Annotated in this window: 44 protein-coding genes and 1 pseudogene; 39 read left to right on the top strand and 6 right to left on the bottom strand. The window is 39.8% G+C overall.

Annotation, left to right across the window (positions count from 1 at the left end):
* Nucleotides 1–56: 56 nt before the first annotated feature.
* The 9 genes from B3E92_RS24360 to B3E92_RS04840 all read left to right on the top strand — a co-directional run bounded on the left by B3E92_RS24360 (nucleotide 57) and on the right by B3E92_RS04840 (nucleotide 10413).
* Nucleotides 57–257, top strand: a complete 201-nt coding sequence (locus B3E92_RS24360; protein WP_369012020.1) for a transposase — start codon at nucleotides 57–59, stop codon at nucleotides 255–257.
* Between the two features lie 58 nt (nucleotides 258–315).
* Nucleotides 316–933, top strand: a complete 618-nt coding sequence (locus B3E92_RS04875) for a hypothetical protein (RefSeq protein WP_286895604.1) — start codon at nucleotides 316–318, stop codon at nucleotides 931–933.
* Between the two features lie 114 nt (nucleotides 934–1047).
* A complete protein-coding gene (locus B3E92_RS04870) occupies nucleotides 1048–1947 on the top strand; it encodes a TlpA family protein disulfide reductase (RefSeq protein ID WP_286895602.1) in 900 nt (299 codons plus the stop codon).
* A gap of 157 nt (nucleotides 1948–2104) precedes the next feature.
* Nucleotides 2105–2659, top strand: a complete 555-nt coding sequence (locus B3E92_RS04865; protein WP_286766775.1) for an RNA polymerase sigma factor — start codon at nucleotides 2105–2107, stop codon at nucleotides 2657–2659.
* 46 nt (nucleotides 2660–2705) lie between these two features.
* On the top strand, nucleotides 2706–3746 hold the full coding sequence (locus B3E92_RS04860) for a FecR family protein (RefSeq protein WP_286766776.1): 1041 nt from the start codon (nucleotides 2706–2708) through the stop codon (nucleotides 3744–3746).
* A gap of 160 nt (nucleotides 3747–3906) precedes the next feature.
* Entirely contained in the window at nucleotides 3907–7113 is a 3207-nt protein-coding gene (locus tag B3E92_RS04855; RefSeq protein WP_286778834.1) for a SusC/RagA family TonB-linked outer membrane protein, read from the top strand.
* Between the two features lie 5 nt (nucleotides 7114–7118).
* Nucleotides 7119–8714 carry a RagB/SusD family nutrient uptake outer membrane protein gene (locus B3E92_RS04850; protein ID WP_286766778.1) on the top strand — a complete coding sequence of 532 codons (1596 nt, stop codon included), beginning with the start codon at nucleotides 7119–7121 and terminating at the stop codon, nucleotides 8712–8714.
* Between the two features lie 14 nt (nucleotides 8715–8728).
* Complete coding sequence (locus B3E92_RS04845) at nucleotides 8729–9604, top strand: endonuclease/exonuclease/phosphatase family protein (RefSeq protein WP_286766779.1); 876 nt, start codon at nucleotides 8729–8731, stop codon at nucleotides 9602–9604.
* A gap of 8 nt (nucleotides 9605–9612) precedes the next feature.
* Nucleotides 9613–10413 carry an endonuclease/exonuclease/phosphatase family protein gene (locus B3E92_RS04840; protein WP_286766780.1) on the top strand — a complete coding sequence of 267 codons (801 nt, stop codon included), beginning with the start codon at nucleotides 9613–9615 and terminating at the stop codon, nucleotides 10411–10413.
* 321 nt (nucleotides 10414–10734) lie between these two features.
* On the opposite strand, the pseudogene B3E92_RS04835 reads toward B3E92_RS04840, so the two are convergent.
* Nucleotides 10735–11271, bottom strand: a pseudogene (locus B3E92_RS04835) (helix-turn-helix transcriptional regulator); the annotation flags it as partial.
* Between the two features lie 782 nt (nucleotides 11272–12053).
* Between B3E92_RS04835 and B3E92_RS04830 the strand changes: the two are divergent.
* From B3E92_RS04830 to B3E92_RS04765, 14 genes are all read left to right on the top strand, one after another.
* Entirely contained in the window at nucleotides 12054–13145 is a 1092-nt protein-coding gene (locus tag B3E92_RS04830) for a mechanosensitive ion channel family protein (RefSeq protein WP_286766781.1), read from the top strand.
* Between the two features lie 77 nt (nucleotides 13146–13222).
* Nucleotides 13223–14305 (top strand): endonuclease/exonuclease/phosphatase family protein, encoded by a 1083-nt coding sequence (locus B3E92_RS04825; protein WP_286895598.1) that lies wholly within the window; start codon nucleotides 13223–13225, stop codon nucleotides 14303–14305.
* A 1574-nt stretch (nucleotides 14306–15879) separates the two neighbouring features.
* Nucleotides 15880–16710 (top strand): helix-turn-helix domain-containing protein, encoded by an 831-nt coding sequence (locus B3E92_RS04820; protein WP_286766783.1) that lies wholly within the window; start codon nucleotides 15880–15882, stop codon nucleotides 16708–16710.
* A gap of 250 nt (nucleotides 16711–16960) precedes the next feature.
* Complete coding sequence (locus B3E92_RS04815) at nucleotides 16961–19204, top strand: LruC domain-containing protein (protein WP_286766784.1); 2244 nt, start codon at nucleotides 16961–16963, stop codon at nucleotides 19202–19204.
* A 118-nt stretch (nucleotides 19205–19322) separates the two neighbouring features.
* Complete coding sequence (locus B3E92_RS04810) at nucleotides 19323–19688, top strand: response regulator (protein WP_286895597.1); 366 nt, start codon at nucleotides 19323–19325, stop codon at nucleotides 19686–19688.
* The gene (locus tag B3E92_RS04805) at nucleotides 19688–20884 is read left to right on the top strand and encodes a sugar transferase (RefSeq protein ID WP_286766786.1); all 1197 of its coding nucleotides are present in this window, start codon (nucleotides 19688–19690) and stop codon (nucleotides 20882–20884) included. The genes B3E92_RS04810 and B3E92_RS04805 overlap by 1 nt, the downstream gene beginning before the upstream one ends.
* A gap of 20 nt (nucleotides 20885–20904) precedes the next feature.
* A complete protein-coding gene (locus B3E92_RS04800) occupies nucleotides 20905–21645 on the top strand; it encodes a TolC family protein (protein WP_286766787.1) in 741 nt (246 codons plus the stop codon).
* Between the two features lie 4 nt (nucleotides 21646–21649).
* Nucleotides 21650–23806 carry a hypothetical protein gene (locus B3E92_RS04795; RefSeq protein ID WP_286766788.1) on the top strand — a complete coding sequence of 719 codons (2157 nt, stop codon included), beginning with the start codon at nucleotides 21650–21652 and terminating at the stop codon, nucleotides 23804–23806.
* Between the two features lie 6 nt (nucleotides 23807–23812).
* Nucleotides 23813–25258, top strand: coding sequence for an O-antigen ligase family protein (locus B3E92_RS04790; RefSeq protein WP_286766789.1), 1446 nt, complete (start codon nucleotides 23813–23815; stop codon nucleotides 25256–25258).
* Nucleotides 25239–26153, top strand: coding sequence for a glycosyltransferase family 2 protein (locus tag B3E92_RS04785; protein WP_286766790.1), 915 nt, complete (start codon nucleotides 25239–25241; stop codon nucleotides 26151–26153). The genes B3E92_RS04790 and B3E92_RS04785 overlap by 20 nt, the downstream gene beginning before the upstream one ends.
* The gene (locus B3E92_RS04780; RefSeq protein WP_286766791.1) at nucleotides 26153–27334 is read left to right on the top strand and encodes a glycosyltransferase; all 1182 of its coding nucleotides are present in this window, start codon (nucleotides 26153–26155) and stop codon (nucleotides 27332–27334) included. Before B3E92_RS04785 ends, B3E92_RS04780 begins: the two co-directional genes overlap by 1 nt.
* Nucleotides 27303–28436: a glycosyltransferase family 4 protein gene (locus tag B3E92_RS04775; protein ID WP_286766792.1), complete on the top strand. Its 1134-nt coding sequence runs from the start codon at nucleotides 27303–27305 to the stop codon at nucleotides 28434–28436. Before B3E92_RS04780 ends, B3E92_RS04775 begins: the two co-directional genes overlap by 32 nt.
* The gene (locus B3E92_RS04770) at nucleotides 28417–29022 is read left to right on the top strand and encodes an acyltransferase (RefSeq protein ID WP_286766793.1); all 606 of its coding nucleotides are present in this window, start codon (nucleotides 28417–28419) and stop codon (nucleotides 29020–29022) included. Before B3E92_RS04775 ends, B3E92_RS04770 begins: the two co-directional genes overlap by 20 nt.
* The gene (locus B3E92_RS04765; RefSeq protein ID WP_286766794.1) at nucleotides 29019–29765 is read left to right on the top strand and encodes a glycosyltransferase; all 747 of its coding nucleotides are present in this window, start codon (nucleotides 29019–29021) and stop codon (nucleotides 29763–29765) included. Before B3E92_RS04770 ends, B3E92_RS04765 begins: the two co-directional genes overlap by 4 nt.
* A gap of 22 nt (nucleotides 29766–29787) precedes the next feature.
* Here B3E92_RS04765 and B3E92_RS04760 read toward each other — a convergent pair whose 3' ends face one another.
* On the bottom strand, nucleotides 29788–29910 hold the full coding sequence (locus B3E92_RS04760; protein ID WP_286766795.1) for a hypothetical protein: 123 nt from the start codon (nucleotides 29908–29910) through the stop codon (nucleotides 29788–29790).
* A 42-nt stretch (nucleotides 29911–29952) separates the two neighbouring features.
* Between B3E92_RS04760 and B3E92_RS04755 the strand changes: the two genes are divergently transcribed.
* Nucleotides 29953–31389: a lipopolysaccharide biosynthesis protein gene (locus B3E92_RS04755; RefSeq protein ID WP_286766796.1), complete on the top strand. Its 1437-nt coding sequence runs from the start codon at nucleotides 29953–29955 to the stop codon at nucleotides 31387–31389.
* 16 nt (nucleotides 31390–31405) lie between these two features.
* Here B3E92_RS04755 and B3E92_RS04750 read toward each other — a convergent pair whose 3' ends face one another.
* Nucleotides 31406–33292, bottom strand: coding sequence for a CotH kinase family protein (locus B3E92_RS04750; protein WP_286895592.1), 1887 nt, complete (start codon nucleotides 33290–33292; stop codon nucleotides 31406–31408).
* Between the two features lie 198 nt (nucleotides 33293–33490).
* Between B3E92_RS04750 and B3E92_RS04745 the strand changes: the two genes are divergently transcribed.
* The 11 genes from B3E92_RS04745 (at nucleotide 33491) to B3E92_RS04695 (ending at nucleotide 48078) form a co-directional block, all read left to right on the top strand.
* Nucleotides 33491–34633, top strand: coding sequence for a hypothetical protein (locus tag B3E92_RS04745; RefSeq protein WP_286766798.1), 1143 nt, complete (start codon nucleotides 33491–33493; stop codon nucleotides 34631–34633).
* A 26-nt stretch (nucleotides 34634–34659) separates the two neighbouring features.
* Nucleotides 34660–35511 (top strand): glycosyltransferase family 2 protein, encoded by an 852-nt coding sequence (locus B3E92_RS04740; RefSeq protein WP_286766799.1) that lies wholly within the window; start codon nucleotides 34660–34662, stop codon nucleotides 35509–35511.
* Nucleotides 35512–35656: 145 nt separating this feature from the next.
* Nucleotides 35657–36733: a glycosyltransferase family 2 protein gene (locus B3E92_RS04735; protein ID WP_286895591.1), complete on the top strand. Its 1077-nt coding sequence runs from the start codon at nucleotides 35657–35659 to the stop codon at nucleotides 36731–36733.
* A 10-nt stretch (nucleotides 36734–36743) separates the two neighbouring features.
* Entirely contained in the window at nucleotides 36744–38564 is a 1821-nt protein-coding gene (locus tag B3E92_RS04730; RefSeq protein WP_286895589.1) for a sensor histidine kinase, read from the top strand.
* A 10-nt stretch (nucleotides 38565–38574) separates the two neighbouring features.
* A complete protein-coding gene (locus B3E92_RS04725) occupies nucleotides 38575–39633 on the top strand; it encodes an endonuclease/exonuclease/phosphatase family protein (protein WP_286895587.1) in 1059 nt (352 codons plus the stop codon).
* Nucleotides 39634–39741: 108 nt separating this feature from the next.
* A complete protein-coding gene (locus B3E92_RS04720) occupies nucleotides 39742–40854 on the top strand; it encodes a hybrid sensor histidine kinase/response regulator (RefSeq protein WP_286895586.1) in 1113 nt (370 codons plus the stop codon).
* Nucleotides 40855–40878: 24 nt separating this feature from the next.
* Nucleotides 40879–41823, top strand: coding sequence for a UDP-glucuronic acid decarboxylase family protein (locus B3E92_RS04715; RefSeq protein ID WP_286895585.1), 945 nt, complete (start codon nucleotides 40879–40881; stop codon nucleotides 41821–41823).
* 698 nt (nucleotides 41824–42521) lie between these two features.
* A complete protein-coding gene (locus tag B3E92_RS04710) occupies nucleotides 42522–43556 on the top strand; it encodes an acyltransferase family protein (RefSeq protein WP_286895583.1) in 1035 nt (344 codons plus the stop codon).
* A 292-nt stretch (nucleotides 43557–43848) separates the two neighbouring features.
* The gene (locus B3E92_RS04705; RefSeq protein ID WP_286895581.1) at nucleotides 43849–46953 is read left to right on the top strand and encodes a beta-L-arabinofuranosidase domain-containing protein; all 3105 of its coding nucleotides are present in this window, start codon (nucleotides 43849–43851) and stop codon (nucleotides 46951–46953) included.
* Nucleotides 46954–47090: 137 nt separating this feature from the next.
* On the top strand, nucleotides 47091–47735 hold the full coding sequence (locus tag B3E92_RS04700; protein WP_286895579.1) for a response regulator transcription factor: 645 nt from the start codon (nucleotides 47091–47093) through the stop codon (nucleotides 47733–47735).
* Nucleotides 47710–48078, top strand: a complete 369-nt coding sequence (locus B3E92_RS04695; protein WP_083296121.1) for a PepSY-like domain-containing protein — start codon at nucleotides 47710–47712, stop codon at nucleotides 48076–48078. Before B3E92_RS04700 ends, B3E92_RS04695 begins: the two co-directional genes overlap by 26 nt.
* A gap of 106 nt (nucleotides 48079–48184) precedes the next feature.
* Here the strand turns inward: B3E92_RS04695 and B3E92_RS04690 are convergent, their stop codons facing one another.
* The 3 genes from B3E92_RS04690 to B3E92_RS04680 form a co-directional block, all read right to left on the bottom strand.
* Entirely contained in the window at nucleotides 48185–49204 is a 1020-nt protein-coding gene (locus B3E92_RS04690; RefSeq protein ID WP_286895577.1) for a DUF4625 domain-containing protein, read from the bottom strand.
* 44 nt (nucleotides 49205–49248) lie between these two features.
* Nucleotides 49249–49725, bottom strand: a complete 477-nt coding sequence (locus B3E92_RS04685; RefSeq protein ID WP_115045816.1) for a DUF4625 domain-containing protein — start codon at nucleotides 49723–49725, stop codon at nucleotides 49249–49251.
* A 111-nt stretch (nucleotides 49726–49836) separates the two neighbouring features.
* Nucleotides 49837–52005: a TonB-dependent receptor gene (locus B3E92_RS04680; protein WP_286895575.1), complete on the bottom strand. Its 2169-nt coding sequence runs from the start codon at nucleotides 52003–52005 to the stop codon at nucleotides 49837–49839.
* A gap of 365 nt (nucleotides 52006–52370) precedes the next feature.
* Here B3E92_RS04680 and B3E92_RS04675 point away from each other — a divergent pair, with 365 nt between their 5' ends.
* From B3E92_RS04675 to B3E92_RS04660, 4 genes are all read left to right on the top strand, one after another.
* On the top strand, nucleotides 52371–52844 hold the full coding sequence (locus tag B3E92_RS04675) for an LIC11966 family surface protein (protein WP_286727815.1): 474 nt from the start codon (nucleotides 52371–52373) through the stop codon (nucleotides 52842–52844).
* 304 nt (nucleotides 52845–53148) lie between these two features.
* Nucleotides 53149–53883, top strand: a complete 735-nt coding sequence (locus B3E92_RS04670) for a hypothetical protein (RefSeq protein WP_286895574.1) — start codon at nucleotides 53149–53151, stop codon at nucleotides 53881–53883.
* A gap of 38 nt (nucleotides 53884–53921) precedes the next feature.
* Entirely contained in the window at nucleotides 53922–55499 is a 1578-nt protein-coding gene (lepB, locus tag B3E92_RS04665; RefSeq protein ID WP_286895573.1) for a signal peptidase I, read from the top strand.
* Between the two features lie 535 nt (nucleotides 55500–56034).
* Entirely contained in the window at nucleotides 56035–56784 is a 750-nt protein-coding gene (locus B3E92_RS04660) for a hypothetical protein (protein WP_286895571.1), read from the top strand.
* Nucleotides 56785–57671: the final 887 nt, after the last annotated feature.

Here is a 57671-nt window from a genome sequence, read left to right as displayed (position 1 = left end):
AGGAAATCTAAAGATGCCTGAAAGAAATTAAGAAAGCTATCGAAAAGGAAGATGTATTGAAAGAGCATGTAAGAAAGGTTTTGACGATAAGAGGTGTAAGATTGATTACGGTAGCAACGATATTAGCTGAAACAATGGGTTTTGAGCAGTTTCATAATTCAAAACAATTGGTTAGGTATTCAGGCAATGATGTAGTACAAAGAGAATCTGGCACCTCGATTAAAGGCAAGACTAAGATACCTTTTTCATTTAGGTAGATATGGGGTACGAAAGGAGATATTATTTTGTTGTTGTCTAAATAAAATGATTAACTTTATGGAAACCAATAGCCTCATTATGAAGTTTCCATTACTTTCTTTTTTTTCTTTCTTCTTTTTATCATTTGCTACAGCTCAATCATCAGCTGAAAAACCGCTTAAAATCGATCCAAATGACTGGATAATGGAAAAGCTGGCTAATGCTAAAGTGAAAAAGAATCTAGTGTCGTATAAAAACAATTTTTTCCAATTTGATACTGTACGTGTAATTGGATTTATCGAAGATTATAGTCCTGCACTAGAATTTACAAGTGGTATTATTTATAGCAGTAATGAGTTGACTCGTGAAGATTATCCGACTACCATACAGGTTTATCCTGATGGCCGTTTTGAGGCGAGCTACTTGGCCACGCACCCGACAACGAGTTACCTTATTTTCAAAAATAACCAATTTAAATTTTATATCGAACCGGGACAAACGCTAGCCTTGCGATTTAGAGTTACAGCAGATGAGAATTTAGCGTTAATAGGTTTTGAAGGCCCTCTTGCTGCCGAGAATCAGCAGTTCAGAGGTTTTGATTGGAAAAATAATCAACGTGCCTTTTATCGGGGTATGGAAAGCCGTTTGAAAGAGCAACCGATTTCAGCAATAAAAAAGCAAATCTTGACAGCGTGAGATTCGGTACAAAATGAAGTAAACGGACGGCTAAAAAAATCAGATTTTTCACCAAAAGTAAAAAATCTGATCCAAACGGATGTTGCGCTCATATACGCAGTACAATTGATGGATATGCAAATGTATCGAAAGGATTACCTAAGGCACAATCCTACAAATGCCTTCCTAAAAGAACCTCTACCCAGTGATTATTTCAATTTTATAGCTCGCTTAGACCTAAATGATCCGGCCATTTTGGCACTGGGTGACTTTTCAACCTTTATCAACCGATTCGAATATTCGACACTATTTAGTCGTGATGTCTATTATGATGCCTTAAATAGTCAACGTAAAGGGAATTTATATTTGGTATTGGATTCGGCAAATCGAAACTCTAACCCAACAATAGCCAACACGTTGGTCTCCGAAGTTGCGAAACTACGTACCTTGCAGTCGGCATTAAATGGTGCGGCTGATACCGCAGGGATAACAAAAACTACAGAACAATTGTTGGCCGTGTTAACAAATAAAGATTTAAGGGATGAAGCGCTCAAACTGGCAGATCGTGTAAAGAAGTCCAGAAACGGTTATTTACTGCCCCATACTACTGCTGCGGCCGTCTTTAAGAACATGACAGATAAATACCGTGGTAAAGTCGTTGTCGTAGACTTTTGGGCAGAGTGGTGCGGTCCGTGCCGCTCCTGTATTGAATCAACGCAAGGGAAACGCTTAAAACTCAAAGATAATCCGAATTTGGTTTTTGTTTTTGTAAAAGATATTGAGGGGACTCCAGATATGGAGTTTTATAAAGATTATATTGTTAAAAATAGCATGTTTGAATCCTATCGAATTTCTGCCGATGAATATAGGGCATTGCGCGAATTATTTAAATTTAACGGAATTCCGAGGTACATACTGATGGATCCTGATGGTAGAATTAGAAATGATAATTTCCAAATGCATAATCTGACAACTGAGCTTCCAAAAAATTATCCACAGCTGTTTACGTATCAATTGATGCAAGGAATCAAATAATTCGAGAACGGGCACTTATAGGTAAATATTGTATCTTTGTTAATAAGGATACTGTACTCCAGTTTGATGAAATAGGCCTAAGTGATAAGATAACCATTATTTCATCTTAATTTAATAGTAAATAGAAGAAATTAGCGGAAAGTTTCTACTCAGTTTTATGTCTTGGATTGGATTTATACAAGGTAATCAAAGTTCATTTAAGGAAATCTACGATGCGTATATCGATGATTTGTATATCTATGGTAAACAATATCATTTTGATAAGGAGACCGTACTGGACTGTATCCATGATCTTTTCGTAAATTTATTCAATAATCCCAAAATTGCAAAAGAAGTTAATGTTAAGTATTATCTTTTCGCTGCGCTACGCCGTAAGTTGCTCATGATCAAAGTACAAACAGTAGCTATCGACGGCCTCTCAGAAGATATCAGCTGGACAAATAGCCACGAACTGGAACTAATTAATGATGAGGTGGAAGCTAAAGTTGTAAAGGTGATCAAAGAAAAGGTAGATGCATTACCTAAAAGACAACGTGAAGCGCTTTTTTTAAGATATTATCTTGATTTCACCTACGATGAGATTGCTAATATGATGGGGGTCAATGTGGAGACTTGTCGAACACTTACTTTTAGGGCTATCAAGCAATTAAAAGTCGAATTGAACCCGATTGAGCTCTTTACTATCTTTTATATTTTTTTTTATAAATTTTAGTCTATGTTTTCAAGAATTGTGCTCTATATCTTTAAAAGCATAGTTTGTGAAAACCAAAAAAGAAAAAATTAAACATATATTTGATATTGTGCCCGAAGACTGTCTTACTGAAGACGATAAGGCGCAACTCTTTCAACGGATTGTCCACAGTACAAATAATAGCCGCCGGAAAAGATGGTTTGCCTATGTAGGCTCAATTGCTGCTGCGGCTTGCTTATTGATCTGCTTCAAATTATTTTCCCCTTCTAATACCAATGCGGATACAGAACTTGATATCGGGAAAATAGCCGCTATTAGCCAAACTTTCATTAAAAATAACGATAGCTTGCAACTCATTTCTATCGATCCAGCTGCTGAAAACCATGCCATTTCTTTTTTGAAAGTGAATGATCGCCCCGATATATTGAATTTGCTAACTCCTAATAATGCCGGAGAAACTGTTCGTTACAATACGGTATTTGTCCCTTATGGCAGGAGACAGGAATTTACCCTCCCGGATCAGTCTAAAGTATGGTTAAATGCGGGATCTTACCTTACTTATAACCCGGATATGCAAAATAAACCGCGCGAGGTCTACCTCAATGGAGAGGGCTATTTTGATGTGGCTCATACAGGCACAACCTTTATCGTGAAGACAAAAAATGCTGCAGTTAAAGTGCTTGGGACGACATTTAATGTTTCTTCCTATGAGGAGGATAAAAGAATGTCAATTGAATTGATAACAGGAAAAGTGGAACTCAGTAGCCCGCATTTCGATCATATCACCATGACTCCAGGACAGTTTATTGCTTATGACCTTCAACAAAATAAGATGCTGATCGATAATAGTGGTGATGGGAATGAAATATTGTGGACAAAAAAACAGCTTGTACTCGATCGCTTGTCAACCAAGGAACTGATCAGAAAATTAGAAAGAATCTATAACGTGAAAATTCATACGGATCAAACTGTATTGGAAAAAACGACTATTTATTCTGGAAGGATCAATCTGGATGTAAATATACTGACGTCTTTAAGTAACATTTATGAACTTAGAGATTATACGATAACACAACTAGAAAAGGAGGTCTGGATTAAAAGCAATTGATTATTTAACCATAAAATTGGATAAAGAGGAATTGCCGTCCCCTTTATCCGTTAAAATTAAACGTTTCTAAAAATTTAATTTCATCAAAATTATGAAAAAAAAACAGGTGGGACAAAATCTCTCCTCAGGACAACTATTGTCACCTAAAATTAGGTATAACATGAAGATAGGATCCCTTGCTATTACAGGCGTATTGCTTTCTGTAAGTGCACTTGCGTTTCCCCAGCGGATAACGCTCAAAATGAAAAATGCACCATTGAAACATTTTTTGCAGTCGGTTCAGAAACAGACTGATGTGGCGCTGCTTTATCCAGAAAATTTATTATCCGGCAAACGGGTAGATATTGATATTGATAAAGAGGAGTTGCTGCCGGCCTTAAGGCAGGTTCTCCAGAAATTTAATTTAAATATTACGCAGGGAGTAGGACAGCTAACGGTGGTTCCGGGGAAAGGGCTGAACACTGCAAGTGAGGATAAACGGTCAGTCTCACAAGAAAAAATTGTTGTCAAAGGACGTATTTTTAACATGCAGGAACCACCACTTCCTTTGGCAGGTGTAACGGTGTCTGAAAAGGGGGGGATGGCCAAGAGCGTATCGGACAACGAAGGTTATTATTCGCTGGAGATAGTCAAAGGTAGCCGCCTGCAGTTTACTGCTGTGGGCTATCTTTCTAAAGAGGTGTTGGTGAATAAAGCCGAAGCAAACCTCACGGTATCACTCAAAGAGAACGTCTCTGATCTGGATGAAGTCGTAGTCGTGGGAATGACAGAAATGCAAAAAAAGCATATTGCTAGCTCCGTGGCTTCTTTGGATATCAAATCAAATATTGAAGGGAAACCTATTACTAATCTCTCGCAATCATTACAGGGGGGCGTAACAGGCCTTACGGTACAGCAGGGGTCTGGCTTGCCGGGCGGAGATGCCGCCAGTATCAAAATTCGGGGTATTTCTACCTTGAATAATTCGGATCCGTTGGTGCTTGTCGATGGTGTACCGATGGATATGAACCATATTGATCCCGTTACAGTAGAAAGTGTGACTATATTAAAAGATGCAGCGGCAGCGGCGATATATGGAGCGAGGGCAGCGAATGGAGTTATTTTGGTTACAACGAAACGTGGAAAAGCTGGACAGATCAATGTTTTGTATGACGGATATTATGGACAACAATCTCCAACAATCCTTCCGGAGTTTGTTGATGCGCCAACGTACATGCGCATGTATAATTATGCCCAGGTGGCATCAGGCGGACAAATACTTTATACGGATGAGCAGATCAGTAAAACCGAATCCGGTGAAGATCCCATCACTTATCCAAATACCAACTGGACGGATATCGTTATTGATGAAAATAGTCCCTTGACTTCGCACTCCTTGGCCGTCAGCGGAGGAAATGATGTTGCGCGTTTTGCGGTTACAGGAAATTACATGTACCAGAAAGGTATGTTGGCCCTCAATAAAATGGACCGTTTTAATATTCGGGCAAATACCTCGGTATCGCTTTCCAAGCGTTTTTTGATTAATCTGGATGTATTAGGTATCAGGCGGAATACTTTATACCCTAACAGGACCATAGACAACGGGGGCAGCAGAATACTGGACGATCTATATCGCCTGCCGCCAACGGTATTGCCTAAATATCCACAAGAGGAAGGCTGGCCAGCAATTTATGGTCGATACGCTGATATTGTCAATCCATTAGCTTATGAAGAGGTCGGCGGTACCATTGGTTATCAATATGACCAGGCAACAATCAATCTACAGCCAAAATGGTCTATTACTGACAATTTAAATTTACGGGGGCAGTTTAGTTACCGGCTGAATAGTGATGTGTATAAACAGAATAGAGATAATTTCTATTTCTTTGACTATTATACCAAGCAACTGGTGCAGACATGGGCGGTGCAGCGGAATGCTTATTCAGAGACAAGAAACACTTATTACTATCTGAGCGGTGCTCTAGACTACAACAAGACATTCAAAAAGCACAATATTTTTGCAATGGGTGGTTTTTCTGTCGAAAAATTTAATGATGGTTATTGGAAAGAATCATCCTTGGTATCCAGTTATGCCAAGGCAAATTATTCCTATGATAATCGTTACTTGGCCGAACTGTCGTTTCGTGCAGATGGCTCGTCCAAATTTGGTCCTGGAAAAAAATATGGTTTTTTCCCCTCATTAGCACTAGGCTGGAATCTGCATAATGAACGCTTTTTCCATGTGGATGCCATCAGCAACTTAAAGCTGAGAGCTTCCTATGGTCAGCTGGGCAATGAAAATATTGGCCTTTACCTCTATCAAAATCTGATTAACGCAACGAATGGATTGGAGTCTGTGTGGGGAAACCCCAATATTACCTGGGAAAAGGTGAATATTCTCGATTTGGGTTTGGATATGTCTATCTTTAAGAATAAACTTTCACTGACTTTTGATTATTATGATAAAAGGACAAATGATGTTCTCCTTAAACCTACTGTCGCTCCTTCAGGCGCTATTGGTTCTGCTCCTTTAAATGCGGGTAAGGTGAGCAATAAAGGCATGGAACTGTCGTTGAATTATAATGATAAGATCGGTGACGATTTTAGTTTTTCCATAAGACCGGGTATTTCTTATAATAAAAATAAAATTACGGAACTATTGGGTGGTCCATATTATTCGGGAATCTCCACGAATGAGGTTGGTTATGCTATTAAAAGCCATTACGGTTATGTAACCGACGGTATTTTGCAGTATGATGATTTTGCCGCGGACAAGAAAACTGCCCTGGTTCCGGCGCTCGCCGGTGAAGGTCCCGGAGATATCAAATACGTGGACTTAAATGGTGACGGAGTGATTGATGAGAATGATCAAAGAGTAATTGGAGACCCTACGCCTCGCGTCAATTATTTCAGCAATGTGAGTTTTAGTTATAAAAATTTTGATTTTGAATTCTTGTTGCAGGGAGCTGGCAACCACGATTATTCAGCTAATCTGGGGGGAAAATCTGCGGGGTATTTATGGCACCCGCTTAATTTAAGTGCATCGGGAGGGATTCCAACGACTTATCGGGCAGCCAATACATGGCGCGAAAATAATCAGGATGCTATCTATCCACGTTTGCTGGCAAATCCCGCAAACAATATCCTGCGTAGTGATTTTTGGTTGTTTAATGCCAAATATCTCCGTGTCAAATTTATTCAGGCGGGGTACCGATTTAATAATGCTAACTTGAATAAATATGGGATAAAAAATGCGCGTCTATATGTTAATACGCAAAACCCATTTCTCTTTACAAAGTTGAAAATGGCAGATCCCGAATCGCAAGGTGGATCTTGGACTTATGGTATGATGCGTATATTTTCTATTGGACTAACGGCTAATTTTTAAGAAAGATGAATACGATAAAAACGAAAATAAAAGTTTTTGGCCTACTGCTGATGGCCATGTTAAATAGCTCGTGCGAAAAATTCCTGACCGTTGACAGCCCTGACGGCGTGTCTGACGGGCAGTGGTGGAATACGGAGACGGATGGATATAATGCCTTGGCAACGGTGTATGCTGGAATCCCTGGGGGAAGTTCGGGCCGAAATATCATGTACTATGCAGGTCTTACCGATGAAGCAGTACAGCGGGGCGACTTCAAGGGCGAGTACGATGGTTTTACAAGGGGCTTGGCATCTAGTCGCTGGGGAGTGTCCAGTAGTTTGTGGGCAGATGATTATACCTGTATCCGTAGAGCCAATAGATTCTTGGAAAATATAGACGGAGCCTATATAGATGCCGAATTGAAAGAAAGAATGAAACTGGAGGCAAGGGCCCTGCGGGCTTACTATCATATGGAGTTGATGCTGGTTTTTGGAGATGTCCCTTTATTGACCAAATCTCTCACACCAACGGAAAATCAATCTTTTCGTACGCCGCAAAAAGAGGTATATGATTTTGTGGTCGCCGAGCTGCAAGACTGTGGAGCAAAGCTGCCGGCGACGTATGTAAATGCTGATCGGTGGCGCATGACCAAAGGTGTTTGTCTCTCCCTGCTATCTCGTCTGGGATTGTATTATAAGGATTTTGAACTGGCTAAAACTGCCGCAAAACAGGTAATTGACTCCAAAGTGTATAAACTCTGGATAAGCACAACAAACAAAAGTGATAGTTATTCAGAACTCTTCAGCTATGCTGGTGAGCTAAATGATGAACGGATATTTTTCAAAGAAAATGGCTGCTCTAATGCCTGGACATCTTTTGCACCTTTTGGAATTGGCGGCGAAACGTACCTCTCACCAACCAATACTGTTGTCAATAATTATGAGACGAAACAAGGGAAGACTATTCAGGAGCTTGGGCGTGACTCAACACTGATCTATCAGCAAAATCCAAATTATAAAAATAATAGGGATCCGCGCTTGTCAGCTTCCATATTTGTGCCGAATGATAAGTTTCAAAACCAATACGCGCTAGATCCATTTTACAATCCAACAGATAAAATAGGTGAGACCAAGTCGACAGCGACGGGGTATTGGATAAAAAAATACATTGATGCCAGAGATAGACAGGCCAAAAGCGGTAGTCTTGATTTTATGATCATCCGCTATGCGGAGATATTGCTCAACTATGCCGAAGCAATGATTGAAACCGGGCAATGGAATAACCCCGAAGCGCTGGCGGCGATTAATGAAGTGCGGGCAAGAGCTGCGATGCCGGCAGTGAATAGCGGTTTATATGGTACGCAGGTCAAAATGCGTGAATTGATCCGCCGTGAACGTCAGGCAGAAATGGCTTTCGAAGGAGGACGTTATTTTGATATCCGCCGTTGGGGCATCGATGAAGCAGTAATGAATGGAGAGGTCTTTGGGGCAACAAATCCCAAAACAGGAGAATTGGTAAGGGTACAGAATCGCACCTACAAAAGAAATAGGGAGGGGCTATGGCCAATTCCTGAGGTGGAAATGATTGCCAATCCAAATATGGTACAAAATCCAAATTATTAAATGTGTATTTACAGATGAAAAAGAAAATAAAGATAATCTTACTAAGCTTGCTTTTTCTGCAGACTGCTATAGTGTTACATGGTTGCCGCAAGACCTATAGTCCCGGTGATTGGAATCTGCTGCCGGCGAAAGAGCCGGAAAAACCGCAAGAAACGGATGATACACCGACAAAAAGTTTTAAGGTAATGTCCCTAAATATGAATGTAGGGACCTCGATCGCCAATTTTGATGTCATGGTAGAGCTAATCAAGGAATATGATCCTGATCTTTTGTTTTTGAGACAGGTTGATAGTGCGACTACCAGAGCTGGGAAAGTCGACCGGCCGGGCGCCATTGCTAAAGCATTGAATATGCAATCTTTCTTCAGAAAAAATATAGATTACCAAACTGGGGGATTCGGAAACGCAGTATTATCAAAATTTCCGATCAAGGATAAATTCAGTCAGTTGTTAAGTCGGGAAGAAGGGAATACGGCAGAGTTACGGAGCATGACGATGATTAAGGTCGAAATACAGGAAGGACATGAGTTGTACTTTGCGGGTACCGAACTTGATCCTTCTGTCGCCAATAACAGGGCGCTTCAGGTCGTTGATCTGCTCAATGCCACAGAGAAGCTTACCCAACCTGTGATTTTAGTAGGAAATCTGAATGAACAGGAATCGGCAAATGGCCCTGTGCTGTCTTATCTCAAAGGGGCTTTTACCTTTGGTTGCTTAGGCACTGGATGCCCTTGGAATGCTCCGAAAGATAAACCGACAGGCGTATTTGACTATATTACTTTTAAGGATGGTAATGAAAGGTTGCAATTGAGTAACTACGGTACATTCTCGAAATCTGCAAATACCTTTTTACCCATGACGGCAGAATTCAAATTAAAACTTCCAAAATAGATCATACAATGAAAAAGATTATTCTTGGAGCCTTGGCTCTTTTACAATTATTTAGCTGCAGCGGGGATGAGAACCCTGAGTTGCCGCTCGCAGCAAAGAAGAAGCTGGTTGCCATGACCTATAATATTCACCATGGAGCACCCGAAAATTCGGATGTCATCAATTTGTCGAATATTGCTACGGTGATAAAAAACAGCGGGGCTGAACTTATTGCCCTCCAGGAGGTGGATGTTAATGTGGGGCGCTCGGGCAACGTAAATCAAGCTGCAGAATTGGCAAAACTTTTGGGTATGGAATACTATTTTTCTAAATCTATTGATTACAATGGTGGGGAATATGGGGTCGCTATACTTAGCAAATATCCGTTGTCCAATAAGCGCCGGGAATTACTGCCCATGCCAACGGCTGGAGAGCAAAGAAGTATTGCTTTGGCTACGGTAACTTTGCCTAATGGCAAAAATATTGACTTTGCGGCCACTCATTTTGACCTCAACGTGCCCAATCGTTCAGCTCAGGCCGCGTATCTTAATGAGATGAGTGGTGACCTTAATAAGGAATTGTTTGTAGGGGGAGACTACAATGCAGAATCGACAACCGCTGAAATGCTTAAGTTACAGGAAGGCTTTAGGCTCTCTTGCATGAGTACCTGCCCGCTATCTTTTCCTGTACGCAATCCAGCTAAAGCAATAGATTTTGTGATATTTAATCCCAAAGCTGCAACAACATATACATTGGCATCAGCTGTAGCCCTGACTGGTCAATATGCTTCAGATCACTTGCCAGTAGTTGTAGTCTTTCAGTATGAATAAAAACTAGGTTACAGGACATTAAAGTTGAAAGCAAGATTGAAATGCTTAGGGAGGTAGAATTTACAATTGTTGAAATCTGCCAAAAGCTTGGTATGGCCAAGCCTGAGGTTGAGAAGTATTTCAAAGGAATAGAGAAACTGTAATAAAGTAGTTTGAAGTTTATATTTATTTAATTTATTGAAGCCATTTCCGAAAGGGAGTGGCTTTTGTAATTGGTAGCTGTTTTATGCGGCAAATCCTATTTAAGAATAAAAAAATGGCTTTTGTGGAAAATAATTGAAATTTTTGATCTCACGTCTAAGCCGTGTTCTAAGCCGATCCCTATTCTGTATATATGTCTAGAATATTCCTAGCAGTTGTTTTTAAGTCGTTAATTAAACTACTGGGTGCTATAACTTTCACATCATTTCCATACGATAGCAATTCCATAAAGAAATCGTGTGTGAGGAATAGTTTCAGTTTTACACGGACTTCATCATCGTTATCGATTAGCAGCATTTGTGATTCATGTAAGGGTAATGATTTGATATATTTCCCTTGCAAAGGGTTGAATGATAAGGTGACTTCCTCTGGTTTGTCACTATTCGGGCCTATAATACCGAAGCAGTATCTATAATGCTCGTTAACATCAAAATTTTTCGGAAATTCAAACTTCTTTTTCAATATTTCCAATTCGTTCAGTCGATCAAGTGCGAAACATTTGATTTTTTCGTTTTTAAGGTCCTTTGCCAATAGGTACCACCTGTTTCTAAATTCCTTCAAGGCATAGGGTTCAACATGACGGTCAGTCAATCCATCTTCCCAATATTTTTGATAGACAAACTTGATCTGGATATGATTTTTAATGGCATGCAATAAGCCGTAAAGATGCTCCGTACCCTGTGGCTTTCGCTTTCAAAGTGGATATAGTTCGATAATCTGTCCGTGAGGTTCAAGGCATTGAATATGTCGAAAGCTTCCAATATCCGTTCGTTCAACTCGGGTTGTTCTGCCTGGTCAATGTAATAAACCTTTTGGATAAAGTCGTATTGGATATCGATATTATAAATGGAGAAAATATCTTTTCTGTCCCGCTGAAATGTACGTATAGATACGTTAAAATCATATTCTTGTATCTCAGACTCTGTAGTGGCAGTTTACGCAGTACATCTTTCGATCGTGAAATATGAAAAATAAAAAAGGTTTTCAATCGGGGAGATGAAAACCTTTAAATAACCAATTATAAACCTAATAAGGTGTTGTAAATATAGGTTTTTTTATTGTTTTCGCAAAATTAATCTATTTTTATTTTGTTTTTTACTTGTTTTTCTTCTATTTCTTTTGTTTTTAATGTGTGATTTCTGTTTTTTTTCTTTTATTTTTCCGTTAATATCTGTTAATGTTATTTTTTTTGTTTTTATCTCTTATATTTTTGTGTAATAATGTATTTTTCAATTTTTATTTTGAAAAGTTATTGATTTTTGGTGTTGTTAGTGTCTTTTTTTATAGCGGGATCAATGCTCATGGGTGCTAAGCAAAGTGCATGGCCGTATTCTTCACTGTTTATTTAACCAATCTTTCTCAAAAAAAAACAAACGTTAGGCTTTCTTAGCAGTTATACTTTAATGAGAGACAAATTTTGAACGCAAAGAAAGAACAGCATGATAAACGAAACATTAATTCAACTTTCACAGAAATGGCCTTCATGGCTCTGGAATATTGCATTAATTCTATTTTCATTTTTAATTGGTTTCCTGATCAAACTGATTTTTATGCCGCTTTTACGCAGGCAGGCCATTCAGCAGGAGTCTTATAGCCTATTCCGTTCCTTTGTGAGGCGCTTTAACCGGGTGCTGAGTGTGTTTATCCCATTGATTGTTTTTAACAGCTTATTGCCGTTTGCCCAATTTAACGAACGGACGTTTCGCGTGGTCAGTAAAACTAATGAACTTTTGCTGGTCAGTTTTTTTGCCATCGTGCTGATACAGGGGATCAAGGTTTTTGAAGACTACCTCTACCATCGTTTTGATATCAACAAGGAAAATAACCTGCGGGAACGGAAGATCAGGACACAAATTGTTTTTATCCGAAAAGTGGTGGTCACTCTGATCATCGTAATTTCCTTGGCAATCATCCTACTCAGTTTTGATAGCATGCAGAAGATCGGCGCCGGCTTGCTCACAGGGGTGGGGGTTGGCGGAATTATCATCGGTTTTGCAGCACAGAAATCTTTAGGGAACCTGCTCGCCGGTTTTCAGATCGCTTTTACACAGCCTATTCGTATGGATGATGTATTGGTAGTCGAAGGGGAATGGGGTCGTGTAGAGGAAATCAATCTGACCTATGTTGTCGTCAATATCTGGGACAAACGCCGTTTGGTATTGCCCATTACATATTTTATTGAAAAACCTTTCCAGAATTGGACACGTACGACCTCTGAGATATTAGGTACTGTATTTATCTATACAGACTTTACCGTACCTGTGCAGCAATTGCGGGATAAACTCACGACCTTACTTACCGGGCATCCACTTTGGGACGGTCAGGTAAATGTACTTCAGGTGACAGACTTTAAAGAGCGTACCATGGAGATCCGATGCCTGATGAGCTGCCGTAATTCGGGCCAGGCTTTTGACCTACGCTGTTATATACGTGAACAGATGATTGCCTATATCCATACGAATTTCCCGGATGCATTAGCCAGAACACGGGTGGATTATCAGGAAGGTTCAGAAAAGAAATTGAATAACTAAGGAGCGATCGAAAATGATGGTCTGTTGAAAATGAGCGTAATTTGTTTAAGTTTGTCTAAAATGTTAGTTCTAGCGATATGCTAATTTTCTATATGGTGTTCTCGGGACTATTAATTGTACTGAGTGTATTACCCTTTATCCAGAGCCAGCATTGGATCTTTCGGGTAGCTGAATTTGTTAAACTGCAGCTGCTGGTGTTTCAGGTGCCGGCATTGGCAATAGGCTTTTACCTCGTGGGTAAAGATTCATGGATATGGTGGCTGCAGGGGGTGCAAATGGCTCTGATTGTTTATCATGCCTATATATTAATACGTTATACCAAATTTTGGCGACGGGAAAAATATGAAAAAGGTGAAAATGCATCCGATAGTATTAAAGTGATCTCCTGTAATGTGCTGCAATTCAATACGGCGTATAAGCGCTTCATTGACCTGATTCAGAAAGAAAAACCGCATGTTTTTTTGACCATGGAAAGCGATGCGGCATGGGAAAAAGCCTTACGTGTGCTGGAAAAGGATTATCCTAATTTTGAGAAGGTAACCTTGGACAATACCTATGGTATGCATTTTTATACTAACCTGAAGATCAAAAAATGTCAGGTACATTATTTTATAGCGGATGATATTCCGAGTATTGAAGCTGAGTTGGAAACCGCCGATGGACATCGTTTTATCTTTTTTGCCGTTCATCCGCCGCCGCCAAGCCCGACGGAAGAAGAAAATTCCAAAGAAAGGGATGGTGATCTGCTCAGTGTGGCCAAACGGGTTCGGGGTTATAAAATGCCAGTAGTTGTCACGGGAGATTTTAATAATGTGGCCTGGGCTAAATCTTCCCTTTTGTTCAAGAAAACAAGTAAATTGATCGATGCACGCATTGGCCGGGGCATTCTTTCCACCTTTCATGCCAATTATTGGTTTTTCAGAGTCCCCTTGGATCTGTTGTTTCATAGTCCAACGGTATTTATCGATAAACTTTTTATTTATCCTTCTGTTGGATCGGATCATTTTCCAATGGGCTGTACCTTTTTTATCGACCGCTACTCCGAAGAGCAGGCGGAGGATATTGAGCACCTGGAGGAAGGTGATATGACCGATGTCAACGAGATGATCGCGGCAGGTAAAGAGGAAGAGAGTGACAATCGAATTCCGGAAGAGGAATAATGCTCTTATCGAAAACTATCGATTTTTTGCGTTTTCCACTCATCGTAGGGGTAGTCTTTATTCCTACAGATTTTTCCAATTTCATCATTCAAGGTTCAAAACAGATTAATATACTCTACTTTCCTGTTTTCGCATACGTTTTTTTTCTTTTTTCGAAGTTCGTGTTTGAAATTTGTGTGCCGCTTTTCTTTTTTATCTCAGGTTTTTTTTATGCTATTTTTGTATTTTCTCTGTCCAGTCATTATTATACTGTTAGGCTATTATTTTATTGGGCTATTAAGAAGCTGTTGCCCAGTTTTACGGCAGTTATTTGCGGAGGTAGATTATCATGAAAAAAAAGAATTGGATCGTTCTGGCAATCGTAGCAGTTATTTTGGCGGCGGGAGCCATTCTTTATAGATTTTATTATCCGAAAAATATAAAGTTGCTTAAGTCGGAGTTTGTCTTTACAGATTTAATCCACTTGGAAAGTACAGCTGTGAAGAACCAGGGGGCCTCCAATACCTGCTGGTCCTATACTGGTAATTCTTTTCTCGAATTAGAAATGATCCGGATGGGTAAAACTCCTGTAGCAATTTCGCCCCTATACACAGTCAGGAATGCTTACTTAGAATGCGCTCACAACTACTTGCGCTTGCATGGAGGTCTATTGTCGACGCTCTAATGCGCCAAAGTGCGTTTGATGCTTGGCAAACAACAGATGATCATGCGCTGCATATTGTAGGCTTGGCAAAGACCAGAACGGCAAAGAGGCTTTTTTGCGACAATAAACCGGATTAATCCAGCTTTTTTCCTCCAGACTTTTTACTAAACAAATGAATGTATATTTTTTTAGCGTTTTTCAAATATTTTTATCAGGCATTTATTGTTCTATAATTTAATATGTTTAAACAATTTACTTTTTTTAATGAATATGTTTCCATTTTTCAGATTTAATTTGAAATATGTTTCTTAATGTGATATTTACATTTTGGCTTTCTATTTTCTTAAGGAGAAAACAGTGTGTTTATTGTTGTTGTTTATTTTTCTATTTTTTTTTGTTTAGATATTATTTATTTATTAATAGTATCTTTAAACTAACATAATGTCTGTTTTGTAGATAAATCTATTTTATAGTTTAGTGTTTTAATTATTTCATTTTAGGAAAATTGTGCATGCAACTAACTTTTGCTGAATTTTTCCACATTTTAATTAGTAGGGAGCGAAGGAATTTTTTAAAATTACCGTGTCATTTGGCAGAAAATGCTTTTTGATTAAATTGTTTTTCAAGGTAAATCAGGCTGGCCTTGAGCCGTGCAGGGTGTGTTTACACATAATAATTGCTTGTTTAACCTATTCTTTTGTTTACATCCTTCTTCATCGTTCTTCTCACTAAATCTGTCTTTTTATTTTTCATAGATTTTAATCGGACGTATCCTTTTCATGATATTGTGGGACTAGATTTTAAGTGAAAGGCTGAAATGGGGTATGGTGCAGCTGTTGCCTTTTTTGTGTTCGGGATTTATTTGCTAAATTGTTCCCTACTTCAGCATGATAAAAAGGTTATCAGGCCTTATACGCAGTAAATAATAATTATGGAATTTGGAGTTCATCGAGTCATTGGTGTAGCGCAGGAGCCTTCCGAAATTACGGATGCAACAGCAAAAGAAAATTATGTTGTTCTTTTTGTGTCAAAGGGTGGCTGTAGCGTGGAAATCAATAATCAGATTACAGAAATCGAAGAATTCTGTTTGGTGCTAATTCCAAGAGGAATAAAAATTGAAGCCAACCCAGATGAGCAGCGATCGTTTCTTATTATTTATTTTTCGGAAAGTTTTTTTGCACGTACGGAGATAGATACCGCTTTTCTGCATAATTTTAAATCATTCAATAAGAACGAATTTACCTACCGTGTACTGCGTGTTCCTGCAGAGTATGCAAGCTATTATGAATTTGTAAGCATGCAGCTTAAGCTCTCTAAGCAGAATTATAATCTTGCAATTTATCGTGAATTAGCGCATAATATCGTTAAACAGATTGTGCTGCTTGCGGCAATTTCTGCTGAAGATAGGCCGTCAAATGGATTAGTGGGTCAAGGTGCTGATGCAAAGCTGATAACACTCTTTCAGGAGCTGATCAAAAAATATGTAAAACAAGAAAAACAGGTCGCTTTCTATGCCGAACAACTCCATGTCGGAAATAAAAAATTAACCAACCTAACTAAAGAAATTTTGGGAGCAACGCCAAAAGAACTTATCATCAAAGAATTGCTGCGTGTGAGTAAAAAGCTTATCGTTGAATCTTCTCTGAGTATTAAACAGATTGCTTGGGAACTTGGTTATGCTGATGTCAATAACTTCAGTACTTTCTTCTCAAAGGAGACCAACCTGACGCCGACCGAGTACCGAAAAAGGTGGCAGAAATAACCCTTATAGTTAAATAACTTTTTGTTAGTTATAAACTCTTTTTGTAGTTTGCGATGTGCTGTTGTAGTTGAAGCGCTACAAGATTTGTAATTTATACTGTAGTTGTGTATTTTGCCTTATTCTCAGCTGAATTAGTTATATCTTTGCTTTAAACAGTTCGACCTTAATACTATTCGCAAAGCCATGTATTAAAGTCTTGTGACGTCTACGATGGGGCTGTTTGGTATTGATCTATTATTATTGTTTAATTATGTATAACAGAAAAAGCTTAAATCTCTTCTTGGTGGGTCTTGCAGGGATTGCGCTCTTCGGGGCAAGTTGTTCAAAAGTGAAAGATTTGTACAACGAAACCGAAAAAGGATCTGATTCATCCACCCTACTTCCTGGTGGAGGCAATATTTCAGCCGATTTTATGTGGAATTCAACACGTGCTGTAGATGTGCGCGTTGCTGTAGACGATCAATTTAGCGGTAAATACTTTTATCGTGTTGAGATTTTTGATAATGATCCGACTTTGTCTAGTGGAGCCAATCTGCTGGCTGCCGGTCAGGCGAAATCAGGTCAGGATTTTGTTGGGAAGCTGATGATTCCGACAATTGCAAAATATGTCTATTTGAGAGAAACTAGTCCTCTGGGTGTTGCTGCTATCAGCATGATTGAAGTTGGACAACAAAATACAATCGCTGTCGACGGTACAAAAGCGGGATCAAGCAGCAAAGCGAGTGTTTTGCGTGCTGCGAATACGACAAGTGTATTGGCTAGTAGTGGCTTAAAGGCGGCTGCGGTTGAGGCTACACCAGTAGTGGTCCCTTCGGACGCGATCGCGCTATCGGGCAACTCGACAATTTCAGTCGAGTCCAATAAATCTTATGTCGTCAAAGCTGGCGTGACTTTTACAGGTACAATAGATGCAAATAATGGTACGAGCAATGTAAAGATCTACGTGCAGGGATCTTGGAAAAATACAAGCTTTGAGCTAAACCTCGGAAACAACAATGGATTGTATGTTACACAGGCGGGGTCCATTGACCTCGTGAATGTTACGCAGAATACAGTGGGTGGCTTTGTTAATTATGGATCTGCTTCATTTTCCAAAATGGAAACAAAAGACAATACCTTGTATGTGAATTATGGTACTCTTACAGCTGATAAAGCGGATATCACCAATGGTAACTTTACCAACTATGGGGTAGCGACAATCCAAAATCTGAGCAGTACAACAAATGCTACAGTGATACGCAATGAAGGGACTCTTACTGTGCAAAATGCGACTTTGACAAATGCGACTTTGGAGGCAGTCTGCCATACGGCGATCAATTCATTGACAACCAATGGGGCTACGATTTCGATCGCTCAAGGCGCCTTACTGAGTTTAGATAAATTGGATGCTGGCGGTACAAAAATTAATTTGGCTAGTTCAGCTATCCTAGATGTAAAGACTTTAGCTAAATTTAACAGTCGGGCGAGTACGATGAATGGGCCTTCTTCTGGTCAAGCATTGGCTCGTCTCAAAAAGGTTGATGTAGAAAATCAGTGGATGGCTATTACATATGGTGGTAACCTAGAGGTGGCTTGCTCAGATCATACTGCTAATGGACAATGGAATACTTTTTATGTGATCAATAGTCCGGCGAAATTGGTTCCTTACGATAAGTCGACGGTGGTGATTGCAGGGACTTCCTGTAATGCTGGTGGTAATAATGCTTCTGGTGGTAACCCAAATGATCAAACGGTTACTGAAGTAAAGTTGGGTACTTATTCTTACATCTTCGAAGATAAGTGGCCCGCTAAAGGTGACTACGACATGAATGACTGTGTGTTGGATATGAACATTACCAAATTTCAAAATACAGCGAATAAAGTGACTAAAGTGGCCTTGAAAGCAAAATTAAGATCAATAGGTGCTTCGATCCGTTTTTCGACCGCTGTGCAGCTTGATGGTATCGCAACGGGAAATGTCAAAAGTGTAACGTATTCACGCAAAGATTTGGTAGGTACCGCTTTGCCTCTTGGCGCAAATGGTACGGAATCCGGACAAACGTATGCTGTGCTTCCATTATGGGATGATGCGCATAAAGCTTTCGGTGTGTCGGATACACGTTTTATCTCGACTCAATCTGGCCAATATTCGCCTGTTGAGGTGATCGTAACTGTTGAGTTTAATACACCAATAGATAACTTTACTTATGGGACATTAAATGCCTTTATTGTAAACTTCAACCAAAACCTTGCTGGCCGAAATGAGGTACACCTCGTTGGTTATAAAGCGACCGATAAAATCAATAAAAGTTTGGTATTGAAGGAAACAGGCAACCTGTTGTCGGCTACCGATCCGTTTAAGACAAAAGCGAATGAACCATTTGGTTTGTTAGTTCCAGTATCTTTTGTATATCCGTCCGAAGGACAGGCGATTACCACTGCGTACCCGCTTTTTGAATCTTGGGCGACGAGCGGTGGTAGCCAAAATACAGATTGGTATCTACATAGGAAATAATAAAATTTGCAACATCTTCATGTACCAAAGTAGTCTACTAGAAAGGAGTACTTTGGTATATGGAGATCGCTTAAATAACGCAATCCATACGCCTAAACCATTATATTCTGAAGACGTCATGAAAAAAAAGATTCTAATAATTGATGACAAACCAGCAATTGGTCAGTTGATTACACTTTATTTAAGTGCAGATTATGACTTTCGTTTCTTTAGCAATGCGATGGACGCCTATAATTGGCTGAAGGAAGGAAATGTCGTGGATTTAATTTTATCGGATTATACCATGCCGGAGATGAATGGATACGACTTGCTCATTATGATTAAGCAAAACGAGTTTCTAAAGAATATTCCGGTTATCTTTTTGTCTGGCGAGGATAGTTCCAATACGCGAATAAGCTTACTCGAAGCCGGCGCTGATGATTTTATATTAAAACCGTTCAATCCCCTTGAATTAAAACTACGGATTAAAAAAGCATTAAAATAATGCCTCAATATAGCGATTATATATACTTTGGTGATAATCTCGAAACTTTTGATTATTTTCATCAACAAGTCCAAGATATCTTGGGTGTTGACTTGAAGTTTTTTGATTCTTTCGAAGCCATGGATATGTATTTTCAAGAGCAAGAAGGGCAGTTTTTTTCTGTGGTATTCTACGAGAAAAGCAAAAGCCTAAGTAAAGATTTATCATGGTTGAAAAAGCTTGTCCAACATGGAAAAGATACATTGCTGATCTTGATAGGAAATGATCTTTCGCGTTTTGAGAAACAATCTTATTTTGAGGCTGGTATTACAAATACCATTAGTCCACGGGCGCATGCAGATGTTTTTGAGTCAATTAGAAAATACATAAGGCTATATTTTGAGGCGACAACGCAGACTGAAAAATTTGAAACAGCAAACACTTCTTTTCCTCAAATAGGAATTCCGCTGGGAAAAAGATTGTTTGATATTGCAGTTTCTTCGATTTTAATCCTCTTACTTTCTCCGATACTGGCAATCGCTTATATTGCCATCAAATTGGAAAGTAAAGGTTCGGCAGTCTATAAGTCGAAACGGATAGGATCTGGCTATTATATGTTTGATTTTTATAAATTCAGATCCATGTACCCGGATGCTGACAAGCGTCTAAAGGAATATATGGCGCTTAATCAATATGCGGATGCATCGTTGAGCGTTAATCGTAGCACTGTCGCCACTATGATAAGCGATGGTGATGCGCAACTTTTTACGACAGATGAGCTACGTGATGTACTTATTGATGATGATACTGTTGTAAAAAGTACTAATAGTGCTGGAAGACAAAAAAAAGCGGCTTTCTTTAAACTTGAGAAAGATCCACGTGTAACCAAGGTCGGGCGTATTCTCCGTAAATATAGCATTGATGAACTGCCCCAGTTGTTTAATGTACTTAAAGGCGATATGTCTATTGTGGGTAATAGGCCCTTGCCACTCTATGAAGCCGAAATGCTGACGACAGACGATAGTGTTGAGCGATTTATGGCTCCGGCGGGTATAACGGGCCTATGGCAGGTTGAAAAGCGGGGCGATAATGGAAGTATGTCTGATCAGGAACGAATAAAACTGGATATTGATTATGCACAGCATTATTCAGTCTGGATGGATTTAAAAATATTATATAAGACGTTTTCCGCATTCATCCAAAAGGCGGATGTTTAATAACATAAATATTTATTTCGATGAACTTATTGCTTAAAAGAGCTTTTTTGCTGTTGTGTTTAGTAGCATTCGGCCTATTGCTAAAAGCACAATCTGTGATGGACCCAACGGATATGGTTGATTTTACAAAGCTGAAATTGCCGTCCTTGGAGACCCTCTATCAAAATGCCAAACAAAGTCCCGGCGTGGAAATGTATGAGGCAAAAATGGAGGCTCAGGCTAATCAGTTGATAACAGAAAAGAGAAGCTGGTTAAAATATTTCAGGGTTGGTGGATCTTGGCAGTATGGCAATATCGCGATTAATTCAGCGTTTACGAATGAATATACTCCTCTTTTCTATCAGTCTTCTGGTGTAACCCAAAGCTCCTATTACGGAACTGCCGGAGTGAATATTCCTTTGGATGATCTCTTCGATCGAGGCAATAAAATCAAACGTCAGAAGATGGAACAGCGATTTACGCAGCTGGAATTGGACAAATGGCTTGATGAGCAACGTATCCGTATCGTCAACTCCTATACGAAAGTAAAAACAGCTCTTTCTACACTCAAGAAAAAAATTGAAGATTACAATATCGCCTTAGCGAATTACAAAATGACTGAGAATGAATTTAAGTCAGGCAATGCAAATATAAGCGATCTTAATACAGCAAAGAAGTTGGAGACAGAGGCTTATGAAATTCTGAAAACCAACGAATCTATTATTACCAATGAAATCCTTACCTTAGAAATCCTGAGTAAGACAAAAATTATAAGCCAATAGCATCATGAATATTTTCCATTATATCTTTCGGGCCATTTTCAGAATTAAGTGGTGGCTGTTGATTTTGCCGCTAGGTTTTGCCTTGCTGGCGATCTACCTGACTCGTCAAATGGATCGGCAGTATAAGACTGATATTACAATTTATACAGGTGTTATTTCAAGTTATGGAAGTGATCCGGGAGAATCCAATGCTTCGCAAGACTGGAACGTGTTAAATAATTCGATCCAGAATATTATCAATACCATTAATTCGAAGGAAACGATCAAAAGGCTTTCTATGCAGCTTTATGCACGGCTTATGATTCACGGCGATCCTACTAAAGATAATGTATATATTACCGCAAAACATTACAAGGAGCTTGTCGCAATTACCCCCAAAGACGTACAGAAGTTGATTGATAAGAGCTCGGAAGAGAATACGGTAAAGAATTTGGAAAAATATGAGAAAGCAGACCGTAATAATTTTGTCTACGGTCTTTTCAACTGGAACCATCCTTATTTCAGCTATAATGCTCTCCGCGAAAATATTAAGATCAACAGGGTAGACAATAGCGATATTTTACAGATCAACTATCAGGCAAACGATCCAGGGGTTGCTTTTCAGACATTGGATATTTTGAGTAAAGTTTTTGCGATCGAATATACCAATTTGCAATTCGGCAGTACCAACAATGTCATCCGGTATTTCGAGGCTGAGCTTGAACGTATAGGCCGGGAACTTCGCGGACAGGAAGATTCTTTGACAATGTATAACGTTGAAAACCGGGTGATCAATTACGATAAACAGACGGAAGCAATTGCTTTATTGGATAAAGAGTATGAACTACGGCATCAGGATGTTTTATTTGTTTATAACAGTGCACAAGCAGCTATAAAACAATTGGAGTCGGGAATGGATGCCAATATGCGTGCGATCAAAAATAATACAGAGTTTTTGGCACGCATGAATCAGATTGCAGACATCAACTATAATATTTCAAAGATACGGACGTTGAGTGTAGATTCTCTTAAGCAAAAACAGGGCGGAGCTGATCTAGATGTACTGTCGCATGAATTGGATCAAAAGGAGAAGGGCTTCCGTTCGTTTATGGATCAATATACAGCGGAAAAATATACTAAAAACGGCTATCCAAATGCAAATTATGTAAAGCAATGGGTAGAAGAACTTCTACGTTTCAAACGCTCGGAGGCGGAACTTAATGTCGCCCGTGATTTTAAGCAGGAACTGGATCATAAATACACCCAATATTCACCTATTGGCTCTGTCTTAAAACGTAAGGAACGTGGTATATCCTTTACCGAGCAGTCTTATTTGTCAATCTTATCCAGTTTAAATGCCGCGCGGTTGAGATTAAAGAGCTTGGAAATGAATTCGGCTACGCTAAAAGTGATCAATCCGGCAAGCTTTCCGTTAAATGCACTTCCGCATAGCAGAAAATTGATTGTATTTGCTGTCTTTTTTGGGACTGTAGCATTTATACTCGGTATTTTACTTATTATTGAACTTTTTGACCGTACGCTAAGGGATAAAACGCGAACTGAACGTATTACAAAAGGGAAAGTGATTGCAGCGCTGCCAAAGCTTGGTAATAACGGTGCAAAACAGCATAAAATTGAAGAAAGAGCGATCCATGTTTTGGCCAATAGGTTATATGGTTTTTATAACAACTCGAATCCGATAAACTTTATCAACATCGTCAAGTTCTCTTCGACACTAGATTTGGGCTCACTGACAGATATTTTAACAAACTATTGGAAGGGATTGGGTATTAATGTACTAGCCTATAAAGAAGGAACTGATTTTAGTGCCGAATCGAGGGAATATCTAGTGGATGATACGTGGGCGGAAAAACTGGGCAATTATGATATTTCATTAGTCAAGCATGGCTCTATGGCATTACGTCCTATCCCTTCTCTATTTCTAGAGCGAGGAATGGCTACGCTATTGGTATTAAGAGCTGACTCGGTATGGAAAACAGAAGATGAGTTGATGTTTGCAGATCTATTGCAACGTTCTGCCGGTAAACCAATCGTAATTTGCCTGATGAACGCTGAAAAATATGTTGTGGAAGAGTTTACAGGAATGTTGCCTCCGTTTACCTTTTTGAGACGTCTGGAATATCAATTGGGTAATTTTGGTCTGACATCGTTGGGAAAATAGTGGGCTATGATGCAGTTTGATCATACAAAGTCCATGATAAGCAGTCGGCATTTGCTTTTGCTGTTTCTCATACTCGGGGGACTGGCGGGAACTTGCATTTTTATTTTTGCAGGTGTGTCATCGGCTATGGTGTTCTATATGCTGCCTGTATTTCTGTTGGTTGTTATGGTGCTGCTGTCTTCGCCAATAAGTTGTTTCTTTCTATTGTATATTGTATCCTACCTGGTGATGGGTTTTGGACGCTACATCACATTCCCACTTCCGGTAGGGGTCATACTCGATCTTTTGATCTTATTTAATTTTCTCTCGCTTGCTTTACATTTTATTCGGGGAAATCCTTTAGGCAAGGTTTACTTTAATTCTTTCCTCCTGATCTCCATCCTTTGGATGCTTTATTGCATGCTGGAGATTGTAAATCCAATGTCCACTTTTGCGAACTGGATTACGACAGTCCGTAGCATTGGAATGCATATTGTCTTATTTCAATTATTGGTCTTTATTAGTTTGGATAACATTTCCAAATTGCGCTTATTTTTTAAAGTTTGGGGCATACTTGTTCTTTTGGGAGCTTTGAAGGCTATAGGCCAAAAATATATCGGACTAGACCGATTCGAGTCTGCTTGGCTATATACATTCGGCGCTCATACGCATGTTATTTATAGTGGGATCCGCTACTTTTCGTTCTTCAGTGATGCAGCAAACTTTGGCTGCCATATGGGCTTGGCTGTGGTAGTTTTTACGATCTTAGCTATTTATGAGAAGCAGGCAAAAAGACGTTTTCTTTACATTTTTGTTGTCGCTTTTGCGGCTTACGGGCTAATGATATCCGGGACAAGGGCCGCTATTGCTGTTCCTTTTGCAGGCTTTGCTTTCTTCATTGTCCTTGTAAAGGAGTGGAAGTGGATAATCTTTGGTCTTTCTTTATTAATAATGGCTTTTGCTTTCTTTAATTTAACGACCATTGGCAATAGCAGTTCCGATATCCGTCGTATGCGGACGGCTTTCTCTTTTTCAAAGGATGCTTCCTTTAATGTTCGCTTGGAAAACCAGAAAAAAATGCGAACCTTTATGGGCGACCATCCGTTTGGTATAGGATTGGGCGGGTCTAAACATGCGAATGAAGGAGATGCAATACATGGTATCGCAACAGATTCTTCCTTCGTTTTTATATGGGTAGAAACGGGGATCTTCGGTCTTATTTGCTATATTATTTTATGTCTCACGATATTGGGATATGGCACATATTACGTGCTATTTCGACTGAAAGATAGGCGGATCAAGTCTATTGCAATGGCTTCTGTAGCCGGACTTGCAGGAATTATGGTCGCGGGGTATGCGAATGAAGTGCTCCATCAAATGCCTACTGGGCAGACCGTATACATTCTAATGGGGGTTATTATGCTTTCGCCTTATTTGGACAAAAAATTGAGTGATGACATCAGAACCGTATAAAATATCTTTCATAACGGTCAATTACAATGGATTGGCCGATACCATTTCCTTATTGGAAAGTATTCGGAATGCGAGGCTATCTTTTGCATATGAGGTTATTGTCATCGATAATGGTTCGTTAAAAGATGAATATAGTCTGATCAAACATCAATTTCCTAATATCAAAGGCTATTATAACCGAATGAACCTGGGATTTGCAGGAGGAAATAACTTGGGGCTGGAAATCGCTACTGGTGAATTTATTTATTTCTTAAATAATGATACACTGCTTCCAGAAAACGCCGATAGCGAAATTTTGGGCATGTTAGAAGTATTTGCGCTCGATTCACAAGTAGGTGGAATTTCACCTAAGATAATGTATTATCAACCCAAGGGAATGATCCAATTTGCTGGGTGTACACCGCTGACATCAATTACCCTACGTAATAAACAGATCGGTTATCGGGAACAGGACAGAGGACAATATAATAACTGTGCTGAGATTCCATATTTACATGGTGCTGCTATGTTGGTACCCAACAGAATTATCAAGGAAATTGGTGTAATGTCGGAGCTATTCTTTCTTTATTATGAGGAGCTGGATTGGAGCTGTCGGATTAATAAAAAATATAAGTTAGTATATTTTGCAGGTGCTCATATATTTCATAAAGAAAGTGCTTCGACAGGTCAGGACTCCCCATTAAAAACATTTTATCTGACACGCAACCGCTTGTTGTTTGCTTATCGAAATAGGTCGGGAATAAACCGGATTTTGGCTGTTTTTTATCTTATTGGGATAGCGAATAGCATAAGATTAATTAAATTTGTTTTTTATGGTAAGTGGAGGCATGTTGGTTCAGTATGTTCAGGTACATGGTCTGGGATTAAATTATTTTCTAAAAAGAATCTAAGCTGATGGGAACGGTTTTGTTTATTATTGAAACATTGATTTTTATTCCTTTCCTGGTTTGGATCATGTATTTCTTTGTATTTGCAGTCGGCTTTCGCATTCCTAAGAAATTATTCTTTGAACGATCGAATATTCAACATCGATTTCTTATCCTATTTCCAGCATATAAGGAGGATGCAGTAATCGTTGATAGCATACGTTCTTTTTTAAAACAAGACTATCCAAAAGAGCTTTTCGAAATTATCGTTGTTTCTGATGGTATGACGAGAGAGACAAACCAGGAACTTGAAGATTTAGGCGTTCGAATACTTATTCCTACGTATGAAAAAAGATCCAAAGCCGCTGCTCTAAATCTGACAATGAACGTTATCAAAGAAGAAGATTTTGATGGCGTGGTTATATTGGATGCTGATAATTTGGTTTCTCCAAATTATTTAGCACTTGTCAACGATTGCTTTGCATCTGGCGCGGTTGCTATCCAAACACATCGCATAGCAAAAAATAGCAATACCGATACGGCCTATCTCGATGGGATCAGTGAGGAAATAAATAATTCAATTTTTAGGCAGGGGCATGTGAACCTGGGGTTACCCGCCGCATTGACGGGTTCGGGCATGTTGTTTGAAATTAAGTGGTTTAAAAATACGATGGCTAAAATAAGCTCCATGGGTGAGGATAAAGAGCTGGAGTATTATTTGCTCTTAGATAAGATATTTACGGTTTATTTGGAAGATGTGTATGTACTAGACGAGAAAGTACAGAACCGTCGCGATCTATCCAATCAGCGAAAAAGATGGATTGCTGCTCAAATTGACACTTTTTTGAATACTTTGAAGCGATTTCGTACGATAATTCGTACCCGCAACTGGCCTATGCTCGACAAACTGATCCAATGGTCGATTCCGCCCCGCATTATTTTGCTCGGGATGGTTCCTATTTTGGGCTGTATCGTCTATTTGGTAGCTCCAGCATTGGCCTATAAATGGCTTATACTCTATGGCTTGTTTATCGTGTCACTTGCTCTGGCTATACCTAATAGATTTTATACGCGCAGGACTCTGCTCTGCTTTTTAAAATTACCATTTATTTTTATGGCAATCTTACGTAGCTTTATGGGAATCAAATCGGGACGTAATACTTTTGTGCATACACCGCATGGCGAAAAAAAAGAAGACTATAGTAATTGAGGCACAACGAATCTTTCGCCTTAATAAACACGGGATGGATTTTGTGGCATTGGAAGTAATCCGTGCGCTTCAAAAGTTGGATACCTTTAACCGGTATATTATTGCTGTTGGACCGGGAGAGGACCGCTGTTTGGAAGGTTCAGCAAATTTTGAGATTAAAGTTTTGGAAAGCTCTAATTATTTTATTTGGGAGCAACTTCTCTTACCTAACCTTATTAAAACCAGCAATGCGGATATCCTGCACTGTACCTCCAACACTGCCCCATTGGGGTTATCTATTCCCTTGGTACTTACGTTGCACGATATCATCTTTATGGAGAAAAAGATTGGTAGCAATTCGTCCATGTATCAAAACTTGGGCCGTATCTATAGGCGTTGGGTCGTGCCACGTGTATTGAAAAGGGTTCATACCGTCATCACTGTCTCTAACTTTGAAAAAAGAAATATCGAAGCGGCCTTTCCGCATCTACAGAAAAAACTTATCACAGTATATAATGGTGTAAGTTCAAGATTTAAATTGATGGATATACCTTCGGAAAGTACGTTTTTAAAGCTTGAGAAGGGGGCTTTTTGGCTTCTTTTAGGTAATACCGATCCCAAAAAAAATCTGAGGAACACCTTGATGGCTTATGCTTTTTATTTGGAGGGAAGCAAATACAAGAAAAGGTTGCTCCTGGCCGATTTAGATCATACATATTTGGAAAAACTATTAAAAGAACTTGATTTGTTGACAATAAAAGATTTTATTGTAGTCGAAGAATATATAGCTCATGACAAATTGGTTGAGGTTTACAATGGTGCTTTTGCTTTTTTGTATCCTTCTGTCCGGGAAAGTTTTGGACTTCCCTTGCTTGAAGCTATGGCTTGTGGTACACCTGTAGTTACTTCCAATACATCTGCTATTCCTGAGGTAGCCGGGGATAATGTGGTATATACGGACCCGATGGATATCAAATCCATTGCAGCAGGCATGTTGAAATTAGAAGATGAACCACAGTTCTATGGCTCGCTTGTTAGTAAAGGTTTGGCGCGAAGCGAAGCTTTCAGGTGGCAACATACAGGGAAACATACATTAGCAATATATGAAAGCGTACATTCATAATCATCCTAAGTTCAAGCGCTTACTGCACTGGTTTATCATGAATCCTGTGCGTACACGGCCGCGATGGTATGTTCGTATGCTGCAGTTTTTTTATGTTAAACGGGGGACGGGTTCGGTGATTTATGGTAGTGTGCGTCGTGATCTGGTTCCTTTTCGTACATGTATTATAGGGTCTCGATCCGTGGTCGAGTCATTTGCTGTGTTGAATAACGCTGTCGGCGATTTATTTATCGGCAACAATAGCCGAATAGGAATTTCGAATACGATCATTGGGCCAGTGACGATTGGTAATAAAGTGAATATCGGTCAAAATGTTCTTATTTCAGGATTAAACCACGCATATGAAGATGTGACCAAAGCTATTGCAGACCAAGGAGTCAGCACCGCTCCAGTGACGATTGCTGACGATGTCTGGATCGGCGGGAATGTCGTTATTTTAGCAGGTATTAGCATAGGTGAGCATGCTGTAATAGGCGCGGGCTCTGTGGTTACAAAAGATGTTCCGCCATATAGTGTTGTCGTTGGAAACCCGGCCAAAATTGTGAAAAAGTACGATTTTAATCTTAATGCCTGGATCAAACCATGAATGAAAGACCGTTGATTAGCATTATAATGCCTGTTTATAATACAGCTATGTATGTTGATCAGGCTATACAGAGCATTATTCATCAGGAATATGCTGATGTTGAACTTATACTGATCAACGACGGTTCGACCGATCAAAGTCTCTCGATACTGGAAAAATGGAGTTCATGCGATAACCGTGTCAAATTATTTTCCCAGGAAAATCAAGGCCTATCTGCTGCCAGAAATAGAGGCCTTTCTCTTGCGAACGGCCAGTATATTTATTTTATGGATAGTGATGACCTGCTGCGTGCAGATGCACTATCCATGTGTTTGGATTATTGTGAAAAGAAAGACCTCGATTTTGTTTATTTTGATGCTTCGGTTTTTGCGGATAATTCCGATAGCTCCATACTAAAGGATTTTAATTATTCCCGACAAAAAATGCCGGCTTATACTGTTTTTAGTGGGCCGGACGCATTGCAACAGCAACTGAACACAGACGACTTTTTCTCTTCAGCTTGTATGTATTTAATTCGTAAAGACATACTTGATCGTAATGGATTTGGATTTGAACCAGGTATTGTGCATGAGGATGAGTTATTTACAGTCTTATTGTATCTAGCGGCAGCTCGAGTTGCTTATATCCCACAGCAATTTTTTCAGAGGCGTGTCAGGTCGGATTCCATTATGACAAGCCGATTAAAACTTTTTAATATAACATGTTACTTCACAGTTGCCCGGCGTTTGAGGGAGTACGGATGAAAGTATTCGGATAGCAGACAAATTATTGAGTTGTATCTGCATCGTATGTTGGACGCAGTGGTATGGAAAGCACATGTGCTATCGATCGCTGAACGCTGGAAAGTATTTCTGTTGGTTTTAACGCATTGGCGAAGATATGTTTCATTTAAAACGATCGGAGTTCTACTGTTTAAGAAAGGCTTTTTGCATGGATAACATAAAAAAGGAAATCGTTTCTGGGGTATTTTTCACGGCATTGGCCAAATATGCGAATTTGGTGATTTCGCTAGTCGTTACCGCGGTTTTAGCACGATTGCTCGCACCAGATCAGTTTGGCGTAGTGGCCATAGCTACGGTGGCGATTGCTTTTCTAAATTTAATAGCTGATTTCGGACTGTCTCCTGCAGTTATACAGCACAAAGAGCTGGATCGAAAGGCATTAGGCTATTTATTTTCGCTGTCTGTATATATTGCTATCACTTTGTCAGTACTATTCTTTTTGTCTGCTGAAATTATTGAAAAATGGTATGCACAGCCCCAATTGAAACCAATCTGCCAATTACTGGCGCTAAGTCTATTTTTCTCGGGAATTACTGTAGTTCCTAATGCCTTATTTTTTCGCGATAGGTTATTTAAATCGATCGCTTTACGAAGTTTGATTGTTCAAATTATCGGCGGCGGTCTATCTATAATTGCTGCCTTTAAAGGAATGGGGGGGTACGCGCTTATTTTAAATCCGATATTCTCATCACTATTGATTTTTATTATTTCATATTTAAAGTATCCATTAAAATTTAGCCTACGTTTTCCATTTCAACCTCTTCGGCCTTTATTTTCTTATTCTATTTTTCAGTTTTTATTTAATATTATCAACTATTTCAGCAGAAATTCGGATACCCTATTAATTGGTAAATACTTGGGCATGGTACCGCTGGGGTTCTATGATAAATCTTATCGATTAATGTCCCTGCCACTTCAGAATATTACGCAGGTAATTACACCGGTAATCCATCCGATATTAAGTCAGAAGGGAAAGGATAATGGCTATCTTTATGAAGCAAATCTAAAATTAACCAGCCTATTGTCGCTGATCGGATTTCCATTATCCGCTTTCTTGTTTTATTCGGCTGATGAACTTATTTTATTATTTTTTGGACCGCAGTGGGGATTAGCTATCCCTTCTTTTAAAATATTGAGTCTAACAGTAGGGATCCAATTGGTCCTCTCGTCATCGGGCTCCATTTTTCAAACAGCAGGAGATACGAAAAGTCTGTTTATATGCGGTTTGTTTTCGGCCATATTGAATGTTGCGGGAATACTATTTGGTGTATTTTATGCTAAAAGTATTGACGCAGTAGCCATGTGTTTATTGGTTACATTTAATGTCAATTTTGTACAGGCCTACTGGCTAATGTATCGGGTGGTTTTCAAACGGAGTATGGTTGGCTTTTTCAATAGCCTATGGCGACCCATCTTTTTTGCACTCCTGCTTGGGCTCATTTTTCATTTGGTTGTAGGGTACCATTGGTCCGATAATTTAGTTTTTCGATTAGTGCTCAAAACTGCTATTTATCTTTTTTCTGTGATCTTAATGATTTGGTTCGGAGGATATCGCAATCTGCTGTTGGCATTTTTACGTAAATAGTTCATTTGAATAAAGGCTACCATTTTCTTATCTGTGTATCCATCCAATTTAAACGTTGCAAAAAGTACTTTTTCAAACGTAAAATTGCTTCGCTACTTTTTAAATTTTTATCATGATTGCGTCCGCCATTACTTTTTTCAGATGCAGTTAAACCCCAGATGCCCATAGTTTCTGCTTCGCCAACGTCGATCCAGTTTTGATCCAAAGATTCGGATATTTTAGCAAGTTCTTGATCAATAAAAGCTGGGATTCCATTTAAAAAAGCGCCATATAATGTCTCCCAGCGCTCCTTGACTTTCTTTCTAAATTTCGGATCCCGAAATAATTGTTTATAATAAAGTGCTCTATATTCTAATGTTGTGTATTCTGATGAGGTTGGTATGTAATCGGCATGCAGCCAGGACTGTGACCCTAAGAAAGTAGTTTGGTCAAAATCCCATAATGGGCCTATACACAACTTTTTGTTGATTCCTTTATATAGGTAAACGCTTCCAGGAAGACGACTATCTCTATTTTCGGTAAGTTCCTGGACTATCCAATAATTAATGAACGAGTTGATATCGATCAATTTGCCATATTCACTACTATCAGGAATGCCCGCTAGCTCTGCATTTTCTTGATAGAATTGTGTGTTTTTTGGCCAACTCGGATAAATTACTTTCTCGAGCTGATTGAAGTAATCGTTTATGTAATTCATTTGAAGATCATTGGCATCTTCGGGTTCTTTGACAATGATCGGAAGTTGAGAAATCGCTGGTCTAAAGTAGCGAGTTTCACCGTTTGAATAATAACGATCTACTTCCAATAACCAGCCCCCAGTAATCCTCTCGGGATTGCTTTCTTTGTTATCAACTTCTTCAATAGCTATCCTTTTAGCGTCAATCTTGATCTGTTCTGTTAGTAAGTAATTCCCCAAAAATCTTCCGTTTAATATAACCTCTACATATTTTGAATCTGGTGTCCAGGCTAGGCCTGCTTTTTTTCCCAACTCAAAGGCAATGCGATTTCGCAAACTTGTTTTGTCAGCATAGTTTGCTAGTAATACCCATCTTTTATGGGCATTCATTCCCATAAATGGACCCACCGCTTTATCTTGAAGTTTAAGTGCATAAGGTTTTTTGGGGAATCCCCATGTACTGTTACCACGGCCTCGAATTTCAGTTACGCCGGCCGACGAATGGATGCTAGTATGACCTTGAGGGTCAAGTTTGAATTTACCCTTGCTCCAAATTTCTTTGCTTGTAATATCTTTATTATCATCTGTTGTCAAAATTAGTAAGGGTAAGCTTGATGGCTTTTCTGCATTCCTAATTTTGATTTGAATCTCTTTGTAACTGTTATCTTTAGCAAAGAACTTAAAATTAATTGGCTTTAAGAAGTTATTTTTAGTTTCACCACTCACCTGAACAGCTTCTTCTACCATTACTTTGACTGCATTTGACTGCCAAGACGCCACTAGACCTGAAAGATCGGCCTGATAATAATTAATTTGCTGATCTCCTAAAAACTGTCCATCTTTAAAATAAGAAATTGGAATATGGATATTCTCATTATGGTCTGGCAGTAAATCGAATTTTGAGATGTTAATATCGCTAGCTGTCTTCGCCAAATTTTTACCCAGCTGCCTGATGTTTAGGGTTTGTTCTTCGCGATCAGACTTTACAGTCACAGCAAAATTTCTGTCCTCTTCATTATTTTCCGCTACTGTAAGGAGAACCGTTGCTTCCTCGCCTTTACTTCCTGATAGTGTATTTGCTTTTAAAGCTGTGCTGGAGAGCGAAATTGTCCAAGGATAATTTGATTTTATAGTGAAAGACACATTTTCTTCGTTAAATCCTATTTCCAGACGTTTAGTTGAAAGCGTTAAATTTGCAGGGGGATGATATAAATCTTTGTTTTTCACGCAGCCGAAAAAAAGACTTAATACAAAAATATAAATGAGAAAAAATAAACTTTTCATGTAGTGTTTTTAATATCTGGCTAAATAAACGAATGTGATTTTTCGTTTTTTCAAACATAATAAAAAGAAACCAATTTCTTGTATTCATATTCTTTTCGTATTTTCCAGTCCAGCATCAAAAGTATTTAAAAACAGTCGAACGTGAAGGTCCCAGTGAAAGATAAATCGTATAAGGTACTTTTTTTAGTATTCCATGGTTTTAGCGAACATAATGGTATAAGTAAAAAAATATGGGGTCAAATTAATGGCTTGAAATTTATCGGTGTGGATGTTATACTATGTTATTACAGTGTAGAGGCTGACGGTTCGCGCGTATGGAAGGTTGGAAACGAGATTCTTGTGGATTTCGGTAGAGGGCCAATAGCCAAAATACGTAAACGGATAGACTATCGGGCGATTTCAGAATACGTACAGAAAAATAAGTTCCAACTGATTTATATCCGGTCTGACCATAATGCCAATCCTTTCACATTAAACATGGTGAAGATGATGCGGCTTTCGGGCGCAAAAGTGTTAATGGAGATTCCGACTTATCCCTATGATCAGGAGTATGTCACCTTGCGCATGCGCCTCGAATTGGCGGTCGATCGTCTTTATCGTAAAAAGCTAGCAAAACAATTGGATGCTTTTGTCACTTTTTCTGATGCTCGAACAATTTTTGGGCAGCGAGCGATATCTATCTCCAATGGGATAGACTTCAGTGCCATTCCAGTTCGTAAACCGCAGGAAGGAGCAGAAAAACGAACGATCCATTTGCTGGGCGTTGCGGAAATACATTATTGGCATGGATTTGACCGGCTGGTTCGCGGGCTTGGTATTTATAAACAAAGTCACCCTGATTGCCAAATTATCTTTCACTTGGTGGGGCAATTTACCGGCGAACGTGAACGCTCATCTATTTTGGAACCGATAGCACAATTCAATCTTCAGCAACACGTCGTCTTACACGGTCCGCTTTGGGGAGAAGAATTGGATGCCATATTTAATCTGGCCAACTTTGCAATCGGTAGTTTAGGCCGTCATCGCAGTGGTATACAGGTCATAAAAACCTTAAAAAATAGAGAATATGCCGCGCGTGGAATTCCCTTTATCTATTCGGAATCTGACGCTGATTTTGACAGTAAACCTTATGTACTTAAAGCGAGTCCTGATGAATCCGCTATTGATATCACTAAAATACTGGAATTTTTAAAGAAGGAAAAATTTGACCCATCCTGTATTCGAAATAGTATTTTGGACTTATCATGGGCCGAACAGATGAATAAAGTGCTGCAAGCAATTTAATGTTTAATAAAATAATTGACGCTAGGATGGCTAAATGGTATACACAATATGCGAAGGTCTATGACCAAGAAGTGGGTTCTGTAGATAATGATGTTATCGAGAAGGTTCGGGCACAGATTCAGCTTTCTTCAAGTTCTGACCCAATTATAAGTATTGTGGTCATCGCTTATAATGAAGAAAAGAAGCTTTTGGCATGTCTCTGGTCTTTAGCAGAACAGCGTTGTCATTTGCCCATGGAATTAATTGTCGTTAACAATAATTCCACGGATCAAACGGAATCACTTTTAAAGCGACTTGGTGCGACTTATCACAATGAACTAAAGCAGGGGCCGGGCTTTGCTAGGCAATGTGGTCTTGATCAAGCACGGGGTAAATTTATGCTTTGCGTAGATGGAGACACCATGTATCCCCCAAGCTACGCTGAAATGCATGTGAAATTATTAGATAGGCCAGGTATATCAGCCACATGCAGTTTGTGGAGTTTCTTGCCCCAAGCTGGGCAGTCGAGAACTTTCCTTTGGTTTTATGAAGGACTTCGGGATATTTACCTGAACCTGCAATTTATAAAAAGGCCTGAATTATGCGTGCGGGGGATGGTTTTTTCCTTTAAGACCGAGCTGGGGCGAAAGGTTAATTTTCGGACAGATATAAAACGTGGGGAAGACGGGTCAATGGCTTTGGGACTTAAGGCCTATGGAAAGATTCATTTTATTAGAAGTTCAAAGGCGCGGGCGATGACGGGACAGAATACAATCTCTGCCGACGGATCTCTTGCGAATAGCTTTTTTGTTAGGTTGCGCAAAGCGATAACATCCATGGGTGGGCTATTTTCGGGAAAAAAGCATTACCAGGATGAGGAATCGAATAGGATTCAGTAAAAATAATTGTCTATTTTTGTCTAAATTCTATCCGCCTATGCTTCAATTTGTCTTCTGGACTTGTATATCCTTAGTGCTATATACCTATATCGGTTATGCTATCGTAATTTTTATATTGGCAAGGTTATTTCCATACCGTAATAGAATGAAGGAAGCGTATCAAAATAGTGACGAAAATAATCTTCCCTCATTGACTTTGTTTATTACAGCTTACAATGAGTCTGCAGTCATCCCAGAGAAAATGCTGAATTGCCTCGCACTAGATTATCCTGCAGATAAATTAAAAATTCTGTGGGTTATTGATGGAAGTACTGATCATAGTCATGAGTTGTTAAAACAGTATCCCATGGTCGAAATTATTAATTCGCCCTTAAGGAAAGGTAAGACAGCCGCCGTTAATCATGGTATGGAATATGTAAAGACTCCAATTGTGGTCTTTAGTGATGCGAATTGTTTACTTAACGCAGAGGCGTTGAAGATCATTGCAGGCCAATTTGATGATCCGACAATTGGCTGTGTCTCGGGTGAAAAAAGAGTGGCTTTTAGTGATGATGATACAGTTTCGTCGAAAGGGGAAGGAGCGTATTGGAAATATGAATCGCTACTAAAAGAATTAGACTTCAAATTTTATTCTGCTGTAGGAGCTGCAGGGGAACTCTTTGCCATACGGACAGTTCTTTTCGCTGTGATGGAAGAAGATACCTTGTTGGATGATTTTATGCTGTCAATGCGCATCGCACAAAATGGCTCCCGTATTGCATACACAGCGGATGCTTACGCAGTTGAATATGGTTCGCTGAATATGGAAGAGGAAGGAAAACGGAAAAGGCGTATCGCTGCTGGAGGATGGCAATCGATTGGGCGATTACTGCCCCTATTAAACGGATATAAATTTGGGAAGCTGACTTTTCAATATATCTCACATCGTGTGTTGCGTTGGTCTGTTACACCTTTTGCCCTATTCGCTCTTTTACCTTTGTCAGCAGTTCTTGGATATTGGAGCTCATCATTGCTAAATGTGTTTAATGTCATTTTCTGGCTCCAATGCCTTTTCTATATTTGTGCTCTTTTGGGTTATGCGACGAAGGATGATCCGAATAGTTACAAAGTATTTTATATTCCATACTACTTTCTGTTTATGAACATGAATGTGATACGGGGTATCTACTACTTATTTAATAGAGGATTTATCGGTGGATGGGAAAAATCTCAAAGGAAATAGTTTTAAAAATATGATGGAGAAAAAAATATTACATGATTTAGGATACCTAGAGAAAGTATTGAAGATAACCTGCGATACATTGTTATTAATCAATAATGATAATATCTGTGTGGACGCGATTATGAAAACAAATAATCCCATTCTAAATCCTAATATTGATGTAATCGGTCAAGATATTTTGGCGCTATTTCCCCAGCCAACATCGACTCTGATTAAGCGGGAACTTGCCTTTTGCCGTCATAAAGGAGAGACATCGAATCAAAACTACGACCTGCCCACAGATGAACAAATGTACTATTTTAAGTTCATCATTCATAAATTTGACGAGGAACATCTGCTTTGCCAATATCGGGATATTACGCAACGCAGTAACATGAAGTACCGCCTTAGATCGGTATTGACTGCACAACTTGAGGTTGGAAAAGTGGCTATGATCGGTCATTGGACTTATGATCTACAACAACGAGAATTTACATTCAATGGCTATTCGAATCTACGAAAAAGAAATCTGGAAAATCCTGAAACAATATCTTTGCAAGAGCTGCTCTCGCACGTTCACCCAGATGACCGAAACGAGATGTATAACTTTTTGCATAATGAAGCAATTGAACATAAAACCCTCGAATATCGTATAAATCAGGCCGATGCTCCCATTACCTATGTCCGGGCAACAAAATATGCCAAACGCCTTGAAAACAATATTCATATTATACATGGTTTTTCCCAAAATGTAAGCGATTTTATTAAGAATCGAAATGAACTTGAAATGGTGCTTGCTGTTGTTGACAAAGCACCCTACAGTATTTTTGCTTGTCATAAAAATGGGACAATGGCTTTTGCAAATAAGGCATGCCGACAGCAAAACGGTCTGAACGAACAGGAAGATATTACTGGCTTAAAAATCTTTGAATGCCTGCGGGAGTTCACAACGGAAGAAGCTTGGGACCTATCGGTGCAAAAAATAATTTCTGCTTCGGGTTATTATCAATATCGTTGTGATACGCTGTATCCGGAATTGGATATTATTGGCTCAGAATGTAGTTCTTTAATGATTAAAAACGGTAATGGCGAAGATATTGTATGGACCATCAAGCGGGATATCTCGGATCAGCTTCGTTACGAAGAGCAGCTGTTGCGTTCAAAAGAAGCGGCTGAGGAATCTGAGCGCTTAAAATCGGCCTTTATTTCCAATATGAATCACGAAATTCGAACTCCACTCAGTGCAATCATGGGATTTGGAAGTATTATAGCCGATACGCCAGATCCTGAGCTGCGAAAGGAGTATGGTGAGCTCCTCAATGCAAATAGCAATCAGCTGCTACGGTTGATAACGGATGTACTGGAAATGTCGCAGATGGATGCGGGTAAAGTAAGATTAAAGAATTCGGATGTTTCCCTTAAAGGAATACTGAATGAATTATCATTAAGTTTTCTACCAAATGATGAGCAACCAGCGATAATTTTTGACATTCCCGAAAGGGAATTAGTGGCTTGGCTGGATCGTGGGCGAGTCATTCAGGTTCTTGTCAATTTAATTAATAACAGCTTAAAGTTTACACCACCGGATGGTGTTATACATGTTGGTTATTGTTTAAAAGAAGATCATATAGAGTTTTATGTAAAAGACAACGGTATCGGTATTGCTAAAGAAAAGCAGGATTCTATTTTTAAGCGATTTTATAAGATCAATCCCCTCGATAAGGGCACTGGCCTAGGGTTGGCCATTTGTAAAGGAATTATCGAGCAGATGAATGGAAAGATAACTGTAGCGTCGGAATTAGGAAAAGGCACTACTTTTGTTATAATTTTGCCTATTGGCAAGCAAGTTTAAATTTTGCTATATGGCAGAAGAACTAGCGTATAAACCGATCAAGATCTCGGTATTATTGATGAGATGCATTGTTGTATTGGTCGCACTCGTCACTTCGTTTTCGTTTTTGGGCTTGTATATCCCGCCACAGAAGACCGTTTTCTTTCAATGGGTCGGTGTGTTATTGCCTGCCCTCTTATGCTGTAATCTCGTGTTTTTAATTATTGGATTGTATAAACATAGTTGGTATAGTATTTGCCCATTAATAGCGATATTGGCCAACTTTCATTATTTTACAAAAATCGTTCAAAACAATCCTGAACGATCGGAGGAAATAACGGATATACGTGTAGCGACGTATAATGTTCGTGAGTTTAAAATGGTTTATAATCTATCATCTATGGATCAGATCGCAGCTTATATCGATGCACAACATATAAATACACTCTGTTTACAAGAAGTTCCAGCTAATTGTACCCTGGCGGAACTGAAGCGTACGTTTGGTCAGTTTCAGTATTTCATCATGACAGGAAATAATTCAGGGCACAGTCAACTTGCTATTTTAAGTAGATTTCCGTTAGACTCGGTACAGACCATTTCGTTTGATGAACGCCCTAACTGTGCGATCTTTGCAGATCTATCTTATAAGAAACATAAAATTCGGATCGGCAACTGCCATCTGCAGACAACAAACTGGAATCAGGTCAAAGGAGATCTAATTCCTGCGGAAAACGGAAGTGCAAATTGGCTGGGTGCTCTCAATACCTTATCAAGAAATTTTAGATTAAGAGGCCCTCAGGCAGATCATCTAAAAAGCGTGATGGATAAATCCCCTTTTCCGATGCTTATGTGCGGAGATTTCAACAATAGCCCCAATTCATATAGTTATCATAAAATTAAAGGAAATTTGAAGGATGCGTTTCGCGAAGCAGGTAATGGGTATGGATATACTTACAGTAATTTAATGAAGCTGTTTCGCATAGATTTTGTCTTCTTTTCTGGAGACGTATTACAAGCTATAAATTACAGAACAGGAAATATTGACTACAGTGATCATCTTCCTGTATTGGTTGATTTTAAAATAAATTGATGTTAGATAACATTTTTGCTACGATCTAAGTAATTATTCTTGTAATATTGATTTATAAATTTTAATGTCCACACAAGCTATTAATTATCTATGGAAATCGATTATTCAATGTATAATATACTCATAGTAGAGGATTCTGAGCTTAATCTTTTTGTTTTAAAAGAGATCTTAGAACGCGAGCATTTCAACGTTTTCTCCGCTTCTGGTGCCAGAGGGGCTTTTGAAAATTTGCAAAAGCATAGAGTAGATCTTATTTTAATGGACGTCATGATGGGGGAGACGAACGGGTTTGATCTCACTAAGCAATTAAAAGCCTTGGATCAATATAAGCATATTCCTGTGCTTTTTATTACCAACCTAAAATCTCCGGATGATGTCGTGCGGGGATTTGACAGTGGCGGTGTAGATTATATTCCAAAGCCTTTTAATAAAAAGGAATTGCTTCAACGCATTAAACATCAGATCAACCTTATTGAATCGGGGAATACAATTGCTAAGCAGACGGCGCAACTGCAGGAAGCAATACTAAATCGGGACAGAATGTATGCTATTCTGGCACATGATCTACGAAGTCCGATTTCTTCACTCAAAATGATCTTAAATATTTTGACCATGAGTCCTGAGGGCAGTAGTATTGGATATGACAATATGGTCAATACAGGTAATGATATTGCCGAGCAGCTTTTTAGTGTCTTGGACAATTTGCTCAAATGGACGAAAAATAGCCTGGGCGTGTTAAGTTATATGCCTCAGGAAATCGAGTTTGATGAAATGATTACAGGTGTGGTGGAAACACTTCAACCCACAGCTAAATTGAAAAAAATCGAAATACAATTAATATTACAGCCAGGTTTGCAGATCTTATTTGATGCAGATATCATGAAAAGTATGTTAAGAAATCTTTTAATTAATGCTGTGAAGTTTAGCCACGAAGGTTCCCTGATCAAGCTTAATTTGTCTCGCCACGGGAATGATGCTATGGTCGAAATTATCGATACGGGGGTAGGAATGAGTATGGAAGCACAGCGTCAGCTATTGGATCAAATGAAGGAGGAGAGTGAGATTACTCCTATGCGTGAGAAAGGTAAAGGCTTAGGTTTGTGGGTAGTTTATCATTTTATTCAGCGTGGGGGTGGAGCATTCTTTTTTGAGTCAAAAGAAAATGTCGGCTCCCGTTTCGGCTTTCGTATTCCGCTAATGGACGCAACATCTAATCGATAGAACCTCGAAATTATAAATTGATATATGTATAACTTAAAAAAGAGAATTCTGGTTTCGGGTGGAGCTGGATTTATAGGTTCCCATCTTTGTGAACGTTTATTGAACGATGGGAATGAAGTGGCCTGTATAGACAATTTTTTTACAGGGGATAAATCGAATATTGTTCATCTGTTGCAGAATCCCTATTTTGAGCTTGTGCGGCACGACGTGACGGAGCCTTTTTTGGCTGAGGTCGATGAAATATATAATCTGGCCTGTCCGGCAAGTCCCGTTCATTATCAGTATAATCCGATTAAAACCATTAAAACATCGGTTATGGGGGCTATCAACATGCTTGGTCTCGCGAAGCGGGTGAATGCTCGTATTCTACAGGCTTCTACTAGTGAAGTTTATGGCGACCCACAGGTTCATCCGCAGCAAGAAAGCTATTGGGGAAATGTAAATCCTGTCGGTATTCGATCCTGCTATGATGAGGGAAAGCGTTGTGCTGAAACGCTCTTTATGGATTATCATCGCCAACATCATATTGCGATAAAGATTGTTCGCATATTTAACACTTACGGTCCACGTATGCATCCCCGGGATGGGAGGGTAGTTTCAAATTTTATTATGCAAGCTTTACAGCATAAGGATATTACCATTTACGGTGATGGCAATCAGACTCGTAGTTTTCAATATGTAGATGATTTGGTGGAAGGAATGATCCGTATGATGGCTACAGAAAAGTCTTTTATTGGCCCCCTCAATATCGGTAATCCCAATGAATTTACTATTTTGCAATTGGCGGAGCAGGTTATCTTGCAGACCGGATCACAATCAAAGATTAAATTTTTGCCTTTACCCCAAGACGATCCGCAGCAAAGGAAGCCAGATATTGAGCTAGCTAAGAAAAGCTTGGACTGGAATCCTACAGTTCAACTGGAAGAAGGGCTCTCCAAGACAATAGCGTATTTTAAAACCTTTTTATAAGGCAGGCGCGTCTTTCATTTATCGCTTATCCAGCAATGACTTGGGCTTTATGTTGATTGATATGATCAAGAAGTGTTTCATTTAAAATGGGCGAAGTTTTCAGCATCTCACGGATAGGGTATTTTTCGACGATATTTTTCAGCGCGTCAAGATGACGTTGATGATGGAGGTTGTTTTCTGTAAAATCATAAATATTCTGAATAGCGGCATTAGATTATAGGCTATCTTGGAGAATATTAAGGCAGCTTCTGTTGCATAAAATGCTTTCAGGCTAACGCTCTCTGCTCCAAAATAGCCCTGAGCCAAAAGTTAACAACCATTTTTACCTCATTTACGCAAGCGATAATAACGCTTATACGCATCTTGACCCGGTGTTTCTTCCAATCGAAAATTTGACCAAGAGCCCTATCTGAACGTGTAATCTCCGTATGAAGAAAACGGTTTGCCCCAAGGAGTAATCTCTTGATTAGTAAATGATAACTCGAATTTCATAGCTCTCTTTTTTCTACTGCTACGCAGTTGGATTCTAATGCTCTAAATTAACCATTTTTTTCTATGGTGTAATCTTTGTTAAACGATGCATGGCTAGTTTTGTTTCAGTAAAGCAGTAAAATAAAGAAAACTAAATAAAATGAACTTCAAGAATGTAAAACCACGCTGGAAAAACAGGGAAGATAATTGATTATATTTACTGCCAAATGTCAGAGTCAAAAAGAATCTACCAAATTGATCTATTTCGCTTTATCGCGTCAACTGCAGTGGTATTGTATCATTATCTGTATCGGGGATATGCGGCTGGGAATATGTCTCTTTTACGGTTTGAGGGAGTTGGTGAATATGTTAAATATGGCTATCTAGGTGTTGATCTATTTTTTATCATCAGTGGTTTTGTAATTGCCTTTTCCATGAAGCATCTTTCGCTGCGTAAATTCTGCTACTCCCGCTTTAAGCGTCTATATCCGATGTATTGGATCTGCCTGATGATGACTTTTGTGGTGACCTATTTTTGGGGAGCCCCACGTTATCATGTTACATGTGTACAGCTATTGGCCAATTTGACCATGGTGCAAAAACTGTTGGGACAAGGAGATGTTGATGGCGCCTATTGGTCGCTCTATGTGGAGCTGAAATTCTACCTGATAATAGCGTTATTCTTGATCCTGAACCGCTTTATAAAAATACGCTTGGATTACCTCGTTTATTTTTGGCTGCTATTGTCCAGTCTACGCTTTTTTGTTGGTCCATCGGAAATTTATGATGCACTTCACGAATTCTTCTTATTGGATTGGAGTGCCTACTTTATTGCGGGAATTATATTTTGCCAGATTTTTTTGCATGGGCCAAAAATGCAGTATGTTGTCGCCTTACCCTGGTGCCTGTACATTTCCATCGATGCTGCCGTAGGCCGTATTCATTGGCTGGAGCGTACTTTTCACAGTGGCTTTTCTCCTTATATTATTGGAGCTTCCATCGTTGTATTTTACCTGCTTATGTTACTGGTTTCCTGTAAAAAACTCCAGGCGATCAATTCGCCCATATTTGTTAAAATTGGCATGTTGACCTACCCGCTTTATTTGGTTCATCAGCATATAGGTTTTATTATTTTTAATCATCTGTACATGTATCTGAACAAATATCTGCTTCTCTCTGCTGTGATCATCTTTATGCTCGCGATAGCTTATATCCTGAGTGATCGGATTGAACCAAGGATCATGAAGTTGTTTAAATCATAAAAGGTCCGAAGGTAATTATTACCCCCGAACCTTTTTGTTTTTCATAGGAGATGTTTTCGGTAAGAAGCAGCCAAGTTCACCGTTCTCCCCAAAGGTTTAATCAACACGACAGATCTTCTAAGATTGTAGCAAAAAGGGTCACTAGTTAAAATCTGGAGACTATAGGCTAAAATAAACCTATGTATAATGCGCTATTGTCATTAATTTTATAAATGTCAATTTAACAAGAATAAGAAAGCGCAAGCCATTTTTGAATGTAGGTTAGAGATGGGAAAACCCTGAGGGAAAGAGGATGGGGACACAACATTATGGCGAACTCAAAGATAGTGATATGAAAAGATACAAGATATATGTTGCAGCACTTTTTATACTTTTTATCAAAACGATAGATGTTGCTGTGGCGCAGGGGGGAGACCAAATATTGGATGGTATTGGTGAAACGGGTATGGTGGTACGCTATACCTTTAATGGTGATTTAAAGGACTGGTCACGGAACGGACTCCATGGCAAGTTTCAGGGCGAAAAAGCTTCATTTGTTGCAGATAAGCAATTCACCAAAGTATTGTCTCTTGCTGGCGGAAAGGATGATTTTATCGTATTGCCACCGCAGGCGCTCTCCGATTTGGAATCCATCAGCATAACAGGCTGGCTATACTTACATGCAGCTCAGCCGGAGCAATATTTCTTCGATTTCGGACAGGATATAGCCCGGCATTTTGCTGCAACAGCAACAGGAACGGATCTGAAAAAGGGATATCAGGGAATAATCTCCCAGAGGAAGGGCGAATCGAAAAATGCAGTTTCGCCGGCTGTCCCTTTAAACAGGTGGGTGCATCTGGCTATTGTGGTTGATATAGCTGCGGGTTCTATGCAGACGTATTTAGATGCTGTGCCAGTTGGAGAAGCTAAGGATATTCCACAGGAACTAAGCGCGGTTTTCGGACAAACGGGTAGCAAAAGGACGTTGTATATCGGAAAATCTTTGGTAGGTGGCAATTCGAGTTTAAATGCTTTGCTCCACGATTTTCGGATCTATCGTGTGCCGCTGAGCCGGAACCAGATCAGCACGGTATACGGAAATGCGCTGAAAGGTGTGCACGAAGACCGTAGTGCTAAAGGTAAAGCCGAGGACGATCTGCCTAGCTTTCCAATGAATAAAGCGCAGCTTTATAATGCGTATCTGACCAGTGTCAGTGATGTCAACGTAGAAACGGAGGTTGGTGAGCTACCCCGATTGCCGAGTTACGTCGTCGGGACTTACAAAGACGGTATGGTAGGGCCGAAAGTACGTGTGTTATGGCCCGCACCTACAGACAATAGTACCGTCCTGCAACAAACGGCCTACACCATTACCGGACGAGTTCCGGGGACTGATCTGAAACCCAAAGCAATCATCACCGTAAAAGGAAAGGCCAAAGCTAGCCTGCCCAGCCTGCAGCTGGCACCTTTTCACCTGGATCAAGTTTCTCTGAATACGGATGAAAAACATCAGCAGACCAAATTTATTGAAAATCGCGATAAATTCATTGATACATTGGCAAAATCGGATCCCAATTCATTCCTTTATATGTTTCGTCACGCGTTTGGGCAGAAGCAACCAGCAGGTGCGAAACCTTTGGAAGTGTGGGACAGTCAGGATATCAAACTGCGGGGTCATGCTACAGGACATTACCTGACGGCAATTGCACAGGCGTATGCGAGCACAGGGTATGATAAAGCGCTCCAGTCAAAATTTTTGGAGAAGATGGATACCATGGTCAACGTGCTTTATGCCTTGTCAAAGTTGTCGGGCGCGCCGAGGCAAGGGAAAGGAGCGGGGCAAGCCTATGTCGCAGATCCTGCCGCGGTACCTTATGGTCCCGGTAAATCGGCTTATGATTCTGACCTGAGTGACGAAGGAATCCGCACCGATTATTGGAACTGGGGGCTAGGTTTTATCAGCGCCTATCCCCCAGATCAGTTTATTATGCTCGAGCATGGTGCAAAATATGGCGGGCAGAAAAACCAAATTTGGGCTCCTTATTATACCCTGCATAAGATCTTGGCCGGCCTGTTGGATGTTTATGAGGTAAGTGAAAATAAAAAAGCATTGCAGATCGCGCAGGGAATGGGCAACTGGGTGTATACACGTTTAAATCAAGTCCCGACCGACACACTGATCAAAATGTGGAATACCTATATCGCCGGTGAATTTGGTGGGATGAATGAAGTGATGGCGAGGTTATACCGTATAACGGGTGAAGAGAACTATTTAAAAACCGCCCGTTTATTTGACAATATTGATATGTTCTACGGCAATGCAGCGCATGCACATGGACTGGCCAAAAATGTAGATACTTTTAGAGGGCTACATGCCAATCAGCATATTCCTCAAATTGTGGGCAGTATGGAACTATATCGGGTGTCCAATGAGCCTGAATATTATAAAATAGCAGACAACTTTTGGTATAAAGCCACCAACGATTATATGTATAGTATCGGTGGTGTGGCTGGGGCAAGAAATCCGGCTAATGCCGAATGTTTTATTAGCGAGCCGGCGACATTATATGAAAATGGATTTTCTGCAGGCGGGCAGAACGAAACCTGCGCAACCTATAACATGCTGAAATTGACAAGTGACCTGTTTATGTTCGATCAGCGCGCAGAGTTGATGGATTATTATGAACGTGGATTATACAATCATATCTTAGCTTCCGTTGCAGAAAATAGTCCAGCAAATACCTATCATGTGCCTTTACGCGCGGGATCTATCAAGCAGTTTGGAAATGCTGATATGAAAGGCTTTACCTGCTGCAACGGTACGGCTATTGAGAGCAGTACCAAATTGCAGAATACGATCTATTTTAAGAGCAAGGATGATCAGGAGCTATATGTCAATCTGTATATTCCTTCTACTTTACATTGGACGGAACGCGGAATCAGAGTCGAGCAACAAACAAGTTTCCCGAAAGCGGATCAAACATCGCTTAAGATAAAGGGGAATGGCAAATTTGAACTTCATGTGCGGGTGCCAAGCTGGGCAACAAAGGGATTTTTTGTTGCAATCAATGGTGTCGATCAAAAAATCAAGGCTGAGCCGGGAACTTACCTGACCTTAAACCGTAACTGGAAAGATGGGGATGTGATCAACCTTAAAATGCCATTTCAGTTTCATCTGGACCCGGTTATGGATCAGCCCAATATTGCCAGCCTATTTTATGGGCCGATCTTATTGGCAGCCCAGGAACCTGCAGCAAGAAAAGACTGGCGTAAAGTAACCTTAAACGCCAACGATATTGCGAAGTCGATTAAAGGGAATCCCGAAACATTGGAATTTTATATTGATGATGTGCTTTATAAACCGTTTTATGATACCTACGGACGTCATTCGGTTTACCTGGATGTCAGTTTAAAATAGGAGGCTAGCAGTATATTCCTAAATCTTTCCCAAATTCAAGGTATCTTTGTCAGAAACAATTGTGTGTTTGAATTGTCATTTAAAATTGGCATATCGTTGGTATTTACAAAGGTTCTCATTGCGTTAAAGAAGGTAAGATGAAAGTACTCCTAATTGAAGATGAAGAAGAGTTAAGGGAAATAGTCAAAGCGTCATTAATCAAAGAAGAATATACGGTAGAAACCGCCGGAGATTACCAGGCAGCACTTGAAAAGGTTGCGGTATATGACTACGATTGTATATTGCTCGACATTATGCTGCCTGGAGGAAATGGTCTGCAGATCCTCGATCAGCTCAAAAATGAAGGCAAGTCCGATAATGTAATTATTATCTCGGCAAAGGATTCTTTGGACGATAAGCTAAAGGGACTCGAGCTTGGAGCCGATGACTATTTGACAAAACCCTTTCACATTGCGGAGCTGACCGCACGGATTAAAGCTGTGCTGCGAAGGAAACAACGGGAAGGTAAGCATACGTTGGAAATGGGCAACATCGTGTTGGACCTCAATGAACGCTGCTTATTCATTAGGAAGGAGCCCGTACCGTTAAATCGGAAAGAGTTCGATATGCTCAACTACTTCTTATTGAACAAAAATAGACTGGTCAGCAAAAGTGCGCTGGCAGAACATGTCTGGGGCGATAATACGGACCAGGCGGATAATCTTGATTTCATCTATTCACAGATAAAAAACTTGCGCAAAAAATTCTTGGCTAGTCATGCTGATGTGGATTTTGGTGAATAGTTTCCAACAGAAATTTCCAAAAGCCAAAAAAGTAGATTGGGAATTGAAGGGGAATGTTTATGAAGCTGAGTTTGAAACGGATTTATTTGGCATTGACCAGGAAGTTTGGTTTCAGCATAACGGAAAACTTTTGCGGTATAAAACTGAAATCAACATAAGAGAACTACCAAAGAGTGTGCTGAACCGGGTGAAAAGAGATTTTCCGGGATATCGTATTGAAGACGCAAAAAAGATTACCGCCGAGCAGAAAGTGAGTTATGCGTTTGAAGTGAAAAGTCGAAAAGAGGAGTGGAAGCTGGTACTCGATTCAGAGGGAAATGTGCTTACGAAAGTAAGGGACTAGGCCGATATTTCTGTACAAATAAGAAAACCTTCATGATTTTACATGCACTCATAGCGGCGAAATCATGAAGGTTTTTTTGGTAAGTAGGCCGAGTTTATTGCGCTAACTAATCTTCTCCTTCCTCTGCGTGGAGTTCAAAAGATAGTTTTATGAGGTCTTGACCAGCAAACTTAGTGGCATAATCCGATAAGTTCCAGTCAGTACGGGTAACTTTTGCCTTTGTGCTGGCATCGTTAAACTTGCGAAGTACAAAGAATACATTTTTCTCGCCTTCATTGTCTTTTCCTGCCGTAAAATAAGTGATAATCCCTGTCGTCTCCGTTGCTCCGTTTACTGCAGTGCCATCACCGTAGTTCGTTTCTTTCGTTTGAAAGATTGCACCATTTCCTGTACTGCTATTCGGATTTAAAACGAAAGAACCACCCGTAAGGAATGCTTTGTAGTAATCTGCAGTTGCTTTATTGCTGATGTATTGGCCCTGGATTTCTTTTGAAGAAGCATCAAATTGTTTTAATTCAATTTTATAGATACCTGCGGGATTGAGGTGAGCATGTCCTCCAGCCAATGCTGTTCCCTTCTCATCAAAGCTGATAGCAATTGGCTCTACTTTTTCTTTGTCGGCAAGATCATGGAAATGGTCTCCATGGGCTTCGCCGGCTACTTCTGTAAATACAAGCTTATAAGCAACTTTGGCATCTGAACCTTGTATAGTCAACTGTGATTCAGCTGTAGTCGCATTTCCGGCTTTGTCGGTTACCGTAAAATTAAAATGATATGCCCCGGCGGGAGCATCAGCGGGAACATCAATATGTTCATGAAATGTCGCATTTTTCACGCCAATGTATTTTCCATCCGTATAGGCTTTTGTAAACTTATACTGACCGCCACCTTCTTGATGTACCTCAATTTCGATTTTAGCAATCAGTGCTTCGGCAACAATATCACCTTCAAGATGAAGATCTGATCCCGCTTGGACAGTTTTATTATTGCCACTGCCGATTTCAAGTGTGCCTATCTGGGGTTTTGCAAGTGCTGGAATTTCCTCGTTATCTTTCTTACAGGACGATAGGAAGCCTAAAAGAATTGTACTTAACAGGAAGAAGAAGCGAATGTTTCTAGTTTTCATGTAAAATGGATTTAATTAAATTGAGTTGATAAATATGTATGGTATTACTCGAGTATACGGATGCTGATTCCCTTCTGGCTGCTCCATCCCGCCAGGTCAGTCACCTGAATCATAAAATGATAATTACCCGGATCGATATCTGCTGGCACATCGATTTTTAATTCGGCATCATATTGCTGTGGCTGCCCCGGAATATTAACTGTCTTGACCAAAGTAAATGGCTTGACGGGTGTTTTTATCGCCTCAACCGTGCATTCACCGATTTCAGTGCTATGCGAATGATGGTCAAAATTATGGTGTACGTCGATGCTATAGCTCCCGAGCGCGACATTATCAGATAGCTTACTGCGGAAAGTAAAACTTGTGCCTCGTTTAATTGTGCTGCATTGTTTTGGGAAAGCCGTTTCCGAATCGATGGCGATGGTCGGTTTTTCGGTATCAATGCTTTCCTTATCTTTTTTACAGGCAACAGTCATGGCAAGTAACACTGTAATAAGTGTGTATTTTTGAAGTGTTTTCATCTATAAATTTTATTCATTTGTGTATGTGTTAAGCGATATTCATAAGCTTGCGATGCTCGTATATTGCTCAACGATTGTTTATAGGGAGCAAAGGGTTTAGTTTTAATAATCTTATGATCGGGACTGTTTTCCAAAGAGAACTCCAATGGATAGCATAAAATTCCTTCCCTGTTCAGGCAAAGAGATCAGCCGATAAAAGCTGGTATGATCCATATATTTCTTGTCAAAGAGATTTTGAACCTGTAAGCGTAATTGGAGGACAGATCCCGAAAACCGAAGTTGTGTTCCTGCCCGGAAGTTGAAGACCTGATAATCTGCTGTGGACTCTTCTGGTGGAACAACATGATACTGCGCTGCTGTCCATTTGCAATCGACGGAAAGGTAGGTCTCTTTAAAATGTTTGCTATTTTTTGCTGTCCAGCTGATGTCCATCAAAGCTGAAGGTGCCGGAGAGAAAGGAAGTGTATAGCCTTTCTTTGCGCCCGATAGTTGTTCCGATCGAACATATTCACCCAATAATTCTACTTTCCATTGTTTCAGAGGCTGATAGCTGAGCTTCAATTCTGCTCCATAACGGCGAACACGACTTTCCATATATTCAAAGATTTGATTGCCGGCGCCATAATATTGATCGTAGCTCGACGTGGGATTGAGGTAGATATAATTGGAAAAGTAATTAAAGAATGGTGTAAAGGCAACAAAGACTTTTCTAGGGCTCCAGGTCAATGATAAATCCAGTTGATAGGACTGTTCGGGAGACAATGATTGATTGCCTCTTTCATAACTGAAGTAGTGATAGTTGACACCATTGGCGGCAAGTTCCTGTGCAATGGGGGCCCTGAAACTCTTGCCGATATTGATTTTTGTTTCCAGATCGCCGAATTGATGTGCCGCTCCTATAGACCAAACCAGACTATTGAAACGGCGACTGAGCGCCGAAGCCCGGACTATTCTGCCCGACTGATTATCTTCCAGCTTTGATTCGAACCAATCCTGATAAGGTGATGTCTGAATATGGCTGTAATCGTAACGCAATGCCCCATATAGCATGGTTTCGTCCGCGAGTTTGTATTGATCATAGACGAATAGGCCCATTGCCTTTTGGCGAAAAGTGGGGATAAGGAAGCTCCAACCATCAATACGGTTATCCTGATACTCTCCATTTGCGCCAATGGTAAGTCGATGTGTGGCCAAATCAAATTGGTCTTTTACAGAGATACTATAGACCTGTTTGTCATATAACCTTTCCAAATTGATCGGGATAGTCATATCTTTTGGATAAACAGGTGGCATATAACCATGCGCGGTGTAATTGTTATATTCTTGCCGGTAATTTTTCTGATAGCCCAAGTCTATCCAAAGCTTGTGCTTATCCAGATCGATAAAGTTGCGGTTAATAAGTTTCAGGTGATTGACCGTCTGGCTTGGGAAACCAATGTCACGACTGGATTTGTCATAAAGTGCTGTATCTACGCCCCTTGGTTCCAAGCCGTGCGCATTGGCAAAGAAGCCTAGCTTTGTATGATAATTACTCAGGTAGAAAATCGAAGAAAAACGATCCGATAGATATCCGCCGCGTAGTTGAAAATGTGTCTCTCGTCCCGCAGTGTTGCGAACATGCCGATCTTTTAGGCGTACCGCATAATTGTAAACATAGACTGTATCTGTGGGGACACGGTAATCGCCATATTCCAGGTGCGTGAATCCTCCTCCAAATACCCAATTCCCTTTTCGGCCCTGTGCTTGTAGCGATCCGCCAAAAGTAGCGTTGTTTGACTTTGTTAATAGGGTAAACTGCCCCTTAAAACCTGTCTCCTGTAGTTCCGCTGGCGGTGATAGCCGAATGACACCGCCAATGGCATCTGAGCCATATAGAAATGAGCTGGCCCCCTTAAGTACCTCGGCACTCCCTACACTGAATTGATCGATTTCCAACCCATGATCCAATCCCCACTGCTGGCCTTCATGTTTAATACCGTTTTCTACCGTGGCCACACGATTAAATCCGAGCCCTCTAATCTGCGGTTTAGACTGATTAGCACCTATGCCTATGGCATTAACGCCGGGAAGTCTGCTTAATGTCTGCATTAAACTACCCGCCTGGTATTTTTGTATAGAGTCGGCAGTCAATATCTGGATCGATAATGCTCCTTCTGCTGCCCGATGGTAACGTCGCCCTCCAACTTTTACTTCTTCAAGCTCGATACTCTTCTCCTGTCCATAACATGGGAAAAATAGCTGTTGTGCTGCGATAAGTGAAAAAATGATATACCTATTCATCTATGTGGATTCGATTCGTAAAGCGTAATTCGTGCAATACATATGGTATTCCCATTAATATATTGCAATTAAGTTGCAACAAATATAGGTAAAAAGAAACAAAAAGCAACAATGTTGCATGATAAGGCTTGAAGAAACAAATCCCTGATTTCAGCGATAGTAATATTTTTCGGCTTCAATTATCTTTGATTTAGAGTGTTATGCATTGGTGAGTGATATTCATAATTAGAAAAAGGCACTGGTGAAATAGCGGTTGCTAGCGTAACCTAAACAGATTTTTGATGCACTAAAGCTTGTCCTATGGATGATGTGGTGTTGCTATTTTTACGAAAAATGAGGAAAAACAAATTATAAAATAGATCAATATGATTAAACAATTTATTACGGGCATGATGACCGCAGCGGTTCTGAGCCTGTCAAGTTGTAGTTCGGGAGAAAAAGATCCTGCAGCGTACAACAATTCAATTATTACCGTGATCAACAGTAGTGAAAAACATGTGACAGACATGAATGCCGCCATGAATGGCTCCGATTATTCTAAGGCTGAACAGGTGCGGGCAGATTGGGAGAAGTCTTTAAATGACGATATCAAAAAAGTAGAGGAACTTGGTGATTTCAAGGGTGATGCGACATTCCAAAAGGCGGTGCTCGATGGCCTGAACGGGTATAAAAAAATTGTTACGGAGGATTATCCAAAATTGATTGAGCTTCGAAAAAATAAGACACCCGATGCAGCTAAAGAATCCGCATTGCTTGATAATATTAATAAAGCATTTGAAAATATGAGTAATGGGGTCAATCAAGCATCCACAGCATTTGAAAGTAAATATAAAAGTTAATCTTTTTGCATAAACAATAAGCAATCAGTTAAGCCACATCAGCAAAAAATGATGTGGCTTTGTTTTTTGCAGTACAGCTGTTGTTGCTTGAGAAATACGGCTGTATTGACTGTATTATTAGGGATCGTTTTTAGGGATCTTAAAATCTTTGCACAGTATTGTAGGAATGCCCTAGCAAAACAAAATGCTAACAAACGTTAAAACTCCGAAGGCCGAACTTGAATTTCATATTTTTATGTAGCTTTACCTTACGTATAGTAGCGCATGCCATGGGATTTAAAAATAGTGCAAAACAAATGTTCAAATGAAAGCCATATCAATTTTAACTGCTGTGTTTTTTTCTTGCTTCGCCAGTATACTAATGACAGCTCGTGCACAGGAAGCCGCAAAAAAATTAGATTACTTGGTGCTTATGAACGCAGATACCCTTTACGGAAAAATCTCCTCCATCAAGGATCACAAACTCAAATTTGAAAATCAACAGAAAGAGAAGCTAACTTTTGCCCCCGGCCAGGTGTTTCGTGCTTACTGGGAATCTAAAAGAAAAGTTTATGCACCTTCTTATGTCGAAAATGGCTTGGAGCCCGTTCAGGGAACTTCTCCACAAGTATTTCAAATAGGTCGATATTATACGGAGGAGCCAACTTTTGCTGAAGTGTTGGTTGATGGAGAAATAATGGTTTATTATGTGTCTAATTTGAACTTTGGTGGTGGCGGAGGAATGATGTTTGGTACGGGTGGTGGCGGTACAATGTTGTCCATTGGAATCAGTAAGTCTAAATATGCTTATGCATTAAAAAAGTCAACCGGTGAAGTGATTGAAATAAGTAGCAATACGAACGAACTTTTTAGCAACAGCAAAAAAAAGCGGACAATTGCTTTAGGGCGTTTGATCAATGACGAACCGGAGTTGTTTGCTGAGTTTGAAAATGAGAAAAAGTATGATTATGATCTTTTTATAAAATACGTTATGCGCTATAATGAGCTTCAACTTTCAAAAATCTCGTCCGAGGAGAGAAAGCAACTAATTATTTATTGAGATTTTTTATTCACTGATACTGCATTTAAAACAATTTTATGATACTTACCATCTTTATTGTATTGACTATAGTTGCAGCCTATGGCTTTTGGTTGCTATTTGAAAAGGCAGGACGCAAAGGTTGGGAAGGAGTTGTTCCTGTCTATAGTCAGTTTATCCAATCGCGGATACTCGGCAAGAAGACCTGGCAGCTTATCCTCTTGCTTGTTCCGATCGTCAATGTTTTTATCTTTTATAATCTCTACCTCGATTTTATTCATTGTTTTGGGAAAAGAAGGTTTTGGGAAAATTGCGCTGTTGTGCTGGTTCCGTTTATCGTGCTACCACTTTGGGGCAGAGATAAAAATGTGCAATTTATGAATGGGCTATATGCCAAAAATCTGAAAGTAGCGCATGCCGAAGGTCGCCTGGCGACAAAGGAATCTGAACTGGAAATTGCGCATCAATCGTATATAGACTATAAGAAGAAATATCCCTATAAAAAATCGATGGTACGAGAATGGGCGGATGCGATTGTTTTTGCGACTGTCGCTGCAACCTTGATTCGTGGTTTTTTATTGGAGGCATTTATGATTCCTTCGGGGTCTATGCAACAGTCTCTCCTCATTGGAGATTATCTTTTTGTCAGTAAACTAAATTACGGGCCCCGTATTCCAAATACACCTATAGCGTTTCCTTTTGCACATCATACGATGCCATTAGTAGGAGGAAAAGCATTCTCCGAACTCATTAAAATTCCTTACAAACGATTGCCCGGATTTCAAGAAATAAAACGGAATGATGTGATCGTTTTTAATGCACCTGCCGGTGATACCGTTGCTGTCGAAAATCAAGACTCGCCCTATTATGACTTGGTGCGTAGCATGGGACGTGAAGCAGTACATCAACAATTTACAATTCAAACCCGTCCAGTGGATAAACGCGAACATTTAATTAAACGCTGTGTGGGAATGCCTGGGGATAAAATCAGCATGACAGAAGGAGTATTGTTTGTGAACGACCAACCAGGTTTTGTAGCCCCGGAAAGCCAGATGGATTATACCGTGATCACAGATGAGGCAGGTCTGGACGAACAGCGCCTGAGAGATATGGGAATAGAAGTCTCTGCTATTCAGCCCGGAGTTTATGTAATCTTTTTAACGAAAGATCAGGCAGCCATGGTGAAATCCTGGTCCAATGTCAAATCCATGCAAATGAACTTGCGTAAACCTGGGGAAGCCGAAGCAAATACCTTTCCGAACGACCCACAATACAAATGGAATTATGATAATTTCGGCCCCTTTGTTATTCCTCGAAAGGGGATGACTATTCCACTGAATGCACAGACCTTGCCACTCTATGAGCGAGCCATACGAGTGTATGAAAATAACCTGTTGGAAAAGAAAACGGATGGGCTTTATATCAATGGAAATCGAACAGATTCCTACACCTTTAAAATGGATTATTATTGGATGATGGGAGATAATAGGCACAACTCGCTCGATGCTAGGGATTGGGGATTTGTTCCTGAGGATCATATTGTCGGAAAAGCATTATTTACCTGGATGAGCTGGAACGCAAATGGCAATGGGCTTTCCAAAATACGGTGGAATAGAATTTTTAAAGGCATCCATTAGAAAAGAAAGCTTCTCGCCACCACTATTAATACCACCTAGATCTACCTGCACGGGAAATTGATTGATAATATAGTATTTTAATCCCGCTTTATAAATAAACGAATGTGTAGAATTCAATTCGATTTTTTGGCCATCAAAATCGAATACATATCTTTGACCAGTGAAACCTAATCCTGCTTTGACAGCTAGTTTATCTTGGAAAAAATAACCTGCTTCACCGCCTACAGACCAGAGCTGGGCGCCTTGTTGGAATAAAAGCTAAAGCCGGAAGTAGAAAGGCCGGTCAGTGGCGAGAGATTCGTTTCGACCATCCATTTTCCTTTAGAGATCGCTGTTGGAGTTTCTTGGGCCGATACAGTTTGCAAACCCAACAGGGTAAGCATTATAAAAAGACTCTTTTTGGGGGATTCTGTTTAAATAACGAATAAGAAGAGATTATTTTTATTTTTTAATACAACGAACTTGAACGGTTGCATTTTGATTGAGTGCTGCAATTTGTGTAAAGTATAACAACAATACCTTTTGTGGCTGATTTGTGGCTTATGTTTTTCTCGCGCGCTCATTGGCTATTTATGGTGCTAAAGCTGCTACAGGGGTAGTTGCCATTACCACCAAAAAAGGAACAGGCGATAAACCCGTGTTGACGGCGAATATCACCTGGAGAGTAGCTCCGCTAGTACGTAATCAACGTGCTTACGATGGCTCTGGTTTTCTGAAATGGCGAGCAGATGTGGGGCACGCTGGTGGTAAATACAATCCGGATGGCACATTAAGGCGGATTCCGACAGGTGATAGCGGATTGAATGCCCGTAATCCTTTTCTAAATATGACCTACAATGACCGGATGAACAAGCAGAATACCCTTTTTGCAAGTCTCTTCGCAAAAGTTAACTTGCCTTTTGGTATTACTTATCAGTTCAACTTTAGTCCCGGAATTGACGTAGGCCACGTACACCTGACACGTCCATTGTTTAATTTCCGTCAGCAGAATATGAATAAACCGAGAAGACAGCGTTCGGATTGGAGCTCCGATCGGATGATGGGAGAGCGTAATCCTGCCGTTCATCAACTGAATTTTATTAAAACAGCCTGCGAAGTGGCCAAATTGGATTTGACGGATTTCTTTGATAAATACGGATTCTTTTTTGTTGGTACCTTGGAATACGACGATTATGGAAAGTATACCTATACCATGACGCAGGAAATGGTTGATGCCTGTCGCCTGGCAATTAAAAACATGAACTTGCCCAAGCCTAAGGCTGATCTTACAGCATTAAGAGATTAGAGCATGTAAACTATAATAACGTCTGACGCTCCGAATCATCTAAATTGATTCGGAGCCTTTTGTTTGGTTGTTATGTTTTTTGAACTTAGTCGTTATTCTAAACGTGTTACAAGCTGAACGCTTTCTCTTGCTCATTTTCTTTGATCCCATAAACCCTCCAAAAATGCCTATATCATGGTGATTCTGGTTGAATGCTGGGACGCTTGTAGGGTTATTTACATAATGTTATGTTTATTCGCTTTTGTTTAGTTCTTCTTTAAGTTAGATTTTAATTAGTATTTAGTTAGCTTTTGGTTAGGATTTATTTAGCTATAACCTAAGCTATACCTAAACAAACCCTAAGTAAAGTAGTAAAAGAGTGTGATCATCTAATGGGTAATCCGGAGCGGTGTATGCTCTCATTCTTTTGCTGTGCTGCGGTATTCTTCTGTTGTTCTCTGTTCGGGTATGTTTGCGTTTTCCGATCTCCCTTTGCTATGCTGTGTCGGGGGAGCAGTAGACCCGGCAGGTGCATTTCAGCATGTTTTCGTTGCCCGATGCCGCTATCTGGCCAAATCTGGTGGCCGGATCAGCCATCCCAGCCTTCCGATCACCTGTTTTACAAAAAGAATGTCGCACCGTTACAGGTAGTTAAGGACAAAATGAAAATAATAAGAACAAAAGGCTTGGAAGTTTGTTAGTAAACTCCCTATCTTTGCACCACTCCGCAAGGGAGGGACGGTTACTTCGAAAGAAGGAACCATGAAAAAAAAGAAGAGTTTAAGGGAGTTTGGCAGGATTTAAAATCCCGCTGATTTTATTTTAAACGCGGAAATCGGAAAAAGAGAAAAGAAAAAAAAACTTCAGAAAGTTTTTGGAAGTTCAGAAAAGATTTCTACCTTTGCAGT

Origin of the sequence: Sphingobacterium sp. UBA6317 (genome assembly GCF_002440385.1) — a bacterium.
In the GTDB taxonomy this organism is placed as follows: domain Bacteria; phylum Bacteroidota; class Bacteroidia; order Sphingobacteriales; family Sphingobacteriaceae; genus Sphingobacterium; species Sphingobacterium multivorum.
This window is presented reverse-complemented; position numbering and strand designations above follow the sequence as displayed.

Bases quoted from the DNA above. Each gene is read 5' to 3' on its own strand.
- lepB (WP_286895573.1), top strand. From the start codon at position 53,922: ATGATACTTACCATCTTTATTGTATTGACTATAGTTGCAGCCTATGGC.
- B3E92_RS04705 (WP_286895581.1), top strand. From the start codon at position 43,849: ATGGGGACACAACATTATGGCGAACTCAAAGATAGTGATATGAAAAGA.
- B3E92_RS04855 (WP_286778834.1), top strand. From the start codon at position 3,907: ATGAAGATAGGATCCCTTGCTATTACAGGCGTATTGCTTTCTGTAAGT.
- B3E92_RS04840 (WP_286766780.1), top strand. From the start codon at position 9,613: ATGAAAAAGATTATTCTTGGAGCCTTGGCTCTTTTACAATTATTTAGC.
- B3E92_RS04845 (WP_286766779.1), top strand. From the start codon at position 8,729: ATGAAAAAGAAAATAAAGATAATCTTACTAAGCTTGCTTTTTCTGCAG.
- B3E92_RS04755 (WP_286766796.1), top strand. From the start codon at position 29,953: ATGGATAACATAAAAAAGGAAATCGTTTCTGGGGTATTTTTCACGGCA.
- B3E92_RS04805 (WP_286766786.1), top strand. From the start codon at position 19,688: ATGCCTCAATATAGCGATTATATATACTTTGGTGATAATCTCGAAACT.
- B3E92_RS04785 (WP_286766790.1), top strand. From the start codon at position 25,239: ATGACATCAGAACCGTATAAAATATCTTTCATAACGGTCAATTACAAT.
- B3E92_RS04670 (WP_286895574.1), top strand. From the start codon at position 53,149: ATGAAAGCCATATCAATTTTAACTGCTGTGTTTTTTTCTTGCTTCGCC.
- B3E92_RS04870 (WP_286895602.1), top strand. From the start codon at position 1,048: ATGCAAATGTATCGAAAGGATTACCTAAGGCACAATCCTACAAATGCC.
- B3E92_RS04730 (WP_286895589.1), top strand. From the start codon at position 36,744: ATGATGGAGAAAAAAATATTACATGATTTAGGATACCTAGAGAAAGTA.
- B3E92_RS04865 (WP_286766775.1), top strand. From the start codon at position 2,105: ATGTCTTGGATTGGATTTATACAAGGTAATCAAAGTTCATTTAAGGAA.
- B3E92_RS04760 (WP_286766795.1), bottom strand. From the start codon at position 29,910: ATGAAACATATCTTCGCCAATGCGTTAAAACCAACAGAAATACTTTCC.
- B3E92_RS04815 (WP_286766784.1), top strand. From the start codon at position 16,961: ATGTATAACAGAAAAAGCTTAAATCTCTTCTTGGTGGGTCTTGCAGGG.
- B3E92_RS04810 (WP_286895597.1), top strand. From the start codon at position 19,323: ATGAAAAAAAAGATTCTAATAATTGATGACAAACCAGCAATTGGTCAG.
- B3E92_RS04800 (WP_286766787.1), top strand. From the start codon at position 20,905: ATGAACTTATTGCTTAAAAGAGCTTTTTTGCTGTTGTGTTTAGTAGCA.
- B3E92_RS04720 (WP_286895586.1), top strand. From the start codon at position 39,742: ATGTATAATATACTCATAGTAGAGGATTCTGAGCTTAATCTTTTTGTT.
- B3E92_RS04780 (WP_286766791.1), top strand. From the start codon at position 26,153: ATGGGAACGGTTTTGTTTATTATTGAAACATTGATTTTTATTCCTTTC.
- B3E92_RS04715 (WP_286895585.1), top strand. From the start codon at position 40,879: ATGTATAACTTAAAAAAGAGAATTCTGGTTTCGGGTGGAGCTGGATTT.
- B3E92_RS04675 (WP_286727815.1), top strand. From the start codon at position 52,371: ATGATTAAACAATTTATTACGGGCATGATGACCGCAGCGGTTCTGAGC.
- B3E92_RS04770 (WP_286766793.1), top strand. From the start codon at position 28,417: ATGAAAGCGTACATTCATAATCATCCTAAGTTCAAGCGCTTACTGCAC.
- B3E92_RS04685 (WP_115045816.1), bottom strand. From the start codon at position 49,725: ATGAAAACACTTCAAAAATACACACTTATTACAGTGTTACTTGCCATG.
- B3E92_RS04690 (WP_286895577.1), bottom strand. From the start codon at position 49,204: ATGAAAACTAGAAACATTCGCTTCTTCTTCCTGTTAAGTACAATTCTT.
- B3E92_RS04735 (WP_286895591.1), top strand. From the start codon at position 35,657: ATGAAGGAAGCGTATCAAAATAGTGACGAAAATAATCTTCCCTCATTG.
- B3E92_RS04790 (WP_286766789.1), top strand. From the start codon at position 23,813: ATGATGCAGTTTGATCATACAAAGTCCATGATAAGCAGTCGGCATTTG.
- B3E92_RS04830 (WP_286766781.1), top strand. From the start codon at position 12,054: ATGATAAACGAAACATTAATTCAACTTTCACAGAAATGGCCTTCATGG.
- B3E92_RS04795 (WP_286766788.1), top strand. From the start codon at position 21,650: ATGAATATTTTCCATTATATCTTTCGGGCCATTTTCAGAATTAAGTGG.
- B3E92_RS04825 (WP_286895598.1), top strand. From the start codon at position 13,223: ATGCTAATTTTCTATATGGTGTTCTCGGGACTATTAATTGTACTGAGT.
- B3E92_RS04765 (WP_286766794.1), top strand. From the start codon at position 29,019: ATGAATGAAAGACCGTTGATTAGCATTATAATGCCTGTTTATAATACA.
- B3E92_RS04740 (WP_286766799.1), top strand. From the start codon at position 34,660: ATGGCTAAATGGTATACACAATATGCGAAGGTCTATGACCAAGAAGTG.
- B3E92_RS04775 (WP_286766792.1), top strand. From the start codon at position 27,303: ATGGCGAAAAAAAAGAAGACTATAGTAATTGAGGCACAACGAATCTTT.
- B3E92_RS04725 (WP_286895587.1), top strand. From the start codon at position 38,575: ATGGCAGAAGAACTAGCGTATAAACCGATCAAGATCTCGGTATTATTG.
- B3E92_RS04710 (WP_286895583.1), top strand. From the start codon at position 42,522: ATGTCAGAGTCAAAAAGAATCTACCAAATTGATCTATTTCGCTTTATC.
- B3E92_RS04680 (WP_286895575.1), bottom strand. From the start codon at position 52,005: ATGAATAGGTATATCATTTTTTCACTTATCGCAGCACAACAGCTATTT.
- B3E92_RS04695 (WP_083296121.1), top strand. From the start codon at position 47,710: ATGCTGATGTGGATTTTGGTGAATAGTTTCCAACAGAAATTTCCAAAA.
- B3E92_RS04850 (WP_286766778.1), top strand. From the start codon at position 7,119: ATGAATACGATAAAAACGAAAATAAAAGTTTTTGGCCTACTGCTGATG.
- B3E92_RS04875 (WP_286895604.1), top strand. From the start codon at position 316: ATGGAAACCAATAGCCTCATTATGAAGTTTCCATTACTTTCTTTTTTT.
- B3E92_RS04700 (WP_286895579.1), top strand. From the start codon at position 47,091: ATGAAAGTACTCCTAATTGAAGATGAAGAAGAGTTAAGGGAAATAGTC.
- B3E92_RS04820 (WP_286766783.1), top strand. From the start codon at position 15,880: ATGGAATTTGGAGTTCATCGAGTCATTGGTGTAGCGCAGGAGCCTTCC.